Source organism: Actinoplanes sp. NPDC023936, from assembly GCF_040639325.1.
In the GTDB taxonomy this organism is placed as follows: domain Bacteria; phylum Actinomycetota; class Actinomycetes; order Mycobacteriales; family Micromonosporaceae; genus Actinoplanes.
In genome coordinates this window covers 171,356-226,764 of the sequence record NZ_JBEZZR010000007.1, presented here as the reverse complement: position 1 = coordinate 226,764, position 55,409 = coordinate 171,356, and the positions used below count along the sequence as shown (strand labels likewise).

Genomic DNA, 55,409 nt, shown 5'->3' with positions numbered 1-55,409 from the left:
CAGCGACTCGGCCGCCTCGGCCACACCGGCTTCACCGTGCCCGTGCAGGACCAGGTCGTAGCCCTGCTCGGCCAGGCGATGCGCGGTGGCCCGCCCGATGCCGCGCGACGCCCCGGTAACCAGGGCGACACTCACTTGACGTCCACCCCGTATTTACCAAGGATTCGCACGGCCTCCGCGAAACTGGACATTCCGATGACATCATCGGTGTCAATCATTACCGAGAATTCATCTTCGATCGCCGCGACCAACGACATGTGGGCCAGCGAATCCCACTTCTCGTTGTCCTGGTAGCGCAGGTCGTCCACGGGCGCGTCCGCCGGAAGATCGAGCGCGGTACGGAACGCGTCGCGTAGTCTCTGCAGCTCACTCACTGGGTAACTCCAAAGGGGGGTGGTTAGAGGAGTCCTACGATCCCGCAGTCGACGGGTCGTCGCGACCAATCCCGCCTTAACTGAAAATGAACTCGCATTGGCGTTTCTCTGCTCGCCTGGAATTGCGCGATCCTCTGGTTATGCTTCCGGCTCGTACCGGCCTATCGCTGATCCCCCGGAGAAAAACGTGTCTGAAATCGCCGGCTCCTCGATCCTTGTCACCGGCTCCACCGGTTCGTTCGGCAAGGCCTTCCTGAAGTACGCGCTGACCCACCTCGACCCGGCTCGCATCGTCGTGTTCTCGCGCGACGAGCTGAAGCAGTACGAGGTTCGCCAGATGTTCGGCGACGACCCGCGGCTGCGGTTCTTCATCGGTGACATCCGCGACCGCGACCGCTTGGCCCGCGCCATGCACGGCATCGACCACGTCGTGCACGCCGCCGCGCTCAAGCAGGTCGACACCGCGGAGTACAACCCCTCCGAGTTCGTCGCCACCAACATCAACGGCACCCAGAACGTCATCGACGCGGCGATCACCGCAGAGGTGAAGAAGGTCGTCGCGCTCTCCACCGACAAGGCGTCCAGCCCGATCAACCTGTACGGCGCCACCAAGCTGGCCGCCGACAAGATCGTGATCGCCGGCAACCACTACGCCGCCACCCACCCGACCCGGCTCGCCGTGGTCCGGTACGGCAACGTGATGGGCAGCCGCGGCTCGGTCGTGCCGTTCTTCCGCAAGCTGGCCGCCGAGGGCAAGAGCCTGCCGATCACCGACAAGCGGATGACCCGGTTCTGGATCACCCTGGACCAGGCGGTCAAGTTCGTCGTCGACTCGTTCGACGTGATGCACGGCGGTGAGCTCTACGTGCCGCGGATCCCGAGCATGCGGATCCTCGACCTGGTCGAGGCCGTCGCCCCGGACGCGCCCACCCACGAGATGGGCATGCGGCCCGGCGAGAAGCTGCACGAGGAGATGATCGCCGCCGACGACAGCCGCCGCACGCTGCGCTTCCCGGACCGTTACGTGGTCCAGCCGGTCGCCGCGAGCTGGGGTTACGAGGCGCCGGCCGGCGGCGAGCCGGTCGCGGACGGGTTCAACTACCGCTCCGACAACAACGACCTCTGGCTCACCGTCGACGACATGCGCGCCCTGCTCGCGGAGAACTGATGCTGCCCTACGGACGACAGTCGATCGACGCCTCCGATGTCGAGGCGGTCGTCGCGGCGCTGGACAGCGACTGGCTGACCACCGGGCCGCGCGTGGCCGGCTTCGAGGCCGATCTGGAGAAGGTCGCCGGCGCGCCCTGCGTCACCGTCACGAACGGGACCACGGCGCTGCACGCGGCGTACGCGGCGGCCGGCGTGACGACCGGCGACGAGGTCGTCACCACGCCGATGACGTTCGTCGCGACGGCGTCCGGCGCGGCCATGCTCGGCGCCAAGGTGATCTTCGCGGACGTCGAGGACGAGACGGCCAACATCGACCCGGCCGCCGTGGAGGCCGCTCTCACCGAGCGCACCAGGGTGATCGCCGCTGTCGACTACGCCGGCGTCCCCGCCGACTACGACCGGTTGCGCAAGATCGGCGAGAGCGCCGGCGCGCTGATTCTCGGCGACGCCGCGCACTCGATCGGCTCGCTGGACCGGGGACGGCCGGTCGGCACGCTCGCCGACCTCACCACGTTCTCGTTCTTCCCGACCAAGAACTTCACCACCGGCGAGGGCGGCGCTGTCGCGTCGATCCGGCCCGAGCTGATCGAGCGGGTCCGCACGTTCCGCACCGTCGGCCTGGTCCGGGACCGGGCGAAGATGCGCTACCCGGACGAGGGCGGCTGGCACCAGGAGGTGCACGAGTTCGGCCTGAACTACCGGCTTCCGGACGTGCTCGCCGCGCTGGGCAGCGCTCAGCTGCGCCGGCTCGGCGAGTTCAAGGCTCGGCGCAAGCACCTCTCGGCACGCTACGACGAACTGCTCGCCGACGTGCCGGGCCTGCGTCTGCCGACGCAGCGGCCGGAGGTCGACCCGATGCGGCACCTCTATCCGGTACGCGTCCTGGACGGCCGCCGCCGCGAGGTGTTCGACCGGATGCGGGCGGCCGGCATCGGCGTGCAGGTGAACTACATCCCGGTCTACTGGCACCCGGTCTTCGAAGACCTCGGTTACCGGCGGGGCATGTGCCCCAACGCGGAGGCGTTCTACGCCGAGGAGCTCTCCCTGCCCCTCTTCGCCGACCTCAGCGACGACGACCAGGACCGGGTGGTCGAGACGCTGCGCGGCATCCTCGGGAGCTAGCGGGTGCACCACGGCAATCACTTCTACGGGCACGCCCACGTCCTCGCCGAGTACTGCGGGCTGGACCCGGCCGATCCGCCCCGGATCGACGGGTACCTGCAGCACGGCTGGAACGTGGTGGACGGGCTGGGCGCCGGTACGCCGTACGCGCCCGGCCGGCCGATCTTCGTCTGGTCCGAGCGCACCCGGCGCCGGGCCTGGTCGATGAACCGTCCGATGGCCACGGTGATCGGCTCGCCCTTCCTCTACCTGCTCCGATCCACGTCAGAGGAGAGCGGGGCGGAGCGGGACGGGACGATCTGGTACCCGTTCCACGGCTGGGAGGGCCAGGAGGTCGACGGCGACCACCGCCGGCTGATCGACGAGATCGTCGCGACCGAACCCGGGCCGATCACCTTCTGCCTCTACTGGCACGAGTACTCCGACGCCCGGATCCGGGCCGCCTACGAGCGAGCCGGCCGGGTGATCTGCCACGGATACCGGGGTTACATGCGGATGCGGACCGACACCCGGTTCCTGCACAAGCAACTCGCCGAGCTGCGCCGGCACAAGCGGGTCGCCTCCAACCGCCTGAGCAGCGCGATCTTCTACGGCGTGGCGGCCGGCTGCGAACCGGCCGTCTACGGCAACCCGATGCAGCTCGCCAAGGAGGACGCGCCGACCGCCGAGCGCATCCGGCGGGAGTGGGCCGAGCTGCACGGAATCGCCCCCGACCCCGGCGCCGCCCGCCGGATCGCGATGGCCGAGCTCGGCGACGGCTACCTGGCCTCGCCCGCCGAGCTGCGCGCCACACTCGGCTGGACCAGGGGTGATCAACAATGAGCAATTTTCAACCTGACATCGGGCCCGAGACCGCCGGGCCGTTGTCCAGCGCCAGCATGCGAGGCCCTCGCCACGTTGAAAAAGGCTCAATGATCCGGATGATCGGCGGGGAGATGCCGGAGCACGCCGAGCAGCGTGCGCCGGCCGGCGGCGACCTCTACCGCCACCTGCTCGGACGGCTGCCCACCGGCACCCGGGTGCTGGTCGCCGGCCCGCACCACACCGGGCTGCTCGACGCGCTCGCCGACGGCCGTACCGTGACCTGCCTGGTCCGCTCGCAACCGGACGCCGAAGCGCTCTCCGCGCGGGGTTTCACCGTTCTCTGCGGCACCCTCGCGAAACTCGCCGACACCGACCGGTACGACGTCGTGGTCGCCCTCGACGGCACGGCCCGGCTCTGCTCGCCGGAGGGCCCGCAGCTCGACTGGGCCGAGGCGGTACGCGTGCTCAAGCGGGTCCTGCGTCCCGGCGGCACCCTGCTGCTGACCGTGGAGAACGAGCTGGGCGTGCACCGGCTCGTCGACAGGGGCACGGTGACCGCCCTGACCAGCGCCGCGACGGCCGCGGAATGGCGTCCGCTCGGCGAGTTCGGCAACGCTCCCGGCCGTCCGGACCGGCTCGCCGCCGCGCTCGGCGCCGAGGGGCTGCCGGTCTCCGGGCTCGCCGCCGCCTGGCCGTCCCAGGCCGAGCCGTCCCTCCTTGTCACTCCGGAGACCCTCCGCTATGGACCGCTGGACGCCCTCGCCGCGCTCGCCTCGGGTGCGGTGGCCACCGCGTACCAGGGGAAAGCCGTCCTGAGTGACCCGCGCCGCCTGGCCTCCGCGGCGGTTCGCCGCGGCCTCGGCGCCGAGCTGGCACCCGCCTGGCTCGCCGTCGCCCAGCTCTCCACCCGTCCGGCGCCGATGGTGCCGATCCCGCCGGTCAGCTACCTGCGCGGCGGCCGGGTGGTGGAGGGCGCCGACACGCTTCCGGCCGGCCGGCTGCTGGAGGAACTGCTGCTCACCGCGGCGCTCGGGCACGACCTGCCCGCGCTGCGGCGGCTGCTCACCGGCTGGATGGCCGCACTTCCGGCCGCCGCCGCCGACAACGTGCTGGTGGAGGGCGACCGGTACACCCTGCTCGACGAGTCCCGGCCGGAGCGGCCGGACGGGCTCGCCCGCTTCGCGAGCACCCTCGCGCTCGGCGGGTACGCACACCCCTGGCCGGCCATCACCGACGTGACCCGGCTGACCGAGGTGCTCGCCGGGGCGGCCGGGCTGGAGACCGCGCCCCCGGCACCCGAGCCCGCCGCGGCACCGGACTCCCGCCGCGACCACGAACAGCAGCTCACCGACCTGCGGCGGCAGCTCGCCGACGCCGAGGCCCGCGGCCGGTTCTTCGAGGCCGAGCTGGAGAAGCGGGACGCCGAACTGGGCCGCGCCAAGGTCCAGATCGCCGCGTTCAGCGGCTCCTTCGCCTATCGCGCCGCCAAGGCCGGGCTCGGCATCGCCCGCAAGGCGCGCCATCGACTCTACAAAGGACGACAATGACCACCCTCGGCATCATTCAGGCCCGGATGGGCTCCACCCGGCTCCCCGGCAAGGTGCTGCGCCGCCTCGGCGGGCGGACCGTCCTCGATCGCGTGGTGCGCGCCGCGCGGGACAGCGGGGTCCTCGAAGACCTGGTCGTCGCGACGACGTTCGAGGCGGCCGACGACGCCGTGGCCGACGAGTGCGCGCGGATCGGCGTGGCCTGCCACCGCGGGCCGGTCGACGACGTGCTGACCCGGTTCCTCGGCGTGCTCGAGACCCGGTCCGCGGACACCGTGCTGCGGTTCACCGCGGACTGCCCGCTGCTCGACCCGCACCTGGTCGCGCGGGCCGCCCGCGTCTTCGAGGCGGCCGGCGTCGACTATCTGACCACCTCGATCACCCGGACGCTGCCGCGCGGCCTGGACGTCGAAGTGGTCCGGGCCGCCGTGCTCAAGGAGATCGACAAGCTGGCGTACGACCACCACCGGACGCACGTGACGTCGTACATCTACTCGCACCCGGCCGACTTCGACGTGATCGGGCTGACCGCTCAGCCGGACCTGTCGTACCTGCGGCTCACCCTCGACACCGAGGACGACTGGAAGCTGATCGAAGCGGTGATCGACCACTTCGGCGACGCGCCGGTCGCCGTCCGCACCCTCGCGAGCTGGCTCGACGGGCAACCGGAGCTCGCGGCGCTCAACGCGCACGTGCGGCAGAAGGAACTGGACCAGGCGTGAGGATCGGGATTCGGTGTGACGCCGGGCCGCGTACCGGGGTCGGCCATCTGGTGCGGTGCGTGGCCCTCGCCGAGGAGCTGACCGCCCGCGGCGTCGACGTGCACTTCCTGGCCGATCTGGGCGGTGTGGCCTGGGCCGAGGCGCAGCTGGAGCAGCGGGGACTCCCCTGGCATCCGGCGCCCTACGACGCGGTCGGCCTGGTCGCGGCGGCGGAACGGCTGGAGCTGTCGGCGCTGGTCGTGGACTCGTACACGCTGCCGCCGCAGCAGAGCGCCGCGGTCCGGTCGGCCGGATTCCCGGTGCTGGCCATCGTGGACGGTGACCCGCGCGGGCAGTCCGCCGACATCTACGTCGACCAGAACCTCGACGCGGTGCTCCACGACGGGGACGTGCGGCTCGCCGGGCTCGACTACGCGCTGCTCCGCTCGGCGGTGCGGGAGTTGCGGCCGGTTTCTGCGCCGGTGCACGGTTTCACCCGTACCCCCAAGGTCGTCGCCTTTTTCGGCGGGACCGACGCCTACCGCGCGGCGCCGCAGGTGGCGCGCCTGCTCACCGGGACCGCGGCGGGTTTCGACGCCACCGTGATCGCCGCCGACGAGAGCCTGCGCGCCGAACTGCTCGCGGTCGAGGCCGGGCCGGGCCAGCACTTCGAGATCATCGGCCCGACCGACCACCTGCCGAAACTGCTCATGGGCGCCGACCTGGTGATCAGCGCCAGCGGGACCTCGACCTGGGAACTGCTCTGCCTCGGCCGCGCCGCCGCCCTGGTCTGGGTGGTCGACAACCAGATTCAGGGGTACGAGCGGACCGTCGCCCGTGGCTACGCCGCAGGCCTGGGCCGGCTCGGCGCGTTCGATCCCGCTTCCGCCGATGTCCTGCGAACCCTGCTGACCTCACCCGAGTCGCGGACCGAGATCGCCGCGCGCGGGTGGTCCGCCGTGGACGGCCTCGGAGTCGTGCGGGTGGCCGACGCCCTGCTGGCTACAGCGCGCTCACCTCGATGATCACCTTGCCCACGGCGTGGTTCTCGACCGCCTCGTGTGCCTCGGCGATCCGCTCGAACGGGAACCGGATAATCGGCAGGCCGGCCCCCGGACCCACCCGGAAAGCGCCCGTGTTGACCGCCTCGGCGACCGCTGCCACCGCGTTCGCCTTCTCCTCGGGCGTGGTCGTGTAGGTGAGCACGAAGTCGAGGCTGACGTTCTTCAGCATCGCCGGGAAGCTCGGCACGCTGAACGTGCCGCCCATGTAGATCGCGATGTTGCCGCCGGGCGCCACCACGTCCAGGTCCAGCTCCAGGTTGGCGGTGCTCACCTCGACGATCACGTTCGGCGCGGTTTCGCCGATCGACGCCCGGACGTCGTCCTCCCGGTAGTTGATCACCCGATCGGCGCCGGCCGCGGACGCCAGCTCGGCCTTCTCCTTCGAGGAGACCGTGGTGAGCACCGTCGCGCCGGCCCACTTGGCGAGCTGGATCGCCGCGTTGCCGACCGCGCCGGCGCCACCCGCGACCAGAACCGTCCGGCCCGCCAGAGCGCCCAGGGCGAGCCGCTGCGGCCCGTCGGCGGCCAGGGTCAGGCAGCGGTGCGCCGTCAGAGCCGGGATGCCCAGGGCGGCGCCGGCCTCCAGCGGGATGCCGTCGGTCATCCGGACGACCTGGTGGCGGGGGAGAACAACGTACTCCTGGGCGGTGCCGTCCGCCCGGCCGTAACCGGCGTCCCACACCCAGACCCGGTCACCCGGTTCCAGGCCGCGCACGCCCTCACCGATCGCGTCCACCACACCGGCGCCGTCCTGGTTCGGCACCCGGGGCGGCGAGACGCCGTCCGGCACCCCCCGCCCGGCGCGGGTGCCGGTGTCGGTCGGGTTCACGGCGGAGAAGACGATGCGGACACGCACCTCACCGGCGGACACCCGGGGCAGGTCACGGTCGGTGATGCGAAGGACGGAAGCGGCGGGACCGGGCTCGGAGAATACGGCAGCACGCATGCTTCTCACTCTATTTCGCCGGGTTCGGCGTTTCCGTCTCAGCGGTTTCGCCGGGTTGCCGAATATCAGATGCAAGCACTACATCGCTTCGGAGGTACCGCCGTGCCCACCGTGTTGATCGCAGATGACGAGGCAGACCACCGGGACCTGCTCACCCTCGCGCTGCACCGGCTCGGGTACGACGTGGTGACCGCGGCCGACGCCGCCGAAGCGCTTTCCGCCCTGACCGAGGGTGGGGTGGACGCCGCTCTGATCGACGTCCGGATGCCCGGATTGTCCGGCATCGACCTGTGCCGGCACATCCGCAGCGACCCGCGGATCGAATCGCTGCCGATCATGGTGGTCAGCGCGGACGTGCAGCGTCAGCAGATCATGACGGCGCTGCACGCGGGAGCCGACGACTACCTGCCCAAACCGTTCAGCCGCGCCGAGCTGACCACCCGGCTCGAGGCGTTGCTCCGGCAGTGCCCCGCACCGGCCCTGCGCTCGGCTTCGGCGGCGCGGATGGCGATGCTCGCGGCCCGGCAGTCGGTGCCCGAACGAGTGGAGCTGCCCGCCTCGATCCGCCGCATCGCGTAGCTGCCGCGCCGCCTCGGCAGCCGGCGCGACAACGCGGCCGCCCTCGGCAGCCGGCGCGACAACGCGGCCGCCCTCAGCAACCGGCGCGACAACGCGGTCGCCCTCAGCAACCGGCGCGACGACGCGGTCGCCCGGGCCGCCGGACGCCGGCTCGCACGTTCTGCGACCCGGCGTCCCCGCCCGTGCATCGGTGAGCCGCGGCGTCACACCACCGGGGCAGTGCCGATCAGTTTGCCGCTCTTGTCGGTGATCAGGATGGCGTCGACGTCGTCCACCGGGAACGAACTGGCACCGCTCACCTTCGCCTTGCCGTCCGGGGTGTCGCCCCAGACCGCCGCCTGCTCGGTAGCGCCCGCCTTGTTCCGCACCACGCACAGGAACGGCGCGTCGCCGCTCATCCGGGCCACGTCGAGCGCCACGGCGACGCCCCAGCTCTTCTGCGTGATCGCCGCGGTTCCGGTCAGGCTGCTGCCCGGCGCCGCCTCGAACTGAGCGGTGATCAGCTCCGCGCTCGGCAGCGCTTCCGGTGGGCCCTGCGGCGCCCGGCCGCCGGTGAAGATCCCGTACCCGATCGCGGCGGCCGCGATCAGCACGACGGCTGCCGCGACGAGCCATCGGGTCCGGTTGACCCGCACTTCCTTGTGCTTTTCGGCCCGCATCCGGCTGAGCAGGCCCTCGATGTTCTGCGGGCTCGGCCGCGCGGCCGGACTGACCGCGAGCGGCGCGCCACCGCTCAGGTGCCGCGCGTCCGGCAGGTGTTGCAACATTTCCGGTACGGGGGCGAGCCGGTCCAGTTCCGCCCGGCAGTCCGCGCAGTCCCGCAGATGCTCGTCGAGGCGATCGGTGTCGGCCTCGTCGAGACCGCCGAGCAGATATCCACCCAGCAGCCGGTGCAGGCTGCCGTGCTCGTCGAGGTCACTCACGATGCCCCTCCGCTCCGGGTCTCGTGGTCTCGAGCCGGGCCCGTTCCGGCTGAGCCCGATGGATGAGTTCACTTCGTCCATTCATCGAAGCATCCCCATCTCCTCGAAGACGGTGCGCAGCGCGCGCACCGCGTAGTACGCGCGCGATTTGACAGTGCCTTCCGGCACCGAAAGCTTGCGTGACGCATCGGCCACGCTCTGCCCTTCGTAGTACATCGCCTGGATGACCGCCTTGTGTTCCGGCGAGAGACGCTCCAGCGCCTCGGCCACCAGCCAGCCTTCCACCATCTGATCCACATTGTCCGCCGACGGCGCCGAGTTGACCGCGTTCTCGTCGGCGACCAGCCGTGGCCGGCGCTGTTCGGCGCGCCACGCGTTGGTCACCACGTTACGGGCGATGGTTAGCAGGTACGACCTGGTCCGGCCCGGTTCCGGGTCGAGATGGTCGATGTGCTTCCAGGCCCGCAGGAGAGTTTCCTGCACCAGGTCCTCGGCTTTGTGCCGGTCCGAGACGTAACGGGACACAAAGTTGATCAGGACTGAGTAGTGCTCGGTGTAAAGCGCGGTCATCAGCTGCTCGTCGGGGCTCACCCGTCGCTTCATCGGCGCCAGCTCCCCTCGGGTTCCGCCCGGCCACCCGGATGTACATCGTGGCACGCGGACTGGTTCACGGTTGTCCCGAAACGTTTGATGCCCGGTCCTCGTACGAGGGACCGGGCATCGTCAGCGGGCGATGTCTCAGCAGGCTCCGGGGCCGCCGTAACGGAACGTCCGGGAGGTCAGCTTGGACACCGCGTACACCTCGCTCGTGGCCCTGATGTTCATCGCGACGGCCGGCCCGTTCAGATAGGACACGCTGCCGACCCGGGCCGCCGCGGAGTTCTCCGCCGAGCGGCCGTTGCCCATCTCGGTGCACGGCTTGGGGGTGGCCGCGGCGACCTCGCCGAAGACCTGCACGAGGCCGGTTCTGGTGAACTCGTCGTCCCAGATCTTGCCGGGGAAGTAACCGACCCACTCGCTGTCGAACGCGACCCACCAGGCGCCGTTGAAGAACTGGATGCCGAACCGCGCGTACTTGTCCTGGGCCAGCACGTCACCGGGGACGATGTTCTTGCTGTACGGCACGAAGCCGCACGTGTTGTAGCAGGTCGGCTTCCGGTCGACCCAGTGAAAGACGAAGAGGTGCGGGTCGTCGTCGCCGTTCACGGTGCGGTCGACGGTCCAGCCCACCTCGACGATCTGGGACCCGTCCGCGGACTGCACGGCCAGCTCGGCGAGCGAGTGGTAATCGGTCTTGGCGAGCGTGGGCTTGCTGATCGTCAGGCTCGCGTACGCCCCGTCGGAGACGGCGGCCTGCGAGCCCACGCTGTAGAGGTAGTTGACCGTCGGCTTGGTGGCCGGCGCCCCGCTGCCCGACGTGGGCGGCGGCTCCGGCGGCAGGACAGTGGTCTTCTCCGACTTCACGAACGTGGTCCGCGAGGTCCGCCCCTTCGGCGCGCGCTCCTCGGCCTGCTCCTCGCTCTCCTCGTCGGGCGCGGCCGCCATCAGGCCGGCCGCCTTGAGCGACTTGCTGCTGGCGCCGTCCCGCCCGGTCCGGATGCTGTGCGGGCGCTCGCCCCAGGGGAGCGTCGACGGCGGCGTGAGGAGAGGCTCGTCGGCGGTCGCTGACCGGGCCGGCTCGGCCGGCGCCGCGGCGGGCTCCGGCGCGCCGGGAATCTGCTCCGCGCCGGCGTTGAGCGTCGACACGACGCCGATCGTCCCGATCACAGCTGCGGTGAGACCGGCCGCGAGAAGACCGCGGCGTGACTTCAACACGTGTCCCGTCCTCGTTCATCGGAGGAGCATCATCAGCGGAGGAGCGTCAGCGGGGATGGCGGCCGGGGATGGTGGCGGGGGGATGCGTCGCCGGCGGGGTGGCGCGCCTCACCATATAGCCATCTCGATGCGGCGGGGATGGCCCTGAGCAGCAATTTCCCCGTTACGCCGATAGGGGTAGGCCGATCTGGTGACAGAACGCCCAGATGTCTCGACAGAGCGTGTCCGACCCGTCGCGGAACGAAGTTTTTCGCGCCAGTTCGAGAAAGAGGCAAAGGCGGCCAAGGCTCTTTCGGATCACGGATTTGCCCATCTGGGGACCAAGGTGGCGATCCGTGTGGTAAAACCTACTAGACCAATGGAGTATATATGAGAAGGAGCGGCTCAGATGACAGCGGTCGGTGTCCGTCTCGATCACCTCGCCATCGCGCAGCGCTTCGCCGCCTCGCCCGACCGGTGGCCGGTGGCGCCCCGCTTCGACGCGAGCGAGCGGTGGTACCACCGGCTCGCGGTCGCTGACGACTACGAGGTGTGGCTGCTCACCTGGCTGCCGGGACAGGGCACCGAGATCCACGACCACGGCGGCTCGGCCGGCGCGTTCCACGTCTTCCGCGGCACCCTGACCGAGGACACCGTCGCCACCGGCGGTGGCGCTACCGGCGGTGGTGCTACCGGCCATCGCGCGCCCCGGGTCGTCTCCCGCGAGCTCGGCGAGGGCGCCGGTCGCCGGTTCGGCGAGCACCACGTGCACCGGATGACGAACCTGTCCACCCAGCCGGCGGTCAGCGTGCACGTCTACGGCCCGGCGCTCACCACGATGACGAAGTACCGGCTCGGCCCGGCCGGCCTGGAGGTGCTCACCGTCGAGCGAGCCGGAGCCGAGTGGTGACCGGCACGCCGCCACCCGGCTCCCGGGGCATCGACGAGATCCTCGCGCAGGCCCGCTCCCGGCTGCGGCGGCTGGACCCGGCGCAGACCGCGGCCGCGATGAGCGAGGGCGCGATCCTGGTCGACATCCGCCCGGCCGCCCAGCGCGCCGAGCACGGCGAGTTCCCGGACGCGGTCGTGATCGAGCGCAACGTCCTGGAGTGGCGTCTCGATCCGCGATCGGACGCCCGGCTGCCGTTCGCGAACAGCTACGACCTGCGGGTCGTGGTCGCGTGCCAGGAGGGGTACACGAGCAGCCTGGCCGCGGCCTCGCTGCAGGATCTCGGGCTGCGCCGGGCGACCGATCTGGCCGGCGGGTTCGCCGCCTGGCAGGCCCATCACTCCGGGTAGACGACTCCCGACCGCCCGCTGTACAGGTGCCGGGTGCCGTCGACGTCGTACCCGGTGTTGGGGGCGTCCAGCCAGACGATGTACGCGGCGCCCGACGTGAGCCCGGTGATCGTGGTGCTCACCGAGCAGCCGGTGCCGGCCGCGACGGTCTGCCACTCCGGTTCCGGCTGAGCGCCGCTGACCAGCGCCTGCGGCACGGCAGTGACCCGATAGCCGGAGTCGTACTGGGTCGGCCACTCGACCTTGAGCGAGCCCGCACCGGGCGTGACCTCGACCGGGATGAACACCGGGTCGGTCCGCGGCCAGATCTTGGTGCAGCTCGGGTCCGGGGCAGGCGCGGAGACCGACGGCTCGGCGGTGACGACGGCCTTGCCCCGCGGGGGAACCGGACTCGGCGTCGCCTGACCGGCGTCCACCCGCATCCAGGACTCGCCGCTCTCCTGGACCGCCGAGGAGGCGCCGGAGTCGTCGCCGAAGCCGAGCGCCGCACAGCCGCCGAGAACCAGCGGCAGCGCCGTCAGAGCAATACCGATCTTGATGGTGCGCATCCGTCCCCCCGGGTCGATGTCCCCTATTGATCGACCGGGGGAGGCGGGGGTTGAGCGATTCAGACCGGGATCAGCCGGTGGCCGGCCATCTCCAGTTCGCCGTCGAGGACGTGCACCGGCGTGTTCAGGCCGGAGACGTCGTGCAGCACCACCTCGCCGTCCTGGACGTCGTAGGTGCCCCGGGCGGCCTGGCGGCGGCCGGCGACCGCTCCGGCATACGTCCCGTCGGTGTGCAGGCGCAGCTGGACAGTCCCGTCCGGGCTGCGCCAGGCACCGACCACGGCGGCGTCCGTCACGACCTTGGTGGTGCTGCTGAGCGGGCGTGCGGACACGTCAGCGGCGCCGCCCATGGCGATCGCGAGCAGGGCGGCGGCGTCGAGCACGGTGAAGTCGACGTGGGGCTCGCTGGGGGTGGTCATCGTCACCACTTTCGGACGGCGGTCGGGGTCAGCCCCTTCCTTCGGCCGTCGCGGGACGCTTCCCAGCGGTTCCTGAGTTGCGAACCGGTGCGAACCCGGTGACTTACGGGTGCGCCGCCCGCAGCGCCCCGGTCACCGCCAGCGCCAGCTTCTCCAGGTAGTCGTCGGCCACCGGCTCCCGGGCGATCGCGAGACGCCAGTAGAGCGGCCCGAGCATCATGTCGACAGCGAGGCCGGGATCCGTACCCTCGGGAAGCTCGCCGCGAGCGACCGCCTGGCCCACCAATTTCTCGGCGAGGGCCTGCTGGTGCGTGCGCAACGCCCGCTGGAGGGTCTCGGCGATCTGCGGGTTGCGAGCCGCCTCGGCCATCAGATCCGGGATGATCTGCGACGCGATCCGGTGCTGCAGCGCCCGGCTCACGATCATCATCAGCAGTTCGAGATCGCCGGCGAAACTCCCGGTGTCCGGAAGCGGCACCTTCCGCTCGGCAACGTCCGAGACGATCTCCATGACCATCTCGAGCTTGTTGCTCCAGCGCCGGTAGATCGCGGTCTTGCCCACCCCCGCACGGCGAGCCACCGCCTCGATGGACAATCGGCCATAGCCGACTTCCGCCAACTCGTTCATCACCGCGTTCCGGATCGCCACGGTGATATCGCCTCGGAGCACCGCCGCTCCGGCAGGTGCGCGCTTAACTGTCGCCACAGAGTCACTATAACGCTACGACGTAACGGTTGCGTTCCGCCGTTTGGTCAGCTAGCGTTCTGGCACGTCGATACGAACCCGTTCCAACGGGGACGGCGAGCGCCTGTCATGCTTGCTAGCTGTGTCCTCGAGCAAGCCACCGGAGCCCCCCGCCTCCGCCGGGCCGATTAGATCGGAGCACCACCCCATGCCAGAGACGGCGGTTGCCGAGACCGGCACCGAGCTCTCGCCCAAGGAGCTCGCTCGCCGGCACGGCCTGACGGCGTCCGGGCGGCTTCCCAGCCTCCCTGAGTACACGCGTCAGCTGTGGTCCTACCGGCACTTCATCCGGGCGCACGCCAGCGCGAAGATGACCTCCTCGCTGGGCAGCACGAAGCTCGGCACGGTGTGGCAGGTCCTCACACCGATCATCAACGCCGCGGTCTACTACCTGATCTTCGGCGTGATCATCGGGACCAGCCACGGCGTCGACAACTTCCCGGCGTACCTGTGCATCGGTGTGTTCGTGTTCCAGTTCACCCAGTCGATCGTGCAGGCCGGTCAGAACGCGATCACCGGCAACCTCGGCCTGATCCGGGCGCTGCACTTCCCGCGGGCCAGCCTGCCGCTCTCGGTCGCCCTCGTGGAGATCCGGAACTTCGTGGTGGCCCTGGTCGTGCTGATGGGCATCGTGCTCGTCACCGGCGAGCCGATCACCGTGCAGTGGCTGCTGCTGTTGCCGCTGCTGGCCCTGCAGTCGTTCTTCAACACCGGCCTGGCGATGTTCATGGCGCGGTACGGCTCCAAGAACCGCGACATCAAGCAGCTGATCCCGTTCATCATGCGCTTCTGGATGTACGGATCGGCCGTCCTCTACCCGGTGACCCTCTTCGAGGACAAGCTCGACGGCTGGCAGCTCGCTCTGGTCGAGGCGAACCCGATGCTCATCTTCATCGAGCTGTTCCGCCACGCTCTGCTGGAGAACGTCACGCTGGCCAGCACGCCGGTCGCGCTGTGGCTCCAGGCGCTGGCGTGGAGCCTGGTCGTCGGCATCGGTGGATTCGCCTACTTCTGGCGCGGAGAGAAGGGCTACGGCCGTGGCTGACAACGAACGCATCCCCACCGTCGTCGCGGACGACGCCCACATCATCTACAAGGTGTACGGCTCGGCCGCGCCGGGCACCGGCAGCCCGCTCGCCAGCTTCAAGCGCATGATCACCAACACCAAGGCGGGGAACGTCCGCGAGGTGCACGCCGTCAAGGGTGTGAGCTTCACGGCGTACCGGGGTGAGGCGATCGGTCTGATCGGCAGCAACGGCTCGGGCAAGTCGACGCTGCTGCGCGCGGTCGCCGGCCTGCTCCCGGTCGCCAAGGGCGCGATCTACGCGTCCGGCCAGCCCTCGCTGCTCGGCGTGAACGCGGCCCTGATGAACGAGCTTCCCGGCGACCGCAACGTCGAGCTGGGCTGCCTCGCGATGGGCATGTCGCCGGCCGAGGTGAAGGAGAAGAAGGACGGGATCATCGAGTTCTCCGGCATCAACGAGCGCGGCGACTTCTCGTCGCTGCCGATGCGGACGTACTCGTCCGGCATGGCCGCCCGCCTGAAGTTCTCGATCGCCGCCGCGAAGCAGCACGACGTGCTGCTGATCGACGAGGCGCTGGCGACCGGTGACGCCAAGTTCCGCCGCCGCAGTGAGCAGCGGGTGCGTGAGCTGCGCGCCCAGGCCGGCACGGTGTTCCTGGTCAGCCACAGCGAGCAGTCGATCCGGGACACCTGCGACAGGTGCATCTGGCTGGAGTCCGGCCTGATCCGGGCGGACGGCCCCACCGACGAGGTGATGCGGGAGTACGAGTCCTACATGCGCAAGTAGGACCCGTACCCCCGTGAGGTTCTGATCTTCAGCGGATCGAGAGATGCACGTGGTTGGTGTGGTCGCTGGAGGGGTCGCCACCCGCCCCGCTGTACGACTTCCAGCCACTGCTCGGCAGCCAGATCCGGCGATACCAGATCACGTAGAGCACGTCGAGCGCGTCCGCGTTGTTGATGAAGTAGTTCGCCAGGTTGTTGCCGTAGGTCCGGCTGGCGCCGGTCGCGTCCCCGCCGAAGCCGTTCTTGTCAGAGGCGAAGTCGCAGGCCCGGCCCTTCGGGTGCTCACCGCTGTTCTGCTCGCGGAAACACGCGACGTAACGGGTGAAGCCGTCCTTCTGGGCCTGCTTCAGCGCGTGCAGGGTGCGCGGGGTGAGACAGCCGCTGGTGGTCGGGTCGGGCTCGGTACAGCCGGAGCCCGAGCCGCCCGGCGCCGGATCGGCCTTGGCGCTGCCGCCGCCGTCGCTCGACGAGGAGGCCGCGGCCCCCTGGTTCGCCTTCTTGAGCGCCGTCTCGGCCTGCACCTTCTTCTTCGCCATCACGTTGACCTGCTTCTGCTGGTCCTTCACGGTGGCGTCGATGGCGAGTTTCGCCCTGCGCTGGGCGTCGAGGGTCGTCTTGAGTTCCTCGATCGCCTGGTTCTGCTCGGCCGCGACGGTCGACAGGACCTCGGCCCGGTCGATGAAGCTCCCGGTGTCGCTCGCATTGACGAGCGCGCTCATCGCGCCCATCCGGCCCGACGTGTACGCCTGTGAGGCGATCTCGTCGAGTGCCGCCTGCTGCGGGCCGACCTGGGCGTCCAGCTTCTTGAGCTCCGCCGTCAACTCGGTCTGCTTCTGCTTGGACGTCTTCAGCTTCGCCTTGGCCTCGACGTAGCCGCGGGAGGCGTCCTCCAGTTGTTCGACGAGGGACTTGGAGCCACCCTCGCCGTCGTCACCGTTGTCACCGGGGGCGGCGGTGGCCGGTGACGCCACGATCGCCAGCCCGCACACGGCGAGCAGCAGCCCCATGACGGCCGCTAATCGCCGCGCAGTCTTTCGCTGCACAGGTAATCCTTCCGTCGGCCGCCGACCGAGTTAGCTGACGGGTTCGGGACGAAGGAAATCCCTACCGCGGTTGCGGATTCACCCCGAGGGAAATGGTTCCCCGGCTCGCCGGGAGCGGCGATTAGGCGGCGGTCCCCGGGTGGGAACCGGAACCGACCATACCCACTCAATCGACAGATCGACAGTTCTCGTACGGTGCGCTATTGCGCGGACACGCGAGGTGATTTGACTACGGAAAGTCGCTGCCCGGTAACAGTTTTGCCGGTTCAGTGGTCCTGATACCGCGCCATTCCTCAGGTAAACTCGTCGCGGTCCTGCCAGGACGGCACCGCCCCCGAGGAGCCGGCAGGCCGCCGCCTAATCACCGCGAGGTGAGCCGGGGAACCAGGTCAGTGGGGTGAGTCCGCCTTCGGGTGGTAGGGATCTCTTCCGTCCCGAACCCGTCAGCTAACTCGGTCGGCGGTGACAAGGAAGGAACTGTTGATGACCGCACGTCCCCGCCGGTGGCTGCTGCTTGCCCTGGCACCGCTCGTGGCCACGACGTTGTTCGTGGCGCCGGCCACTCCGGCCTCCGCCGAACCGAGCGGCTCGTCCCCCACCGCGGAGGAGGAGGACGAGGACGCACTACTCTCCGACGTCATCGAGGCCGCCAACCGGCGCTACGTCTCGGCCAAGGCCGCCGTGACGAAGTCCACAAAGGCGCAGGCGAAGCTGAACGTCGAGATCAAGGCCGCGGAGGACCGGCGCGACAAGCTCATCCCCGAGGTGAACTCGATCGCCCGCGAGCAGTACGTGACGGGCAACCTGAGCGCGGTCGGCTTCCTGCTCGGCGCGAACTCGTCGAACGACTTCCTGCACAAGGCGATCTCCCTCGAGGAGATCAACAAGCTGCACGACGAGAAGCTGCACGAGCTCAACGAGGCGATCGCCACTGTCGCCGAGAGCAAGGCGAAACTCGACGCCGAGGTCGCGGCGCAGAAGAAGAACTCCGCGCTGATGAAGAAGCAGAAGGAATCGGCGGAGAAAGCCCTGCAACTGGTGGGTGGCGACGCGCTCACCGACGGTTTCGTGGTGGCGAAATCCCCCTCCGCCAAGGCCGCGCCGCGCAACTCCAGCGGCGGCTTCTCGCCCGAGGGCTGCACCGAGAAGGACCCGACGACCAGCGGCTGCATCACCAAGCGCACGCTGAACATGTACAAGGAAACCAAGAAGGCCGGCTTCAACCTGTTCGTCGGCTGTTACCGCCCCGGCGGGCCCTACGAGCACCCCAAGGGCCGGGCCTGTGACTGGTCGCTGCAGAAGAGCGGCTTCTCCTCGGCGCACAACGACAGGATGATGAAGTACGGCAACGACCTCATGGCGTTCCTGGTGCGTAACGCCGACGAGCTCGGGATCTACTACGTCATCTGGTACAAGAAGATCTGGTTCCCCGCGTCGGGCTGGAAGGCGTACCACGGCGTCAGTGACCACACCGACCACGTGCACGTCTCCATGCTCTGAGCATCGGAAAAGCCCCCGTCCTCATCGTGAGGACGGGGGCTTTTCTCGTTCGGCTCAGTGCACGGCGCGGCGCACCGGCGCCCGCCCGTGCGGCTGGGCCGGCGCGGATCCCACCGGGGGGGCCGGCGGGATCGGCATGGTCACCGGGCGCACCTGGGTCACCTCGGTCTCCTTGCCGTGGTGCAGAAGCGTCAGCCGGGCCGAGCCGCCACCGTTGCGCAGCGAGTAGGTCACCTCGTCCGCCGTCACGTTCACCCGCAGCCGCAGACCGCGCCAGAGCAGCGAGAACTCCAGGTTGTTGATCCGGCTGGGGAGGCGCGGCGCGAAGCTCAGCTGCCCGTTGAAGTCACGCATGCCGCCGAGACCGGCGACCAGCGAGATCCAGGTGCCGGCCAGCGACGCCACGTGCACGCCGTCCCGGGCGTTCTGGTGCAGGTCGTGCAGGTCCATCAGGGCGGCCTCGCCCAGGTAGTCGTGGGCCAGCTCCAGGTGCCCGGTCTCCGCCGCGAGAACGGCCTGGATGCACGCGGATAGGGACGAGTCGCGGACGGTCCGCGCGTCGTAGTACGCGAAGTTGCGCGCCTTCTCCTCCGGGGTGAACGCGTCGCCCCGGATGTACATCGCCATGACCAGGTCGGCCTGCTTGATGACCTGCTTGCGGTACAGGTCGAAGTACGGGAAGTTGAGCAGCAGCGGGTAGCCCTCGGGCGGGGTGTTCTCGAAGTCCCACTCCTGCAGCCGGGTGAAGCCCTCGCACTGCTGGTGGACGCCGAGCTCCTTGTCGTACGGGATGTGCACCGCGGCCGCCGCGTCCCGCCAGGACGCCGCCTCCTCGTCGTCCACACCGAGCTTGCGCGCCAGGTCCGGGTGACGCTTGCAGGCGTCGACCGCGGTCATCAGGTTCTGCTGCGCCATCAGGTTGGTGTAGATGTTGTCGTTCACCACGGCGGTGTACTCGTCCGGACCCGTCACACCGTCGATGTGGAAGCGGCCGTGCCGGTCGTGGTGACCCAGCGAACGCCACAGCCGGGCGGTCTCGACGAGCAGCTCCAGGCCGACCTCACGCTCGAAGTCGTAGTCACCGGTGGCCTGCACGTAACGGCGGACCGCGTCGGCGATGTCGGCCCCGATGTGGAAGCCGGCCGTGCCCGCCGGCCAGTACCCGGAGCACTCCTGCCCGCGGATCGTCCGCCACGGGAACGCCGCGCCCGAGAGGCCGAGCGTCTGCGCGCGCTCCCGGGCCAGGTCCAGCGTCGAGTGCCGCCAGCGCAGCACGTCGGCCGCCGCGGAGGGCTGGGTGTACGTCAGAGCCGGCAGAACGAACGTCTCGGCGTCCCAGAACGTGTGGCCGTCGTACCCCGGCCCGGTGAGGCCCTTGGAGCCGATCGGGCGCTGCTCGGCCCGCGCGCCGGCCTGCAGGGTGTGGAAGAGCCCGAACCGGACCGCCTGCTGCACCTCCGGGTCACCCTCGACCTTGACGTCCGAGTGGTCCCAGAACGCGTCCAGGTACTCCCGCTGCTGCTGGACCAGGCCCTCCCAGCCGTCCAGGCGGGCGCTGGCCAGTGCCGCGCCGACCTGGTCACGCAGGGCGGGCAGCGAGCGGATGCTGGACCACCCGTACGCCGCGAGCTTGACCACCCGCAGCTTCTGGCCGGGCTCCAGCCGGCAGGCCACGGTGGTGCGCAGCCAGTCCGGGTGGCCCTCGGTGGTGATGGCGTGCCGGCCCGGCGTCTCCACCAGGTGCTCCATGGCCGCGGCCATCCGCAGGTCGCTGGCCTTGGTACGGTGCACCAGGATGCCGCCGGCGCGCTGCTCCATCATCTCCTCGGCCTGCAGCGGCCGGTCCAGCACCGCGGCGACCCGCGGGTCCTTGCTCACCGGCGGCAGCTGCTCGTTCGCCACCAGCTCGGACTGCAGGATCAGCCGGGCCGAGCCCTCCAGGGGCTCGACCTCGTAGAGGAAGGCGACGACGGCCCGCTGTGTGAACGAGACCAGACGAACGGTGCGAACCCGGACGCCCTGACCGGACGGGGAGACCCACTCCACCACCCGCTCCAGGGTGCCGGCCCGCAGGTCCAGGCAGCGTTCGTGGGAGCGCAGCTCGCCGTAGCGCACGTCGAACGGCTCATCGTTGACGAGCAGGCGCATCAGCTTGGCGTTGGTGACGTTCACCATCGTCTGGCCGGACTCGGGGAACCCGTACCCGCCCTCGGCGTGCGGCAGCGGACGCAGCTCGTAGAACGAGTTCAGGTAGCTGCCGGGCAGGCCGTGCGGCTCGCCCTCGTCCAGGTTTCCGCGTATCCCGATGTGGCCGTTGGAGAGCGCGAACACCGACTCGGACTGGGCCAGCAGCTCCAGGTCCAGCCGGGTCTCCCGGATATGCCATGGGTCGACGGGATAGGCCCGTTCACGGATCACGGTCGTGCCTCTCGAGGTCTTCAGAAATTCGAGTCAGATTTACGAAAGGAGAAATTTCAGAGGAGCTCGGCGAGGTCGGTCACGACCACGTCCGCGCCGTTGCTGCGCAGAGCCTCGGCCTGGCCAACCCGGTCGACGCCGATGACGATGCCGAAGCCGCCGGCCCGGCCCGCCGCCACCCCGGCCAGCGCGTCCTCGTAGACGGCACAGTGCTCCGGGTCCGCGCCCAGCAGCTTCGCCGCGTACCGGAAGGTGTCCGGCGCCGGCTTGCCCGGCAGGCCCTGCTCGCGGGCGACCAGGCCGTCCACCCGGACCTCCAGGAGGTCGGCGATGCCGGCGGCCTCCAGCACGTCCTTGCAGTTGGCGCTCGCCGAGACGACGGCGCGGCGCAGGCCGGCCGCCTTGGCCGCCTTCAGGTACTCCACCGATCCGGGGTAGACCTGAACGGCGCCTTCCTTGATCTTCTGCAGCACGAGCACGTTCTTGCGGTTGCCGACACCGTTGACGGTCTCCTGGTCCCCGGTGTCGTCGGGAGTGCCCTCGGGCAGGGTGATGCCACGGGAGGCCAGGAAGGTGCGCACACCGTCGGCGCGCTGCCGGCCGTCCACATATTGGTGATAATCGGCGCCTGAATCGAACGGCACGAATGGCACACCGTGACGACTCGACCACGTTTCCAGGAACGAGTCGAACGTCTGTTTCCACGCTGCGTTGTGCACCAGCGCGGTCTGCGTCAGCACGCCGTCAAGATCGAAAAGGCAAACGTTCACCTGTGTAGGAAGTCCGAGCACGCGCCCAATGTAGCCGGACGCGAAGCGGGACGAGAGCGGAAGGGCCGCTTCACATTTACGTGATGGTTCACAGCTCGTTCAACCTGCTGTTTCATCGGGAATCCGGCGTGCCATCCATGGAGATACGCAATCCGATCGAGGTACCGATAGGCCCGGTCGCGGTCGTCACCTCGTCGCACAACTGGTGCGCCAGCCACAGTCCGCGCCCGCCGACCTCGAAGGCCTCCGGGGCCTGTGGATCATCCAGGTAACCACCGGGAATGCCGGGGCCGGAGTCGGTCACCACGCACCACACCGAACCGCCCTCGGCGCGCAGGACCAGCCGGCCGTGGCCCCCCGCGTGCAGCACCACGTTGGTGATGACCTCGTTGACGGCCAGGACGTACCCATGCCGGCGATCGGCACTCAAGCCGAGCGGAACGAGCCGGGAGGTCACTTCGTGCCGGAGAACGGTGATGTCTTCCTGACCGAAAGCACGATCGAGGAGCAGCGGTCCGGCCGGTTGGCGGACACCATCGACCCTCGGCTCGCGCTCCCGAGCCGAACGCACGCTCTGGCCGATCCTGTCCTCCACCGTCGTGCAGCCTACGCGCTGTGGCCGACCGGTGGCACGAGGCATCGGTGATCCCGCCCGGAAGCGGTCTTGATCCGACATTCAGCGCCAACCGACGTCAATCCGGTCACCTCGCTCGTCGAAGAAGTGCACCGCCTCCATCCGCACCGAGATGGCCAGCGGATGCCCAGGTCCCACCGCCGGGTACGGCGCCAGGCGCACCGACAGCTCGGCCGGCTTCCGGTGGTGCCGGCCCGGGTCGTTGAGCACACTCACCCGTCCGGCTGGCCGGGGCTCGATCTCGGCGGCTCCCGGGCGTGTCAGCCGCTGCAGCACCCCACCGATCCGCTTGAGCGCGCCCTCGACCGGCGGCTCGGTGTGCACCGGGTTGCTCATCTCGTCGACCACGATGGCTGTCGCGCCGACGTCCAGGAACGCCAGCGACTCGTGCCCGTGGTGCTCCAGGTAGCGGATCCGGCCCTGCAGGACATGCCCTTGCGTGTCCGGCGCGACAGGGGTGAGCGCCTCCGCCCGGATCCCGACGACGATGCGCTCGCCGTGGTAGCGCATCACCGAGCGTGCCCGCGGGTCGTTCCACGGCATGTAGAGGTTCTGGTCGCCGAAGTTGAGCACGATGTACTGCTCGAGATGGACGTAGACGGACGCCTCCAGCAGATTCATCCGGGGCGAGCCGAGGAACGCCGCGACGTAGAGCGTGGCCGGACGGCGGTAGACCTCGGTGGGCGTACCGACGTCCTGGAGCACACCCTTCCGCATGATCGCGACGCGATCCGCCATGGTGAGCGCCTCGGCCTGGTCGTGCGTCACGTACATCGTCGTGACGCCCAGCTCCCGGGTCATGCTGGAGATCTCCGCGCGCAGTTCGGCACGCAGCCCGCTGTCCAGGTTGGAAAGCGGCTCGTCCATCAGGAAGAGCCCCGGCCGGCGCACGATCGCCCGGCCCATCGCGACCCGCTGCCGCTGCCCGCCGGAGAGCTGGCTGGGCCGGCGGCCGAGCACCTCGCCGATACCGAGCGCTCCGGCGATGGCGTCCACCCGCTCCTGCCGCGGGGACGGCTCGACGCCGGAGAGCTTCAGGGGGAAGCCGATGTTCTCCCCCACTGTCATGTGCGGATAGAGCGCAAAATCCTGAAACACCATCGCGATGCTGCGCTCCCGCGGCGGAAGGTCGAGCACCGGTTCACCGTTCAGCAGGAGCTCACCCTCGGTGGGGTCCTCCAGCCCGGCGATCATCCGGAGCACTGTCGACTTCCCGCAGCCGGAAGGCCCGAGCAGCACCATGAACTCGCCGTCGTTGACCTCGAGATCGAGGTTGTCGACGGCGTAGGTGCCATCTGGCCAGATCTTGGTGACGTTCTTGAGCGCGACGGTGGACACCGTCAACCTCCTGCGATCGTGTGATCCCGATCCCACGACGGTCGGCAATCGAGCCCTAACTCTGCGAGTGGAGTCAATGCCCTGCCATCGGTCGAAAGTGCCATTCGCAGATAGTGATCAATCGATTACGGAGATCTGAACGGCGGGAGATCGACTGTGCACGTACACATAAAGAAAGCGCAAAAACCGACACCCATCCGGTACGGGCCCGGCCCTCCCCAACCGCACCCCACGAGTCCCGCCACACCGGCCACCTGACGGCCCCTCCCCCCGGCGCGCCCCGGCGCCGGCCCCGGCGCCCCCTCCCGCTCCCCGCACCGCCGGCCTCGACGCCCCCTCCCGCCGCACACAGCGCCCGCGGGCCACGCCACACAGCGCACGCGGGCCACGGCGCACGCGGGCCACGGCGCACGCGGGCAGACAGCGGCCGCCCGGGGTGGCGGGCGTCAGTGGGAGCGGCTTGCGCGCCAGTCTCGGGTTGCGGTTGCGGCGAAAGCCGCGAAGACCAGCGCCGCCAGCACCGCCGTCCCGGCCGTCGCGTAGCCGAGCAGCGCCGCCAGCACCAACAACAGCACCCGCCCGTCCCAGCCGAGCGTCGCACCACCCGCGCCGCTGGCCGGGGCGCCCTTCTCCATCCGCGCGGTCAGGTCGTAGTGGCGCAAGGCCAGCGCGAACAGCAGCACGAAGACGACAGCCGGCGGCACCGAACCGTAGAGCCCGACGGCGACCACGATCAGGTACTCGGCTGCGCGCAGGGCGGCCGGCACCAGCCAGTCCAGGGCGCCGCCGTGCCGGGTGCGGGCCGGGAAGCCGCAAAGCACGACCGGAACGGCGACGAGGGCGAGCAGCCACGCGTAGCGGGACGGGTCGAGGGTCAGGAACACCAGGACGGTGGTCAACGCGTACCCGGTGAAAAGCGCCGCAAGCGCGAGCGGGCGGCCGGCGCCGACCCGGCTCAGCACGGCCCGCACCAGCGGGCCGTCGTCGCGGTGGCGCATCGTGTCGACCGTGTGCAGCACGGAGACCCGCATGGAGAGCGCCCGCAGCGAGCGCAGCGCCAGCGTGTACCCGGCCGCGAGCAGGCCGAACCCGACCACCGCGGCGAGCGCCACCCGGCCGTTGGTGAACGCGGCCAGCACGGACATCAGGGCCCAGCGTTCGCCGATCGGGAAGACGACGATCTTCTTGCCCCAGTAGATCAGTGAGCCGCGCTGGCTCTGCGCCGCGACGGAGGCGGCGGTGAGCCGGGCGCCGACACCGGCGGTGGCCTGCTGGACGGGCCTCGCGGCTGCCTCGTCGTGCAGGGCGCCGTACCAGGTGTCGGTCATGTGCCGGGCGGTCTGCAGGACGATCGCGGCGATGGCGAGGGGCCAGGCGTACGGCAGTCCGATCCGTTCCGCCCCGGCCGCGAGACCGGCGTAGACCGCGTACTCCTTGGCGCGGTCGGCCATCGTGTCGAGCCAGCCGCCGAACGCGTCGAAGTTCCGCGTGTACCGGGCGAGCTGGCCGTCCACGCAGTCCAGCACGAACCCGAGGTAGAGCAGGATCCCGCCGAGGATCATCAGCGGTCGTGACGCCTGCCAGAACGCCAGCGCCGCGGCGCCCGCGAACAGCACCGAGAGCCCGGTCACCGCGGTCGGGCTCAGGCTCAGCCGGGCAGCCGCCTTGGTGACGATCGGCGACCAGCTGCTCACCGCGTACGTGGTGAAGAAATCGTCCTGTTCCTTGACGGCGAGCCGCAGGCGAGCCGCGTCCTCGTCCACCGCGGCGACCGCCGTGCGCGCCGAGGCCAGCTCGTCGGGCGTGCGCACCTGCTGCGCTCGCAGCGTCCGGGGCCGGGTGGCGATCGGGACCAGGCCGTCGTCGAGCAGCGCGGCGAGCAGGTCCGGCCGGTCGGCGACCTTCTCCAGCAGCGGCAGGTCGGCCGGGGCGACGCACATCGCGCCGAGGAACCGGGTGGTCCCGGATCCGGGCGTGGCGGGCACGATCCGGCCGCGGTCCTCCTTGAGGTCGCCGGCGGCGTCGGCCATCACGAGGACGGTGCTGCGGCCGGCCGGTTCGGTGGCGAGCATCCACAGCAGGCTGGGGTGGGCGACCAGGTTGTCCGGGCAGATCAGCAGCTGTTCACCGGCGCCGCGGGCCTGCCGGACGAGCTCACGCAACCGGTTGACCGAGTCGGGCGAGGTGTCGGCCGCGGCGGCGCCGGCGTGCACCGGCACGGAGGCGAGCCGCACGACCGATGACGCGCCGGCCGCCCGCAACGCGGCGTCGAGTTCCGTGGTGAGCTGGGCCGCCTCACTCTCCGGAAGGGCGGTTCCGGCCGGGGAGTAGAGAAGGGCCAACGTCACGGCCGAAAGGTTAACAGCGGGCGCCACACGGGTACGGGTCACCCTTACGGGAGCTGGACCCCCGGTATCCCCCTCTAGACCGAGGGACGCCGGAGTTTCCGTACCTACCGTCGAAGTGGCCGTGGCAGAACGCCACGGTCACCGCAGAAGGAGTGGATGACCGTGTCCCGCGCCGTCAAGACCCGCACCCTGACCCGCCCCCGCCACAACCGCATGATCGCCGGCGTCTGCGCCGGCCTGGGCCAGCGTTTCGGCCTGGGAGCCGGCACAGTCCGGCTGCTGTTCGTGCTCTCCTGCCTGCTCCCCGGCCCGCAGTTCATCGCATACCTGGTGCTCTGGGCGATGATGCCCAACGAGTGACTCGCTGATCACGGATTGGCGAATGTGACAGTCACGGTGGTGTAACCCAGCCGGGCGAAGAGGCTCTCCAGCATCCGCTGGGTGTTGTCTCTCGCCCGCTGGTCCATCCCGCTGGACCGGGCGGCCTCGGTGATCCGCTCCTGTGCCAGCTGATAGACCCGCTGCTGCTTGTTGGGCTCGTTGCCGAACGCGTCACCGATCCGGTTGAGCAGGCCACGCTCCTCGGCGACGACGTAACTTTTCGCCATGTCGAGGGCGGCGGTCGACTGCTCCGGCGCCGGCAGCGTCAGCTCGATCGACTTCTTGGCCTCGTCGACTTTCAACCCGTCACCGCTGAGGGCACCGAAGTCGACGTACGCCTCGACGGTGCCCGAGCCGACGAAGAGCGTCCGCCGGTTCACCAGGAAGTCCGGAATGTTCTCCTTGTCCTGCTGGAGATCGACGATGACCTGGAACGTGCCGTCCGCCGCCACGTAACGGTTGAGGTCCCGCATGGACTGCAACAGCACGGGCTGGCTGCGGTCGACCGTCTGGTCGGAGAACGGGTTGTCGAACGTCGGCAGCACGTTTATCGCGCGCAGGCCGAGGCAGCCCGCGACCATCAGCGCGAAGACGAGACCCGTGAAGATCAGCAGCCGGGCGAAGCCGCTCCGGCGAACATCGGTGGGAGCGGCCGTCGCGTCCTGTTCGGGCACGGCCGGGTACTCCCTGGTCGGTTCGTCGACATCCGGTGAGCCGACGGCAGGCGAGCCGACGGCAGATGAGCCGACGCCGGGTGAGCCGACGTCAGGTGAGTTGGCCATGACTCAACGGTACGGAGGGGATACGACAATCCGCATCCGGAGAGCAGCAGCTGGCTAATCTTCCACCAGAAGAACCCGGGCGTGGATCTGGTTGCGCTGCTGCAGGGCCGCCCGCAGCGCCCGGTGCAGCCCGTCCTCCAGGTACAGCGCCCCGTGGTACTCCACCACGTGCGGGAAGAGATCGCCGTAGAACGTGGAGTCCTCGGCGAGCAGCTTGTCGAGCGCCAGCTCCCGTTTCGTGGTGATCAGGTCGGCGAGCCGGATCGGCCGGGGCGGAATCTCCGCCCACGCCTTCAGCGTCGTGTGGTGATCGGGGTACGGGGCTCCGTCCCGGACCGCTTTGAAGATCACGGCGGCTGCCCCTTTCCGTCAGAATGTTCCACCGCATGCCAGGGTAACCGCGCGAGTGTCAGACCTCGCCGGTCGAAGCCCACCGGCCATGATGCACCACATCGTCCACCGGACGGTGGCCGCGCCTCAGTGACGGTGACCTCTTGTCGTCACCTCGGTACCCGACGGTCAGCGCGCCAATCGGGGTAAATGCGTCCGGCACGCCGAAGGCCTGCTTGAACGCGCCGACGCGATCGGCCGGCAACCCGATGAAGCACGAGCCCAAGCCCTCGTTGACAGCGGTCAGATGCATGAGCAGCGAGGCGAATCCGGTGTCGATGTCCCAGTACGGCACGGGCCAGCGCGACTCGTCCCGATCCGTCCACCCCTTGTCCGCCTCCGCATATCTCTCGATATATGCGGACTTGTTGGATAGGGCGACAATGATCAGCGGCGCGGTCGACATCCGATCGAGCCAACTGTTCGACCCCGTGGACAGAGTCCGCCAGAACAGCGACCGATCCGGCTCCTCGGTCAGGACCAGAAAGCTCCAGCCCTGCGAGAAACCCGCCGACGGCGCTCGCAGCCCATGCCTGACGATCTTGTCGATCAGTGCGGGCGGCACCGGGCGATCAGGGTCGTAACCCCGGACCATCCGGCGCCGCCGGACAACCTCGTCGAACTCCATCAGGCCCGGATGCCCCAGGACGTCGTCCAGGTCTGGCCCGGCGCCAGCACGACCAGGTCACGCCCGCTGCGGAACGCGTCCGGCGGGCACGTCATCGGCTCCACCGCGACGGACCGCCGGTGGCGCTCGCCGTGCAGCGTGTCACCGGTGAAGACCTGCCAGTACTTGAACTTGTCGTCGGCCCAGACCACGATCTTGGAGCCGGAATCCGCAGAAGAGGACAGGGTCACCGCGGTGATCCCGTCAGCGTCGAAATCGATGTCGCCGAACGTGGTGTCCAGGACCGCGCTGCCGATCCGGCGCGGCTCGTTGTAGTCGAACTCGCTGCCGGCCACCTTGTTCGCGCCGAGCGGCAGCAGCCGGTTGTCGGCCAGCAGCCGGGTCTTGGCCGGCACGTGCAGCACGGTGTCGTCGACGCTCACACCGGCGAGCCGGAGGTACGGGTGCACGGAGTAACCCCACGGCGCGTTCGCGGTGGAGGTGTTCACCACTTCCTGCACGCAGCGCAGGCCGTCCGCCGAGACCGACCAGCGACTGCGCAGCAGCAGCGACCACGGGTACCCGACCTGGGCGGGCAGCTCGTACTCCAGCGTGACGGCGCCGGCGGACTGCTCGGCGAGCCGCCACCGGGACCAGTTGACCAGGCCGTGGATGGCGTTGTGCCGAGCCGGCTCGGTCAGTGCCAGCTGGTAGCTCTGGCCCTCGAACTGGTAGTGCCCGTCCCGGATGCGGTTCGGCCACGGCGCGAGGATCTGCCCCGCGGAACCCGGCGCGATCTCGTCGGTGCCGAAGCCGTCGAGCAGCTCGGCGCCGTCGACGGAATAGGCGCGCAGCGTGCCGCCGACCTCCGTCAGGACGGCGCGGTGCCCGTCTGCCTCGATCGACCACTGGATGCCGGATTTCGCGGCTGCCTCTGCGCTCATACCCGCGACACTATCGGTCCTCGGAACTCTCGGAAGCGGGCCGGTATCGGATCAGTGCCGGAGATGCCGCGGCGAGCGCCACGGCCAGGCCGGCCGCCACGAATCCGCCGCCCGCCCAGGAGCCGGTCACGCCCGTCACATCGGCTGTCGCACCCGCGCGCAGGTCACCGAGCCGGGGACCGCCGGCCACCACGACAGTGAACACGCCCTGCAGCCGCCCGCGCAGCCGGTCCGGCGCGAACGTCTGCATGATCGATTGCCGGTAGACCGCGCTGACCAGGTCGGCCGCTCCCGCCACGGCGAGCAGCAGCACCATCAGCCACAGCTGGGTGGCGAGCCCGGAGAAGCCGATCGCCACACCCCAGCCGACCACCGCGACGACCAGGGCGAGGCCCTGCCGGCGGACCCGGCTGATCCAGCCGGAGGTGAGGCCCCCGACGAGTGAGCCGATCGCGATCGCGCTGTACAGCCAACCCACCGCGGACCCGCCGCCGAACTGGTTCTCGGCCACCGCCGGGAAGAGCGCCCGGGGCATCGCGAACACCATCGCGATCAGGTCGATAGCGAACGAGAGCAGCAGCACCGGCTGGGTGACCAGGAACTTCAGCCCGACCGCGATGCCGCGCAGGCCGGCCGAGGGCTTCTCGTCACCCTCCTCGCGCTCGATCGGCGGGATCGCCGGCAGCCGCCAGGTGGCCCAGAAGGTCATCGTGAAGAGCAGGGCATCCACCGCGTAGGCCACCTCGACGCCGGCGTCCGTCGACCAGATCCCCATGATCAGGCCGGCGGCCAGCGGGCCGAGCACGCCGCCGGCGGTGGTGGTCGTGTAGTTCAGCGTGTTGGCGGCCGGGACCAGGTCGCCGGGGACGATCCTCGGGATGATCGCGTTGCGGGCCGGCGAGCTGATCGCGAAGCCGGCCGACTGCACGGCGGTCAGCGCCAGCAGCAGATGCGGGCTGTGCACCCCGGTGACCGCCTGCACCAGCAGTCCTACCGTCGATGTCCAGGTGATCACCGAGCTGGCCAGCAGCAACCGGCGCCGGTCCACCACGTCGGCGACCGCGCCACCCCACAGACCGAAGATCAGCAGGGGTACGAGGGCAGCCACCCCGATCAGGCCGACCCAGGTGGTGGAATCCGTGATGGCGTACATCTCCACCGGCACGGCGACCGCGGTGAACTGGAACCCGAAGAACGAGGCGCCGTTGCCGATCCACATCCGCCGGTACGCGACCACCCGCAGCGGCCGCGTGTCGATCATCCAGGATTTCGGCTTCTTCTCGGCGACCTGACTCACGGAGCGAGCCTCTCGACCACCCATTTGCCGTCCCCGTCACCCGGCACGGTGTCGCGCCGGTACCGGAGGCGGTCGTGCAGCCGGCTGCTCCGCCCCTGCCAGAACTCCACGCTGTCCGGAATCACCCGGAACCCACCCCAGTGCGGCGGCGCCGGAACCGGCCCCGCACTGAACCGCGCGACCGCCGCCGCCAGCCCGGCGTCCACCTCGGCCCGGCCGGCCAGCACCCGCGACTGCGGACTGGCCCAGGCGCCGAGCTGCGAGCCGCGCGGCCGGGCCTGGAAGTACTCCTCGGTCTCCGCCCGGGACACCCGCTCCACCGTCCCCGCCACGGTCACCTGGCGCTGCATGGGAAACCAGGGGAAGACCAGACTCGCGTACGGGTTGACGGCGAGCTCGCTGCCCTTGCGGGACTCATAATTCGTGAAAAACACAAAACCGCTCGCGTCGTATCCCTTGAGCAGCACCGTCCGGGCCGACGGACGTCCCGCCGCGTCGGCCGTGGCGATCACCATCGCGTTCGGCTCGGGTAACCCGAACGTGGTCGCGTCGGCGAACCACGCCGCGAACTGGCTGGTCCAGTCCTCGGCCAGCCCGTCTTCGAGCAGCAACGGCCACTCGGTGTAGTCGCGGCGCATCCCGGCCGGCGACGGCGGTTCCTCGGCCACACGCGCTCCGTTCACTGCGGTATCCAAAACGTAGGGGTGCATCCAAAAACGTAGGGGTGTATCCAAAACCCGGGTACCCCAAGACGCAAACGACGGTAAGTCGCCCGTGGCGATACGTCAGTTGAACCAGGATGGGTGTCACCGAGAGCACAATCGCGACGCCTCGACCGGCGGTTACCCGGCGGGCAAGATGAATCACCCACCGCAAACTCGCTCCACCGTCCTGTTCCCCAGGGAGTGCCGTGTCCGACTTCAAGCCGGGACTCGAGGGCGTCATCGCGTTCGAGACCGAGATCGCCGAGCCAGATCCGACCGGCGCCGCACTGCGGTACCGCGGAGTCGACATCGAGGATCTGATCGGCCAGGTCTCGTTCGGCAACGTCTGGGGCCTGCTCGTGGACGGGAAGTTCGGTCCCGGCCTGCCGCCGGCCGAGCCGTTCCCGGTGCCGGTGCACTCCGGCGACATCCGGGTCGACGTGCAGTCGGCGGTCGCGATGCTGGCGCCGTACTGGGGGTTGTCCCAGCTCTTCGACATCACCGACGAGCAGACCCGCTCCGACCTGGCCCGGGTGTCGGTGACCGCGCTCTCGTTCGTCGCGCAGGCCGCGCGTGGCCTGGGTCTGCCGGCCGTCCCGCAGAAGGACATCGACAAGGCCGAGACCATCGTGGAGCGGTTCATGCGCCGCTGGCGTGGCGAGCCGGACCCGCGGCACATCAAGGCCGTCGACGCGTACTTCATCGCGGCCGCCGAGCACGGGCTGAACGCCTCCACCTTCACCACCCGCATCGTCGCCTCCACCGGCGCGGACGCGGCCGCCTGCATCTCCTCCGGGATCGGCGCGCTCTCCGGCCCGCTGCACGGCGGCGCGCCCACCCGGGTGCTGCAGATGCTCGAACGGGTGGAACGCAGCGGCGACGCCACCTCGTACGTGAAGGACGTTCTCGATCGCGGCGAGCGCCTGATGGGCTTCGGGCACCGCGCCTACCGGGCCGAGGACCCCCGGGCCCGGGTGCTGCGCCGGATCGCCAAGGACCTGGGCGCGCCCCGGTTCGAGGTAGCCGAGGCGCTGGAGGCGGCCGCGCTCGCCGAGCTGCAGGAGCGCCGGCCGGAGAAGTACCTCTTCACCAACGTGGAGTTCTGGTCGGCCGTGGTGCTCGACTTCGCCGAGGTGCCGGCGCACATGTTCACCTCGATGTTCACCTGCGCCCGGGTGGCCGGGTGGAGCGCGCACATCCTGGAGCAGAAGCGGCTCGGCCGGATCCTGCGCCCGGGCCTCGCGTACGTGGGACCGGCACCCCGTAAGCCGCAGGAGGTCGAGGGCTGGAGCCACCTCACGCATAATGTGTGACCGTGGTTGACATCCGGATTCCTGACACGATCAAACCCGTCGACGGCCGGTTCGGCTCCGGGCCGAGCAAGGTCCGGCCGGAAGGCGTCGAGGCGCTCTCCGCGGTGTCCCGCACCTTCATGGGCACCTCGCACCGGCAGAGGACGGTGAAGGACCAGGTCGCCCGGCTACGTCGTGGCCTCGCCGAGTTCTTCTCGATCCCGGACGGGTACGAGGTGATCCTCGCCAACGGCGGCACCAGCGCGTTCTGGGAGGTCGCCACGTTCGGGCTGGTCAAGGAGAAGGCGCAGTTCGCCGAGTTCGGCGAGTTCGGCGCCAAGTTCGTCCAGGCCGTCACGGACGCGCCGTTCCTCGCCGAGCCGACCGTGCACCGGGCGCCCGCCGGGCTGGCCGCGTACCTGACCGCCGAGGCCGGCGTGGACGTCTACGCCAGCGTGCAGAACGAGACCTCCACCGGCGTGGCCGTCCCGGTGCGCCGGGTCGCCGGCGCCGACCCGGGCGCGCTGCTGCTCACCGACGCCACGTCCGGCGGCGGCAGCCTCGACGTCGACGTGAGCGAGACCGACGTCTACTACCTCGCCCCGCAGAAGGCGCTCGGCTCGGACGGCGGGATCTGGCTGGCCCTGCTGTCGCCGGCCGCGATCGAGCGGGCCTTCGAGGTCAAGGCGAGCAAGCGGTACATCCCGCAGTTCCTCGACCTGGTGACCGCGATCGAGCAGTCCCGCCTGGAGCAGACCTACAACACGCCGGCGCTGGCCACCGTCTTCCTCGCCGCCGAGCAGGTGGACTGGATGAACGCGCAGGGCGGCCTGTCCTGGGCGGTCAAGCGCAGCGCGGAGAGCGCCGCCACGATCTACGGCTGGGCCGACAAGTCCGATTTCGCCCAGCCGTTCGTGACCGACCCGGCGCTGCGCTCCGCGGCGGTCGCGACGATCGACTTCGCCGAGGGCGTGGACGCCACGGCGATCGCGAAGGTCCTGCGGGCCAACGGCGTGGTGGACACCGAGCCGTACCGCAAGCTCGGCCGCAACCAGCTCCGGGTCGCGCTCTATCCGACCGTCGATCCGACCGATGTGGCGGCTCTCACCGCGTGCATCGATCATGTGGTGGAACGACTGTAAGAAATCTTCCTGGTGACGGGCCTCATTGCGATGAACGGCCCGTCACCCGTACCCAATAAATAGGTTTTGGGTTTAGATAGCTTTTGGTCATGGAACTGAGTGAAGATCATCTTCCCTGGTCAGCGAGTTCGACGGCGTGGCTTACCCCCATAGGGTGACCAAGGCGCGTACCGTGTTCCGAAACGCGCCCGGGTGGCTGACTCTCGGGACATCAGGCCAACGCGACGAGACGGAGGCAACGCATGCGGCCGGTACGCTTCGTCGCCCTCTCCGAGGACGGTCAGGCCCTGGTGCTCGCCGATGAGGTCGGCCGGCTCCTGGCGCTTCCCATCGACGACCGGGTGAGCGGGGTGCTGACCGAGAGCGGTGGTCAGGGTTCCGGCGCCGGGACGGCGGTGGCGGTCCTGTCGCCGGAGACGGCACCACCCTCACTGTCCCCGAGGGACATCCAGTCCCGCATTCGTTCCGGCGAGTCCGCCGAGGACGTCGCGCGCATCGCCGGCGTGCCGGTCGACCGCGTGCTCCGCTACGCCGGTCCGGTGCTGCAGGAGCGGGCCATGCTCGCGCAGCATGCCCGCCGCACCCGGCTGAAGACGTCGGACACCGGCCAGCCGCTCGCCGAGGTCGTCGACAGCCGGCTCGCGCAGCACGGCATCGACACCGAGAAGATCTCCTGGGACGCGTTCCGCAAGGACGACGGCGCCTGGCGGATCGTCGCCACCTGGCCGTCCGGCAAAGCCACAGCGCAGGCCATCTGGGACCTGGACAAGGGCCGTCAGGTGGTGTCGCCGCACGACGACATGGCGCAATACCTCTGCGCCGAGCGGCCCACCCAGATCCTCGGCCAGGAGCCGGCCCCCGAGCGCGGCGGCCACGGCCTGCCCGGCCCGGCCCGCAGCTCCGAGCCGGCTCGCGGCGGTCACGGCCTGCCGACCACGTCCGACGCCTCGCCGTCGCGCAACCGCGACCCGATCCGCGCCGGGCGGGACGCCCTGCTCGCCTCGCTCGACCGGCCACTCGAGGGCAACTCCGGCCGCGGCCTCGAGCCGGTCTCCCCGGCCGCCCGGCGCCCGGTCGCCGGCGGCGCCGCGGCACTGCTCGGCGGTGGCGCCGGTTCCGCGTTCGACGACGACGCCGACCTGCCGAAAGAGGTTCCCGCGGTGCCGTCGCTGGCGGTCCTGCGCCCGCGCCGCACGGTCGGTCAGGGCAACGCCCAGGCCAGCTCGGAGACCGAGGAGAACAAGCCGCGCAAGCGACTGCCCAGCTGGGATGACGTGCTGTTCGGGGGCGGCCCGGCAGCCCGGGAGTCCTCCTGAGCCTGTTCGTCGCGATCTTCCCGCCGGAGGACGTCCGGCGGGATCTCGCGTCTTCGGTGCCCGCCATCCGGTCCCGCGCCGACAAGTGGCACGTCACGCTGGCATTCCTCGGCGACGCCGACCCCACCCTCGTCGCGCCGGCGCTGGGACGGGCGTCGCTGGGCGACCCGTTCACGCTGCGGCTCGCGGGCGGTGGACGGTTCCGGTCGGTGGTCTGGGCCGGTCTCGGCGGCGACGTGGCCGCGCTGGGTGCGCTCCGCGAGCGCGTGGTCGGGTGCCTGGCCGGGTTCCCGATCGATGACCGGGAGTTCCATCCGCACCTGACGGTTTCGTACCGGTACTCCGCCTCGATCCTGGACGGGTTGGCGGATTATGCGGGTCCGGAGTGGTGGGTCCGCGGGGTGTCGCTGGTCCGCAGCGCCGACGGGACCTATTCGCGGATCGGCGAGTGGACACTGCCCTGACCACCCCCGGCCGCCTCCCCCCGGATTCCATTGATCATCAGCCGCAGGCCGTAGGCGAACTGCTCCTCCGACCCCACCACCGGCATCCCCGCGCCGAGCACCGCGCTGACCCGGTGCCACCGCTCGTCCCGCGCGCCAGCCTTGACGGTCATCGCGAGGGCCGCCGCGACATAGGCGATCAGCGCCTGGGTTGACTGCACCACCCCGGACGGCGTCAGCCCCGCATCGGCGAGCGCCCCGGTGATCGCCGCGGAGAGTCGCCGGCCGTTCGCCCCGAGCGGCGGCCGGGCCGCCACGTGCGCCGCGATGCCGGGGTGCCGCAACGCCGCCCCGCGCACCTCGGTGAGGAGCTCGCTCAGCCGCTGGTCCCAGCGGAGGTCCGGGCCGGGCGCCGCGACGCCGGCGAGCGCGAGATCGGCCACCGCGTCGAGCAGCGCCTCCCGATTGGCGAAGTGCCGATATATGGCCATCGGGTCGCATCCGAGCTCGGCCGCGATCCGCCGCATCGACATCGCCGGGTCGCCGTCGCGGTCCCCCAGCTCCAGCGCCGTCGCGGCGATCAGCTCGGGGGTCAGCGCTCTCTTCGGCATTCCGGCAGTCTACGGCGTAGACATCGGCCGCCCCGTTGTCTACGGTGTAGACATGCGAGTCCTCCTGGTAGGCCGCCTGGCTGCGGCCACACTCAGCGTCACCACGTTCGTCTTCCTCTTCCTGCACTCCTCCTGGCGAGCGGACAACCCGTTCCTCGTCCCCGACCTGATCCTCTGCGCGGTGCTCGCGCTCGGCGCGTCACTGCCGGCCAGGGCGGCTGCCGCCACCCTGGCGATCGGTTTCGCTTACGCCGCGGGGGTGCTCACGGTTTCCGTCTTCTCGTACGCGGTGACAGGCGACCTCGGAGCCCCCAGCCTGATCGGCGCCCTCGTGGCAGCGGCAGCAGCCGTGGCGATGGCGCGGGGCAACCGACCGGGGTCACCGACGAGCCGGCCCGCGAGCCCCTCCCTGACCGCCGGTCGCGCCTGACAACCCGAACCCACCCCTCGCGTGTGGAGTTGAGGTCCGGATCGCACCCCAACTCCACACGCTCAAAGGCACCACCCCGTGCGTGTGGAGTTGAGGCGCGGAGCGCACCCGAACTCCACACGCTCGGGGGCGGCACCGCCTGCGTGTGGAGTTGAGGCGCGGAGCGCACCCGAACTTCACACGCTCGGGGCGGCGCCGGCCGGCGGGCTCGGTTACGGGTGGGTGCGCAGGAGCATGCCCGCCGCCTGCAGCGCGGCCTCCACGCGCAAACGCTCGATCTCGCGGTCGACGCCCTCCAGCGGCTGAAGGTGCTCGGGCAGGCCCAGGCACCGGCAGGCGAGCTGGAGACGGGCGTCGTAGGCCCTCAGCACCGCCGCCAGCCACACCTCGGAGCAACGGGTCGGGCCGCTGCGGCGCTGCTTGTCGAGACGGCGCAGGTCGTACGCAATCTGCTCGATGGAGGGGGAACCGGTGGGGGTGACCGGGTCGCGGACCTTGAGGGTCCGGTCCAGCCGGCGCAGGGAGCGGAGCTCCCGGCGGCCACCGCGGGTCAGCAGGCGACGCATGCCGCGCGCCTGGGGGTCGAGCATCGCCGCCGCGCACTGCAACATCAGCAGCGCTGACAACGCCGCTGAAAGCACAGCAATGTGCGCGATCGCCACGAGTTCGACGCTAAAGCCTGACGGTCCGGGCCGGTATACCCGTTTGGTGGACACGGACTGCCAACATCAGTACCCAAAAGCCGCGAAACGGCACCGCACTGCCGTGAAGTCAGACCCGGGCGTGAAGTCAGACCCGGGCGCGAAGTCAGACCCGGGCCACCGGGTTGGAGTCCGCCACCGGCTCGGCGTGACCACCCTGCGACCCGACCGAAGGCGACTCCGAGCCCGACGGCTCTGCCCGCACCAAAGGCGCCGAAGGCGCCGAACGCTCCGACGGCACCAACGGCACCAGGCGCACCCGCCGGCCGCGAACCTCGATCCGATCTCCGCTGACCCGCAACTGCCACACCAGCGCACCCACGGCGGCCAGGAAACTGACCACCCCGGCCGCCCAGATGCTCGACGGCACCCCGAAGTGCTCGCCCCACCAGCCGGACAGCGACGCCCCGATCGGCGTGGTACCCAGGAACACCAGCACGTAGAGGGCCATGACCCGCCCCCGGTACTCCCCGTCCACCCCCATCTGCACCCGGTGGTTCGCCCCCTGCGCCAGATAGATCGAGAAGAAGCCGGTCGGAACCAGCAGGATCGCGGCGACCACGAAAGTGGGCGAGAATCCGACGGCCACCTCGAAGAGGCCGAAGAGCAGCGCCGCGCCGATCACCCGGTACACCCCGGGCCGGGCCCGCCGCCGCGTCCCGGCCAGCGCGCCACCCAGCGCTCCGATCGCCAGACACGTGGTGAGCAGCCCGAACGACGACGGACCGGCGTTGAAGTTGATCTTTGCGAGGGCCGCCAGCGTGACCGGGAAGTTGAAGCCGATCATGCCGATCACGGCCATCAGGCAGATCGGCAGCACCAGATCGTGCCGCTTCCCGACGTACCGCAGCCCGTCGATGACCCGCGCCTGGGCGCCCTTGACGCGCGCCGACCGGTAGAGGTCGTCCGGCCGCATCCAGACATAGGTGAAGACCGGCGCGATCGACAGCGCCGTCGAGATCAGGAAGACCCCGGGCGTGGAGAGCACCGCGAGCAGCACGCCGGCGAGCGCCGGTCCGCTGATCCGGGCGATGTTGAAGGTGGCCGCGGAGAGCGCGAGCGCGTTCGGCAGCAGCGGGAGCTCGACGAGTTCGGAGACGAAGGCCTGCCGGACCGGGGTCTCGACAGCGTTCGCGATGCCGAGGAGGAGCGCGAAGACGAAGACGTGCCAGAGCTGGACCACGCCGCTGGTGACGAGCACCGCGAAGGCGACGGCGAAGACCGCGAAGGCGGCGTTCGCCGCGACCAGCAGCTTGCGCTTGTCGTAACGGTCGGCCAGGCGGCCGCTCACCAGGGTGAGGAGCATGACGGGTACGAACTGGAGCGCCGTCACCGTCCCCAGCGCACCGGGTGAGTTGTCGGAGAGTTCCAGCACCAGCCAGTCCTGGGCCGTGAACATCATCCACACGCCGATCAGCTTCACCAGCTGCCCGGCGGAGAAGAGGCGGTAATTACGAACCTGCAGAGACCGGAATGTGGCGCTCAAAGGGCCCCCTTCGCTCGGTCGTACGCGTCATCGTCGTGTGACGAAGCGGAACGACACGAAAAGGGAGTCAGCCCCGTGCGACGCGCTGCAGAATCTCCGCGGCGTGTGCAAGGGTTTCCCGTTCCTCCGGGCTCAAACGGTCGAGAGCTCGTGCCAGCCACTCGTTGCGCGCCTGCTCGTACTGCGCGTAGACGGCTTTCCCCTGCTCGGTGGCGGCCAGGATGACCTGACGCCCGTCGGTGGGGTGCGCTTTACGTGCGACGAGCCCGCGGTCCTCCAGCTTTCCGACGATCTTGGTCATCGTCGGAGGCTGGACCCGTTCGACGTCGGCGAGCTCACGAGGAGTCAGCTCACCGGCCAGCTGGAGGCTGGTCAGCGCGGAGAGCTGGCTGAACGTGAGGTCACCGACCGGCCGGGCTTGCCGGACCCGGCGGCTGAGCCGGGTGATCGCGTCCCGCAGCGTTTTGGCAAGCGGTTCCGCTGTCGCGCGTTCCGTCGTCACCACCCGCTCCATCACGTTACTTAGCCTAGCTAATGAGCATGGCTAACGACATCGGATGACCCGTATGACCACCGTCACCGGCACGCTAACGCAACCGGTGACGGTGGAACACAACCGGGAATTCAGAGAACCCAGGACTCCAGCGGACCCCGGGCGAAGTACAGCACGAACAGGGCGGCCACCCCGTACAGGATGGGGTGGATCTCCCGGGCCTTGCCGGTGAAGACCTTCAGGACGACGTACGAGATGACCCCGGCCCCGATGCCGTTGGAGATCGAGTACGTGAACGGCATCAGCGTGACGGTCAGGAACGCCGGCACCGCGATGGTGTAGTCGGTCCAGTCGATCTTCGTGACCGTGCTGATCATCAGGAAGCCGACGACCACGAGCGCTGTCGACGCGGCCTCGAACGGCACCACCTTGACCAGCGGCGCGAAGAACATCGCGACCAGGAACAGCACGCCGGTGACCAGGCTCGCCACGCCGGTACGCGCGCCCTCGCCGACACCCGAGGCGCTCTCCACGTACGAGGTGTTGCTGGAGACGCTCGCCGCGCCACCGGCAGCGGCCGCCACCGAGTCGACGAGCAGGATCTCCTTGGTACGCGGCGGCATGCCCTCCTGGTCGAGGAGCTCACCCTCCTGGCCGACCGCGACCATCGTGCCCATCGTGTCGAAGAAGTCGGTGATCAGCAGCGTGAAGATGAACATCAGCACGACCAGCCAGCCGGCCGTCGACCACGAGTCCAGGACGTTGAACTGCCCGATCAGCGACAGGTCCGGGGTGTCGATGATCTTGTCGGGCAGCGTCGGGACGTTGAGCGACCAGCCGTGCGGGTTGGTGACGACCGAGCCGACCCCGGCGATCGCCTCGACGATGATCGCCAGGACGGTGGTGCCGAGGATACCGATCAGGATGGCGCCCTTCACCTTGCGGACGAAGAGCACCAGGGTGAAGAGCAGGCCGACCGCGAAGACCAGCGAGGGCCAGGTCATCAGCTTGCCGCCGAGGCCCAGCTCGACCGGGACGGTGGTGTTGGCGGCGTCCGGCACGCGGTGCACGAACCCGGCGTCCACCAGACCGATGATCATCAGGAAGAGACCGATGCCCACGCCGATCGCGGTCTTCAGCTGGGTCGGGACCGCCCGGAACACGGCGGTACGCAGGCCGGTCAGCACCAGGATGGCGATCAGCACACCCTCGATGACGACCAGGCCCATCGCGTCGGCCCAGGTCATCTCCGGCGCGATCTCGTACGCGACGAGCGCGTTCACACCAAGGCCGGCGGCGAGCGCCAGCGGGAAGCGCGCGACAACGCCCATCAGGATGGTCATCAGGCCGGCGACGAGCGCGGTGCCGGCCGCCAGCGCGGCGATCGGCAGCTGCGCGCCGGTGGAGTCGGTTCCACCGGCCAGGATCAGGGGGTTCAGCACGACGATGTACGCCATCGTGAAGAACGTGACGATGCCACCGCGGATCTCCCGGCTCAGTGTCGAGCCGCGCGCGGTTATCTCGAAGAACCGATCGAACTTGCTCGTCGGCTCGGTAGCTATGGACATACGACCCTTCCGGGATCTCTCAACACGAGGGGACGGGCGCATGCTCTCAAACCTGATGACCTCGGTAAAAGCGGAGTGATGTTACAACTCTCACGCGCCTTCCCGATGCGGTGCGTAATGGTCGTACCCTGACGGAGTGAGTGACCTGTCGCCCGCCACGAAGAGCGCGAAAGCCGATGAGGTTCTCGGTGTGGTGGTCGGGACGAAACCGCGGCCCGAACCGCTCGATCCGCCGATGGTCCCGTTCGCCCTTGCCGGCACGGCGGCCTTCGCCGTCGCGCTCCTGGTCACCTGGCTCGCCGGGGCGCCGGATCACTGGGTGGAGGTCAGCCTGGCCGGCCTGCTCTGGGGCATCCCGGGCACGCTGACGATGGTCGTGCACGACCGGAACCGCAAGCGCCGCCGCACACTGACCCACCCGGAGTTCCGGGTCACCGACTGATCAGCTGTGGCCGTAATCCTCGGCCGGCTCGCCTGACTCCACCGAGCCGTGCCCGCGGCTGACCGCCACGGCCTCGACCTCGCTGTCGTCGTAAACCGTGGGAAGTTCCTCGACCGGCTGCTCAGGGGTGGTGAGCAACGCCTCGGAGTGCGCGCCGCAGCCGTGGTCGGCGCTGACCGCGCGGCCGTCGTCCGGCGCGTAGAGGTTGCCGCAGACACCGAACATCGGGCGCATCGAGCCGGCCAGCGGCAGGTAGAAGCCGCAGGTGCCGCAGCGGGCGTTGCGGGGAGCGGCGGTGGAGATCGGCGCTTCCGGTCCGGCGTCGCCGTCGTACCACCGCTGGGCGGTCTCGGCCCGCCCCTCGCGGGACATCACCCGGGGCCGGCCCAGGCCGAGCTCCCAGGAGACCTCCTCGACCGCCGGGTCGTCGCTGAGCACGTAGCCCGGAGCGAGCCGGTCGTCGTCGGGCGCGGTCGGCATGAGGTCGCCGACACCCAGGTCGCCGGGCTGGACCCGCTCGTTCCACGGCACCCAGCCGGGCGCGAGCAGCGCGTCCGGGCCGGGCAGCAGCACGGTCTCGCAGACCGTCACGTGACGGCTGCGCGGGACGCGGGTCACCGTGACCGCCCAGCGCCAGCCCTGATAACCGGCGAGGTGGCTCTCGAAGAAATGGGTGACCAGCCGATCACCCTCGGCGATCACCTCGAGGTGTTCACCGACGTCACTCGCGTCCACTTCGGTGATGGCACCACGAGCCACCCCGACAGCATCGGCACAGACCTGGTCGAGTCGGGCGGCGCGGGCGGCAGTCCTGGAGGTCACCCGCCCATTGTTGCCTACCCCACCCGGTACACCGCAACGAGTCCCCATATAGCCGCGCGTGGAGGGCGACGGGAGGAGCGAGTATCAGTCAGGATGGTTGTCATGCCGCTGCTTCCCACACTCGGACGCACCGTCGGCACCGGCGTGAAGGCCTTCCGTCTGGTGGTGCGTGGTTCGGTGCGCGGAAGCGCCTGGGCCACCCGCCGGGTCGGCACGGCCCGGGCGCGCGGCGCCGCCAACGAGGTCGGCATGATCCGGCTGTTCGACCTGCACGCGATCTCCTGTGCCGGTGACGCGCTCATCGCGATCGGACTCGCCGGGACCATCTTCAGCGTCCCGCTCGGTGAGGCGCGCAGCAAGGTGGGGCTCTACCTGCTCATCACGATGGTGCCGTTCGCGCTGCTCGCGCCGGTGGTCGGCCCGCTGCTGGACCACTTCCGGCACGGCCGGCGGTACGCGCTGGCGGTCACCATGCTGGGCCGGGCCTTCCTCGCCTACGTGATGTCGGACAACCTGCTCGGCTGGGGCCTCTATCCGGCCGCGTTCGCGGTGCTCGCCTTCTCCCGCGCCTACGGCGTGGCCCGATCGGCGGCCGTGCCACGTCTGCTCCCGGCCGGGGTGGGCCTCTCCCAGGTGGGCGCCCGGGCCAGTGTGTACGGCACGTTCGCCGGCATCGTGGTGGCGCCGATCGGCCTGCTGGCGTTCAAGTTCGGGCCACAGTGGCCCCTGCGCGTCGCCACGATCATCTTCATGGTCGGCGTGGTGATCGCGCTCAAGCTGCCGCCGCGCGCCGACTCCGATCCACCGGAGGAGATGCCGCGCGCGTGGCGTGCGGTGCTCCGGACCGCTGGTTCCGGTCGCCCGCTCGCCGAGCGCCTGGTGCTGGCGAGCCTGATCGGCAGCTCCAGCCTGCGCCTTCTCTACGGCTTCCTGCTGCTCTTCCTGACCTTCGCGATCATGGGGAACGACCTGCCCAGCTCGTTCCTGGGGTTCGAGCTGAACCGGGGCGCCGCGGTCGGCGTGGTCGGTGGCGCGCTCGCCGTCGGCACGTTCCTCTCCACCGCGGCCGGCACCGGTCTGCGCATCCGCCGTCCGCTCGCGCTGCAGTCCAGCGGTCTCGTGGTGACGGCCGGCGTCGCGGTGCTCACCACGATCTTCTACAACCTCGCGATGGTCACCCTGCTGGCCCTGCTCACCGCGATCTTCAGCGGGATCGCGAAGCTCGCGGTCGACGCGAGCATCCAGGAACGCGTCCCCGAGCAGCAGCGGGCCACCGCGTTCGCGCACTCGGAGACCGCGCTCATGCTGGCCTGGGTGGCCGGTGGCGGCCTCGGGATCATCCCGCTGCCGGGCCGGATGGGCATCGGGCTCGCCGCGCTGCTGGCGGTGCTCGCCGCGGCACGCGCCGCCTGGGCGGCAGCGCGGCTGCACAACGAGCGCCTGTCGGGACGCCCGGACAACGATCAAACCCCGACTGCGGGGGTACGGGGTGACGACCCGTCCCGCGGGCCCGTGATGGAGGCGGTCGATCCCTGGGCCGATCCGACGCCCGAGCCGGCGGCCGCTCCGGCGCCCGCCCAGCGCGGGACAGACAGCACGGCCGCCCAGCGCGGGGCCGACACCACGCCCGGACGGCGCGGGACGGACACCACGCTTATCGAGCCGCCGCCCAGCCGGAGGCGCTGGTTCGGCCGCCGCAAGGAGAAGCCGGCGGCCGAACCACCCGAGACCGCGCGGACGCCCGCACGGCCGGAGACTCCCGCACGACCCGAGCGACCCACCCGTCGTGAGGAGGCCGAGGCGGAGCCGCCCACGGTCCGATACCGCGGCGGCGACGGCAGCGGCACGCCACCGCAGCGCCCGACGAACGCCGGAGCGCCGCCGGGATACCACGTCTACCGGCCGTCCAGCACGGGTTACGGTTCGCGGGATGTCGATCCTGGGACCGGTGGGGACGCGTGAACTCGTACAAAATCCTGGTGGTGACCGCTGTTGACGCGGAGGCCGCAGCGATCCGCCCGGGTCTCGACCCGGATCTGATCGTGGTCGACGCCGTCGGCGTCGGTCCGGCAGCGGCCGCCGCCGGAACCGCGCGCCTGCTCGCGACCGGCGCCTACCGTGCCGTGATCAGCGCCGGGATCGCCGGTGGATTCGCCGGGCGGGTCCCGGTCGGCGGCACCGTGCTCGCCACCCGCAGCATCGCGGCGGACCTGGGCGCCGAGACCCCGGACGGGTTCCTGCCGGTGGAGGAGCTGGGGTTCGGCAGCAGCGTGCTGGAGTGCGATCCGGTGCTTCTCAAGGCCCTGCGCGCGGGCCTGCCGCACGCGGTCACCGGGGACGTGCTGACGCTGAGCACGGTGACCGGCACGCAGGCGACCGCGGACCGGCTGGCGGACCGCTTCCCGCAGGCGGTCGCGGAGGCGATGGAGGGGTACGGCGTGGCAAGCGCGGCGGCCGCCGCCTTGGTGCCCTTCGCCGAGCTGCGGACGATCTCGAACGCGGTGGGGCCGCGGGACCGGTCGGCGTGGCGGATGGCCGAGGCGTTCGGCGCGCTGCGGGCCGCGGCTCCCGCGCTGATCGTTTCGTAACAGTCGATCTGTTGCTCTCGTCACTCCCGGGCGGCATGCTGCGCTGAACAGCACGCTTTCATCCCGGCGAAGCGAGGCACGATGGACGACGCGAGCGGCATCGGGATGACGGCCGCGGCCCGGGCCCGGCTGATCGGCGCGGGTTACGCCGCTCAGGGTCTCGGTTATGCCGCGGTGGTCACCGCGCTCCCGGCGTTCAAGGACCGGCAGGGCATCGACGACACGTTCGTCTCGGCGATCCTGCTGCTGGTCTGCGTGGCCGCGGCCGGGGGTTCGATGCTGGCCGACCGGATCGCCACCCGCTGGGGCAGCCGGTACGCTCTCGCCTCCGGATTGCTGCTGGTCTCGGCGGGTCTGGCCGGCGCGACAGTCGCCACGCCGAACGCGGTCTTCGCGGCCGTCCTGCTGGCCTACGGCGTCGGCCTGGGCGCTGTCGACGCGTCGCTGAGCATGCAGGGCGTGCTGGTGCAGGCGCGGCTCGGGCGCAGCGTGATGAGCCGGCTCTTCGCGGCGTACACGGCGGCCGCGATCGCCGCCGCGCTGCTGATGTCCGGCGTGCTGGAGAGCGGCGCGGGCGCCGAGCTGGCGATCGGCGTGGCGGCCGGGTTCGCGGCGCTGATCGGGATGATCGGCTGGCGCGCCTTCGAGCCCGGGCGGACCCTGCGGGCGGCCGCGGCGCATCCGCACGGTAGCCGCGCGCTCCGGCCGATCGTGCTGGCCTGCGGCATGTTGATCTTCACGGCGTTCCTGGTTGACTCGGCCGTCAGCACGTGGAGTTCGGTCTACCTGCAGGACTCGCTCGGGGCGGCCTCCTCGGTGGCCCCGCTCGGTTACGCGGCCTACCAGGCGGCCGTCCTGGTGAGCCGTCTCGTCGCCGACCACGTGATGCCCCGGGCCGGCCGTCTCGTGGTCGCCGTCGGCGGCCTGGCGGTCTGCGGGATCGGCTGCGGGCTGGTGGCGCTGCTGCCGTCGGTCGGCGCCGCGGTGACCGGTTTCGCCATCTCCGGGATCGGGGTCGGCGTGCTGGTGCCGCTGGCGTTCAGCGCGGCCGGCGAGTCGGCCGCCGAGAGCAGCGACGAGGTGATCGCCAAGGTGAACCTCTTCAACTACGGCGGCGCCCTGGTCGGCGCGGTGCTGATCGGCGCGCTCTCCGAACCGGTCGGCCTGCGGATCGCCTTCCTGATCCCGGTCGTGGCGGTGATCCTGACGCTTCCGCTGGCCCGCCGCCTCCCGCACCTGGCGCTCGCCACTCCCTCCCTCAAATAGCGCCGGCCGCTCCCGCCGCCCGCCGCTCCCGCCGCCGGCCGCCGGCCGCCGCCTTCCCGATCTTGGAGAATTGCCGACGGGGTGGACGGTGGTGGGTAAATCGCCAAGATCGGGCGGGGGCGGGGTTGGCTAAGCTTGCGGCGTGCCGAGGCTCGTCGATCACGACCGGAGAAAGGCTGAGCTGCTCGCCGCGGCGTGGCGGGTGGTCCGCGCCCGCGGGGTGGAGGGCACCACGACCCGCGCCATCGCCGACGAGGCCGGCTGCTCGCTGAGCGTGCTGGCCCACTTCCTGGGCGGCAAGGACGACATCCTGGTCGCCGCACAGAAAGCGGTCTACGACCGGATCGTGGAGCGCGCGTTCCGGATCGGCGGGGACCTGTTCGGCCTGGACGGCCTGCGCGCCGCGCTGGAAGCGGTGCTGCCGCTGGACGAGGAACGTGCCGCGGACGCCCACGTCAACGTCGCGTTCGCCGGCGCCGCGCTGTCCCACCCCCGGCTCGCCGAGTCCCGCCGCCGGTCACACCAGGAGATCCGGGTGCACCTGGTGAACTGTCTGCGCGAGGCGCGGGAGCTCGGTGAGCTGCGGGCCGGCGTGGACGACGAGTCGGTGATCGACGACTTCATCATCCTGGTCGAGGGGAGCACGCTGCTCAGCCTCGTGGACGGGTGGGCCGAGGAGGGCCGCGCAGAGCGCCTGAACCGCCTCGCCACGCAGTTCGTCGATCAGCTTCAGCGGGTCGACACGCTTCAGCGCTGAGCCGCGATCAGGTCGCGGTACCAGTACCAGGAGTCCTTGCGCGTCCGCTCCAGAGTGGACTTGTCCACATATATGAGGCCGAAGCGCTCGTCATAACCGGCTGCCCACTCGAAGTTGTCGAGCGCCGACCAGACGTAGTAGCCGTCGACCCGAACTCCCGCCTCGATCGCGGCGGCCACCGCGCGCAGATGGGCGTCCAGATAGGAGATCCGGCGCTCGTCGCGCACCCGGCCGTCCGGACCGGGTGGCGCGTCGTGGAACGAGGCGCCGTTCTCGGTGATCACCACGGGTGGCAGATTCGGATAGCGGTCCTTCAGCGTCACCAGGATCTCGGTGAGCCCGGACGGCACGATCGACCAGCCGAAATCGGTGCGCTCGTCGCTCTTCACCGGCACCGGCGAGAACGGCATCCCGTCCGGGATATCCACTTCCAGTACGCCGGAGTAATCCTTGCCCGCTTTCGGCGCCTCGATCATCGTCGGCTCGTAGTAGTTGACCCCGTAGAAGTCCAGCCGCGCCCGGATCAGCTCGAGATCCCGGTCCAGCTGCGCGCCGGTGGTGCCGATTCCGGCCGCGATCAGCTCGTTCGGGTACGCGCCACGCAGGATCGGGTCGGAGAACGTCCAGTTCGTCAGCTCCTCGAACAGCCCCGCCGCCATCAGATCCGCCGGGTCGTCACTGGCCGGGGCGACCGGGAAGTGCTGGTTCGCCACCCCGACCGTGGCGGCGCCGTGCGTGCGCAGCACCTGTACGGCCAGACCGTGGGCGAGCAGCTGGTGATGCGCCGCGGGCAGCGCCTCCAGGCCCAGCCCGCGGGCGGGGGCGTGGTCGGTGAGCGCGTATCCGTACAGGGTGTGGACGTTCATCTCGTTCATCGTGATCCAGTCGCGGACCCGATCGCCGAGTCGCAGTGCCAGGGTGGCGGCGTGATCGGCGAGCCGGTACGCGGTGTCCCGGTTCAGCCAGCCGCCGGCGTCCTCCAGGTTCTGCGGCAGATCCCAGTGGTAGAGCGTCGGCACCGGCCGTACCCCGGCTTCGAGCAGCGCGTCGACGAGCCGGTCGTAGAAGCCGATCCCGCCGGAGAGCACGCGCGGCCAGGAGAACGAGAACCGGTAGTCGTGCGTACCGGCTTCGGCGATGTGCCGCACGTCCTCGGCGTACCGGTTCACGTGGTCGATCGCGACCCGGGCGTTCTCGCCGTGCCGGATCGTCCCGGGCCGTGCCGCGAACGTGTCCCAGATGCTCGGGACGAGGCCGTCCGTCCCCTCGATCTGATAGGCCGAGGTCGACATGCCGAACCGGAAACCGGGTGGGAACTGGATGTGCAAGACGTTCCTTCCTATGGGAGTTCGCGCAGGCTATGGCAGTCGCGCGCTATCGCAGTCGCGCGCTATGGCAGTCGCGCGCTATCGCAGTCGCGCGCTATGGCAGTTCGCGCGCTATGGCAGTCCGCGCAGACGCGGCAGGGCTGCCAGCGCGAGCAGCGCCGCTCCCCCGGTCAGCAGGTACAGAGCCGGGTAACCGCCGAGGCCGGTGACGATCGGCGCGGCCACGACCGGCGCGATGAGCTGGGGCAGGGTGCCGGCGATGTTGGCGACGCCGAGCATCGTGGCGCGGGTCTCGGCGTCCGGCAGCACGTGCGTGATCACCGCCATGTCGACCGCGATGTAGGCGCCCCAGCCGATCCCGACAAGCACCGAGGCGCCGATCACCACGCCTGTCATCGGCACGAACGCCATCAGCGTGGCGCCGGCCGCGATCACCACGGCGGCGACCGCGATGAAGACGCGACGGCGTTCCCAGCGGTCCGAGAGCACGCCGCCGAACCCGCCCGCGATCCCGGCGAACACGACGTTGACGACGGTGAGGATCAGCACCCAGAGGGCCGGATCGGCGACACCGACCCGGTCGGACAGGTAGTAGAAGAGGTAGACCAGGACGAGCGCGTTGCTCAAGTTGAGCAGGAACCGGATGAGCCACGCCCAGGCGAACTGCTCCGTCAACCGAAGCTTGAGCAACACAGACCGGCGCGTTGACGATTCACCACGTGTTGACGAATCAACATGTCCCGCCGGGCCAACATGTCCAGCCGGGTCAACATGTCCAGCCGGGTCAACATGTCCAGCCGGGTCAACATGTCCAGATGAATCAACATGTCTGATGTGTTGAGTTGACTCGGATGCAGTCAACACGTCAACACTCGTCGTCGCCTGCCTGTCCCGATGCAGGATCAACAGGGCCGCGCCGAGGGCCGGCACCGCGACAGCCACCGCCACGTAACCCGGCGCGCCCTGCCCGACGGCGACGGCCAGGGCGGTACCGAGCACCACGCCGACGATCTGCGCCACCCCGAAGATCGAGCCGACCGTGCCGCGCTGGCGTTCCGGCACCCGGTCGCCGATCATCGCGGCGAGCGCGGCGAGCGGCCCGTTCAACCCGGCCTGCACCAGACACCAGCCGGCCACCATCGTCGTCCGGGTGTCCGCCCCGGCCAGCACCAGCAGACCGGCCACGCCGACCCCGGTGCCGGCCAGGAAGACCGGCAACCGGCGTGATCCGATCCGGTCGGAGAGCGCGCCCCAGAGCGGGTTCGCCACCATCGACACGGCAGCGCCCCACGCTGTCACGAAGGCGAGCAGCGCCTCCTTGCCGTCCTCGCCGGCCAGCCGTGCCGCCTGCTCCGGGAGCAGGATCTGGATCGGACCGAACCAGCCCGCCGCCACACCGACCATGGCCAGGCCATAGGCGGTCATCCACCGGCGGCGGACCGGCGTGTCGACCAGCGTCACGCACGCGCCCTTTCCCACATCACCGTGTAGGCCTCGGCACCGCTGAGCAGCTGCTTGCGGAGTTTGGTCGCGTCCGACCCGGACTGGTTGATCAGATCGGTGATCCAGTCGGCGTAGAGGCCGTACTGGGCGACACCGTCGGTGTTCAGGTCGAACGTCCGGCCACCCCAGACCTGCTTCGTGACGGTCGTGCCGTTCGTCGCGGTGAACGGGTAGGTGAGCGGGCTGGACCCGGCGTTCAGACGCGGGGCGGCCTGCGGGCCCAGACCGTTCACGTCGGTGCCGACCCCGTACCCAGTGATCTTCGAAGCGTTGGCGAGTCCCTGGTGGGCGCGCCATTCGTCGAGGAAGGTCGGGGTGTCCTGGCCGTCGTCGGTCGCCGCGAAGGCGTAGCTGGCGACGAATCCACCGAGACCCAGGATCCGGTTGACGATCGTCGGATCCGACCAGGTGTGCACCGAGGTGACGCCCGGATATCCGGTCTGCTGGGCGATGTCGAGGACCGCTTGCGCGGTCTTCACCCCCATGTGGTCGATGTGGATGATCATGCCGCGCTCGATCATTTCCTGGATCAGGTACGTTCCGAGCGGGGTCAAGCCACGGGTGTTGCAGATCTTCCCGCTCGGATAGACCGGCAGGATCGTGCCCGCCGGAAGACCCACCCCGAGTTCCAGGAGCTTCGCGAAGTCGTCACTGACCAGGGGCTGCTCGTTGTCGCTCGGACCGGTGCAGCTGGTCGCGGTCCACCAGTGCCCGCTGGAGAGGAGCTGGCCCAGGTTGATCGCGGCGCCGGTCACACCCTCGTCGAACCGGGTGCCGCCGAACGCGTTGTCGAACTTGTGCACCGGGTAGAGGCCGCTCACCCCGAGGCTCTCCAGCTCGTCGAGCCCGGCGTCGATGTCCGCTGTCGTGCACTGCGGCACGTCCTTGATCTCCCGGCATCCGAAGAGCTCGGAGTTCTCCACGCCGATCGTGACGGCCAGCTTGCCCTGCGCGGCGATCTGGCGTACCTGGGCCGGGGTGGTCGCCAGCCGGAACCAGCCCTTGCCCGGTCCCCCGCTGCGGGCGTCAACGTAGTCCTGCATCTTCTTGAGGTACGTCGCCTGCGCCCGGATCTGGTCCATCTCGTCGCAGGAGGTGTGCTCCGGGGTCAGGTCGCAGATCACCCGGTTCGCGACGAGCAGCACGTTGAGCACCCGCTGGCCGGACTGCCAGGCCCGCTCAAGGCTGCGGAAGTACGAGGCCTCGTGCAGCATCGTGTCGTTCTGCGGCCAGTCGCCGAACGTCGGCCACCCGTCCTCGGCGGAGTTGATCGGGTCGGTGCCCGCGATGATCGCTTCGAGCAGGGCGCCCCAGCCGAGCGTGGCGTGCGAGGCGCAGCCCTTCAGCGCCACGGTCACCCCACCCGGCGCGTACGGGTCACCGCAGTGCAGCGACCCGCCGAACGCCTCGGCCGCGGTGATGTGCGCGTGGGCGTCGATCCAGCCGGCCAGCTTGCCGTTCGCGTCCACGCCGGCGGCCGGAGTGCCGGTCACACCCGTCGCGATGTCCGGGATCGCGGCGCAGCCGGTGGCCGCCGCGAGTGTGTAGGTGGAGCTGCCCGCACCGAGCCCGCCGAGGTAGACGCCCATCTGCTGGCCGGTGGCGGTCGAGACGAACCGGTACTTGCCCTCGGAGACGGTGGCGGTCCAGTCGGCGCGGTCCCCGTATTCGGAGCCGGCCCAGACCCAGCCGACCACGCTCTGGTAGATCGGGGCGCCGGTGGAGTCCCTGATCGCGTAACGGCCCAGCTGGGTGGCCTCGAAGCGGAACTTCTCCGCCTTGGCAGCGGTGCTGGTGTACCCGTACCCGACGCTGTCCTTGAAGACGTAACCGTTCGAGGCCTGGAGGGTGACGCACGCACCCTCCAAATCGTTGGCGGGCGTCCAGCTCGCGGCGCTGGCGGCGGGCGCGGGCAGCCCACCAATCAGGCCGAGCACCAGGACGCCCGCGGCTAGTGATCGGAACCGGGCCACGGGACACCCCCTTGATCGATCAAATGATCCAACAAAGCGGAGTGTAAGAATTGTCACGCCATAGATCCAGATGTAAACGCGAAAGTTTTTCCCCCGCGCACTGCCGGGTGTGGGGAGCTAGACATCCGCCCCATGGGGCACTCACCGGCCGGCGGCGCTAGCGTGAAACCCGTGGAACTTTCACTGGCCGTCTCGCCGTGCCCGAACGACACTTTCGTGTTCCACGCCCTGATCCACGGGCTGGTTCCCGGCGCACCGCCGGTCAACCTGACGTTCGCGGACGTCGACGTGACGAACACAGCGGCGCTGGACGGCCGGTTCGACCTGGTCAAAGTGAGTTACGCGGCGCTGCCCTGGCTGCTCGACGACTACGAGCTGCTGCACTGCGGCGGCGCGCTCGGCCGGGGCTGCGGCCCGCTCGTGCTGGCCCGGGAGCCGTTCGCGGCCGGGGACGCCGGCCCGGCCGGAAAGGCCGATCTGACCGGCAAGACCGTCGCGGTGCCCGGTGACCGCACCACGGCGTACCTTCTGTTCCGCCTCTGGTCCGCCGAGCACCCGCCGGCCCGGATCGAGGTGGTCCCGTTCCACCAGATCATGCCGGGCGTCGCGGCCGGCCGTTACGACGCGGGCCTGGTCATCCACGAGGCCCGTTTCACGTACCAGCGCTATGGGTTGACCGCCCTGGCCGACCTCGGCGAGTGGTGGGAGAGCGACACCGGCCTGCCGATCCCGCTCGGCGCAATCCTGGCGAAGAAGGGCACTGTCGATCCGGCCGAGGCCACCGAGTGGATTCGTGCGTCGCTGCGCCACGGCTGGCTCGACCCGGCCGCGAGCCGGGAGTTCATCCTCGCCAACGCGCAGGAGATGGAACCGGACGTGGTGAACCAGCACATCGAGCTCTACGTCAACGAGTTCACCCTGGACCTGGGCAGAGACGGACTCGCCGCCGTCGACGCCCTGCTCGGGCGCGCGGCGGCGGCGGGTCTGACACCTGCTGTATCAATATCGGAGGATCAGAGCTCGAACTCGCGGGCGACCGCGTGAACTAGCTGGGCGATCCGCTGTGCGGTCTTCTTGTCCGGGTAACGGCCACGCTGCAGCGACGGCTGCACCGAGCTCTCCAGGACCTTGATCATGTCTTCGATCATGCTGGCCAGCTCGTCCGCCGGACGGCGGCGCAGCTCGGCCACCGACGGCGGCGCCTCCAGCAGCTTCACACCGAGCGCCTGCGCGCCCTTGCGGCTGTCGACCACACCGAACTCGATCCGCTGACCGGTCTTCAGCTCGGTGACCCCGGTGGGTAGCGAACCCTTGGGCAGGAACACGTCGCCGCCCTCATCACTGGTGACGAACCCGAATCCCTTCGCCGCGTCGTACCACTTCACTCGACCCGTGGGCACCGCTGACCTCAACTTCACTCAATGGACACAACTGCTCACGGCAAGGCTATCCAGACGCGGGCCCGGACCCAACAGCAATCTCATCCAGCAGGGTCGGGAAATGGGTCAGATCGGGCAATACGTACGTTGCTCCGGCCTCGGCCAACTCAGCCTCGGAGCAGGGCCCGGTGGCCACCCCGATACCGGGCACGCCGGCCGTGCGGGCGGCCACCATGTCCGCCACGTGATCACCCACGTACCAGCGCACACCGTGCTCCACCAGCGCGGACGCCTTGCCCTCGGCGAACAGGTCGCCGGCCAGCTCGTCCGCGCGCATGCCCAGATGGTCCAGGTGCAAGCCGGCCAGCCGGCCCAGTTTCGAGGTCACCACGACCACCCGCAGCCCGGCCGCCCGGACCGCGTCGAGCGCCTCGGCGGCACCTTTCATCGGCACCGTCGGCTCGATCGCGAGCTCCTGATAGAGGGCCCGGTACGTGACGACGGCGTCCTCGATCTCCGCCGGCGGGAACCAGTGGCCGAGCTCGGTCCGCAGGGGCGGGCCGAGCCGGGAGACGGCGAGATCAGCGTCGACGTGGACACCGGTCCGGGCGGTGAGCGCCCGGTACGCCTCCCGGATGCCCGGCCGGGAGTCGATCAGGGTCATGTCCAGGTCGAACCCGACTGCCGCGGGCATCACTCCTGGGTGAAGGTGGGCGTGTAGGTGAGGTTCTCCACGGGCAGCGGGAAGGTGATGTCGTCACCGAACGGCGAAGGAGCCGCAGCGCGGTCGGAGATGAGCTCCGAGACGTGCATCTGACCCTTCATGTCGACCCCACGGGGTGCGCCCTTGGGACTGGCGGTCACCTGCGTGCCCGGCATGTTGGCCTTCGCTGCCACGATGAGTCCTCCTCGCGATCGAGGTCCGGCCACGCCCGGACACACCACTATCGTCCCATGAACGTTAGCGTTGAAGACGATGGCCACCACATTCGCCGATCAACTACGGTCGCTGCCCGACGAGGCTCTGGGCGCGCTCATACAGCTGCGCCCCGATCTCGTCGTTCCGGTGCCCGCCGACATCTCGGCCCTCGCCGTACGCGCACAGTCCCGTAACTCGGTCGCCCGCTGCCTGGACTCGCTGGACGAGTTCACCCTGCTGATCCTGGACGCGGCCCGCCTGAGCCGCGCCACCGACACCGCCCTGACCTCGGTCGACGCCGTTCTGGAATTCACCGGAGGGGTCGACGCCGCGGACGTCCGGGGCGCGATCGACCGCCTCCGGACCCGCTTCCTGCTGTACGGCCCGCTGGAGTCGCTGCAGGTGGTGGCCGCGGTCGACGAGGTCACCTCGCCGTACCCGGCCGGTCTCGGCCGTCCCGCCGACTTCCTGGACCCGCGGGCCGGCGCGCTCGTCGCGGACCGGGCGAAACTGCGGCGCACCGTGCTCGCGGCGCCGCCCGCCGCCCGCGCCGTCCTCGATCGGCTAGCCGCCGGTCCCCCGATCGGGGCACTCTCCCGGGCCGCGCTCGACCAGACCGAGCCGGTTCGCTGGCTCGTCGACCAGCACATCCTGGTTCCGGTGTCGGAGGCCGGGCGGGCGCCGCGGCCGGACGGCGAGCTGATCGAGCTGCCTCGCGAGGTCGGCATGCTGCTGCGCCGCGACACCGGGCCGCTCGGTGCGCTGCGCCCGTTCCCGCCGCTGCCCGACGCACCGATCCGCGACCCCAAGGCCGCCGACTCGGCCGGCGCCGGTCAGGTGATGGAGGCGGTCCGCGCCACCGAGGCGATCCTCGACGCGCTGGCCGCCGAGGCCGCACCGGTCCTGCGGGCCGGCGGGCTCGGCGTGCGCGACCTGAAACGGCTGGCCAAGGCCGCCGGCGTCGACGAATCCGGCGCGGCCCTGCTGATCGAGACGGCGTACGCGGCCGGCCTGCTCGGCGAGTCCGAGGTGAACGCCCGCAACGCCTCCACCGCTGCCCAGGACGTGTTCCTGCCGACCGGGGCGTACGACCTGTGGCGGGCGACCGGCGTCGCACACCGCTGGGCCGCCCTGGCCCGGTCCTGGCTGATGATGACCCGGCAGCCCGGCCTGGTCGGCCGCCGCGACGACCGGGACCGGCCGATCAACGCGCTCGCGCCGGACGCCGAACGAGCCGGCGCGCCGCAGGCCCGGCGGGAGGCGCTGGACGCCCTCGCCGATCTGGAGCCGGGCGCCGCGCCCGCCGTCGACGACCTGCTCGGGCTGCTCGCCTGGCAGGCGCCGCGACGGTCCCGTGGCCGTGAGGTGGCGCACCGGGACGCCTACACCGGGGCGGCCCTGCTCGGGGTCACCGGGCTGGGCGCGCTCACCTCGTACGCTCGCCTGCTCCTGGCCGACCCGGAGCCGGACGAGACCGACCCGCTGGGGCTGCACCCGGCGGAGGCGCCGGCCGACGCCGTCCGGGCGCTGGACGAGCTGCTCCCGGCGCCGGTCGACCACCTCCTGGTCCAGGCCGACCTGACCGTGGTGGTGCCCGGCCCGCCGGAACCGGACCTCGCCGCCGAGCTGGACGCGGTCGCCGAGCCGGAGTCGGCGGGCGGTGCGAGCGTCTTCCGGGTCACCCCGGCCAGCGTGCGGCGCGCCCTCGACATCGGTTACCGCGCGGACGACCTGCACACGCTGTTCCGGCGCCGCTCCCGCACGCCGGTGCCGCAGACGCTGACGTACCTGATCGACGACACCGCCCGCAAGCACGGCGGGCTGCGCAGCGGCTCGGCCGGCTCCTACCTGCGCAGCGACGACGAGGCGCTGCTGGCCGAGGTGCTCGGCGACAAGCGGCTGGTCCCGGTGGACCTGCGCCGGATCGCGCCGACCGTGCTGGTCAGCCC

The 55,409-nt window shown here is 70.3% G+C and carries 58 protein-coding genes and 2 riboswitches (2 of these 60 running past the window's edge); of the genes, 25 read left to right on the top strand and 33 right to left on the bottom strand.

Annotated elements, in window-relative coordinates; translation table 11 throughout:
* Together AB0F72_RS13200 and AB0F72_RS13195 are read right to left on the bottom strand one after the other, a co-directional pair.
* Positions 1 to 135 carry the 5' portion of an SDR family oxidoreductase gene (locus tag AB0F72_RS13200; RefSeq protein ID WP_360429841.1) on the bottom strand. Its footprint begins 597 nt before the window's first position, so only the first 135 of its 732 coding nucleotides appear in the window; it begins with the start codon at positions 133 to 135; the stop codon falls past the left edge of the window.
* Positions 132 to 374: an acyl carrier protein gene (locus AB0F72_RS13195; protein WP_014440542.1), complete on the bottom strand. Its 243-nt coding sequence runs from the start codon at positions 372 to 374 to the stop codon at positions 132 to 134. The genes AB0F72_RS13200 and AB0F72_RS13195 overlap by 4 nt, the downstream gene beginning before the upstream one ends.
* A 187-nt stretch (positions 375 to 561) precedes the next feature.
* On the opposite strand from AB0F72_RS13195, the gene pseB reads away from it, so the two are divergent.
* The 6 genes from pseB to AB0F72_RS13165 all read left to right on the top strand — a co-directional run bounded on the left by pseB (position 562) and on the right by AB0F72_RS13165 (position 6,743).
* Positions 562 to 1,542: a UDP-N-acetylglucosamine 4,6-dehydratase (inverting) gene (gene pseB, locus AB0F72_RS13190; RefSeq protein WP_360429838.1), complete on the top strand. Its 981-nt coding sequence runs from the start codon at positions 562 to 564 to the stop codon at positions 1,540 to 1,542.
* Positions 1,542 to 2,666, top strand: coding sequence for an aminotransferase class I/II-fold pyridoxal phosphate-dependent enzyme (locus tag AB0F72_RS13185; protein WP_360429836.1), 1,125 nt, complete (start codon positions 1,542 to 1,544; stop codon positions 2,664 to 2,666). The genes pseB and AB0F72_RS13185 overlap by 1 nt, the downstream gene beginning before the upstream one ends.
* A 3-nt stretch (positions 2,667 to 2,669) precedes the next feature.
* Entirely contained in the window at positions 2,670 to 3,488 is an 819-nt protein-coding gene (locus tag AB0F72_RS13180) for a hypothetical protein (RefSeq protein ID WP_360429834.1), read from the top strand.
* An 89-nt stretch (positions 3,489 to 3,577) separates the two neighbouring features.
* Positions 3,578 to 5,017 (top strand): hypothetical protein, encoded by a 1,440-nt coding sequence (locus AB0F72_RS13175; RefSeq protein WP_360429832.1) that lies wholly within the window; start codon positions 3,578 to 3,580, stop codon positions 5,015 to 5,017.
* Entirely contained in the window at positions 5,014 to 5,739 is a 726-nt protein-coding gene (locus AB0F72_RS13170) for a glycosyltransferase family protein (RefSeq protein WP_360429830.1), read from the top strand. Before AB0F72_RS13175 ends, AB0F72_RS13170 begins: the two co-directional genes overlap by 4 nt.
* Complete coding sequence (locus AB0F72_RS13165) at positions 5,736 to 6,743, top strand: spore coat protein (RefSeq protein WP_360429828.1); 1,008 nt, start codon at positions 5,736 to 5,738, stop codon at positions 6,741 to 6,743. The genes AB0F72_RS13170 and AB0F72_RS13165 overlap by 4 nt, the downstream gene beginning before the upstream one ends.
* On the opposite strand, the gene AB0F72_RS13160 is transcribed toward AB0F72_RS13165, so the two are convergent.
* Complete coding sequence (locus AB0F72_RS13160) at positions 6,721 to 7,728, bottom strand: NADPH:quinone reductase (RefSeq protein WP_360429826.1); 1,008 nt, start codon at positions 7,726 to 7,728, stop codon at positions 6,721 to 6,723. The genes AB0F72_RS13165 and AB0F72_RS13160 overlap by 23 nt on opposite strands.
* Positions 7,729 to 7,830: 102 nt before the next feature.
* Between AB0F72_RS13160 and AB0F72_RS13155 the strand changes: the two genes are divergently transcribed.
* Positions 7,831 to 8,307, top strand: coding sequence for a response regulator transcription factor (locus AB0F72_RS13155; RefSeq protein WP_360429824.1), 477 nt, complete (start codon positions 7,831 to 7,833; stop codon positions 8,305 to 8,307).
* A gap of 203 nt (positions 8,308 to 8,510) precedes the next feature.
* Here the strand turns inward: AB0F72_RS13155 and AB0F72_RS13150 are convergent, their stop codons facing one another.
* The 3 genes from AB0F72_RS13150 to AB0F72_RS13140 all read right to left on the bottom strand — a co-directional run bounded on the left by AB0F72_RS13150 (position 8,511) and on the right by AB0F72_RS13140 (position 11,045).
* On the bottom strand, positions 8,511 to 9,230 hold the full coding sequence (locus AB0F72_RS13150) for a zf-HC2 domain-containing protein (RefSeq protein WP_360429822.1): 720 nt from the start codon (positions 9,228 to 9,230) through the stop codon (positions 8,511 to 8,513).
* Between the two features lie 81 nt (positions 9,231 to 9,311).
* On the bottom strand, positions 9,312 to 9,821 hold the full coding sequence (locus tag AB0F72_RS13145) for a sigma-70 family RNA polymerase sigma factor (RefSeq protein ID WP_360429820.1): 510 nt from the start codon (positions 9,819 to 9,821) through the stop codon (positions 9,312 to 9,314).
* Positions 9,822 to 9,968: 147 nt separating this feature from the next.
* Positions 9,969 to 11,045 (bottom strand): neprosin family prolyl endopeptidase, encoded by a 1,077-nt coding sequence (locus AB0F72_RS13140; protein ID WP_360429818.1) that lies wholly within the window; start codon positions 11,043 to 11,045, stop codon positions 9,969 to 9,971.
* A 388-nt stretch (positions 11,046 to 11,433) separates the two neighbouring features.
* On the opposite strand from AB0F72_RS13140, the gene AB0F72_RS13135 reads away from it, so the two are divergent.
* Both AB0F72_RS13135 and AB0F72_RS13130 read left to right on the top strand, forming a co-directional pair.
* Positions 11,434 to 11,934 (top strand): cysteine dioxygenase family protein, encoded by a 501-nt coding sequence (locus tag AB0F72_RS13135; protein WP_360429816.1) that lies wholly within the window; start codon positions 11,434 to 11,436, stop codon positions 11,932 to 11,934.
* The gene (locus tag AB0F72_RS13130; protein ID WP_360429814.1) at positions 11,928 to 12,323 is read left to right on the top strand and encodes a rhodanese-like domain-containing protein; all 396 of its coding nucleotides are present in this window, start codon (positions 11,928 to 11,930) and stop codon (positions 12,321 to 12,323) included. The genes AB0F72_RS13135 and AB0F72_RS13130 overlap by 7 nt, the downstream gene beginning before the upstream one ends.
* Here the strand turns inward: AB0F72_RS13130 and AB0F72_RS13125 are convergent.
* The 3 genes from AB0F72_RS13125 to AB0F72_RS13115 all read right to left on the bottom strand — a co-directional run bounded on the left by AB0F72_RS13125 (position 12,311) and on the right by AB0F72_RS13115 (position 13,960).
* Positions 12,311 to 12,871, bottom strand: a complete 561-nt coding sequence (locus AB0F72_RS13125; protein WP_360429812.1) for a hypothetical protein — start codon at positions 12,869 to 12,871, stop codon at positions 12,311 to 12,313. The genes AB0F72_RS13130 and AB0F72_RS13125 overlap by 13 nt on opposite strands.
* Positions 12,872 to 12,930: 59 nt before the next feature.
* Entirely contained in the window at positions 12,931 to 13,290 is a 360-nt protein-coding gene (locus AB0F72_RS13120; protein ID WP_360429810.1) for an Atu4866 domain-containing protein, read from the bottom strand.
* A gap of 103 nt (positions 13,291 to 13,393) precedes the next feature.
* Positions 13,394 to 13,960 carry a TetR/AcrR family transcriptional regulator gene (locus AB0F72_RS13115; RefSeq protein ID WP_360429808.1) on the bottom strand — a complete coding sequence of 189 codons (567 nt, stop codon included), beginning with the start codon at positions 13,958 to 13,960 and terminating at the stop codon, positions 13,394 to 13,396.
* Positions 13,961 to 14,183: 223 nt separating this feature from the next.
* Here AB0F72_RS13115 and AB0F72_RS13110 point away from each other — a divergent pair, with 223 nt between their 5' ends.
* Together AB0F72_RS13110 and AB0F72_RS13105 are read left to right on the top strand one after the other, a co-directional pair.
* Complete coding sequence (locus tag AB0F72_RS13110; protein ID WP_360429806.1) at positions 14,184 to 15,080, top strand: ABC transporter permease; 897 nt, start codon at positions 14,184 to 14,186, stop codon at positions 15,078 to 15,080.
* Complete coding sequence (locus AB0F72_RS13105; protein ID WP_360429804.1) at positions 15,073 to 15,846, top strand: ABC transporter ATP-binding protein; 774 nt, start codon at positions 15,073 to 15,075, stop codon at positions 15,844 to 15,846. Before AB0F72_RS13110 ends, AB0F72_RS13105 begins: the two co-directional genes overlap by 8 nt.
* A 28-nt stretch (positions 15,847 to 15,874) precedes the next feature.
* Here the strand turns inward: AB0F72_RS13105 and AB0F72_RS13100 are convergent, their stop codons facing one another.
* Positions 15,875 to 16,852 carry a hypothetical protein gene (locus tag AB0F72_RS13100; protein WP_360429941.1) on the bottom strand — a complete coding sequence of 326 codons (978 nt, stop codon included), beginning with the start codon at positions 16,850 to 16,852 and terminating at the stop codon, positions 15,875 to 15,877.
* A gap of 39 nt (positions 16,853 to 16,891) precedes the next feature.
* Positions 16,892 to 17,026: riboswitch (cyclic di-AMP (ydaO/yuaA leader) on the bottom strand.
* A gap of 206 nt (positions 17,027 to 17,232) precedes the next feature.
* A riboswitch (cyclic di-AMP (ydaO/yuaA leader) is annotated at positions 17,233 to 17,367 on the top strand.
* 4 nt (positions 17,368 to 17,371) lie between these two features.
* Here AB0F72_RS13100 and AB0F72_RS13095 point away from each other — a divergent pair.
* Positions 17,372 to 18,388: a hypothetical protein gene (locus AB0F72_RS13095; protein WP_360429802.1), complete on the top strand. Its 1,017-nt coding sequence runs from the start codon at positions 17,372 to 17,374 to the stop codon at positions 18,386 to 18,388.
* A 54-nt stretch (positions 18,389 to 18,442) separates the two neighbouring features.
* Here AB0F72_RS13095 and AB0F72_RS13090 read toward each other — a convergent pair whose 3' ends face one another.
* The 5 genes from AB0F72_RS13090 to AB0F72_RS13070 all read right to left on the bottom strand — a co-directional run bounded on the left by AB0F72_RS13090 (position 18,443) and on the right by AB0F72_RS13070 (position 25,896).
* Positions 18,443 to 20,806, bottom strand: a complete 2,364-nt coding sequence (locus AB0F72_RS13090) for a glycoside hydrolase family 65 protein (protein WP_360429800.1) — start codon at positions 20,804 to 20,806, stop codon at positions 18,443 to 18,445.
* A gap of 56 nt (positions 20,807 to 20,862) precedes the next feature.
* Positions 20,863 to 21,597, bottom strand: a complete 735-nt coding sequence (locus AB0F72_RS13085; protein WP_360429798.1) for a beta-phosphoglucomutase family hydrolase — start codon at positions 21,595 to 21,597, stop codon at positions 20,863 to 20,865.
* Between the two features lie 91 nt (positions 21,598 to 21,688).
* Positions 21,689 to 22,171: an ATP-binding protein gene (locus tag AB0F72_RS13080; RefSeq protein ID WP_360429796.1), complete on the bottom strand. Its 483-nt coding sequence runs from the start codon at positions 22,169 to 22,171 to the stop codon at positions 21,689 to 21,691.
* 81 nt (positions 22,172 to 22,252) lie between these two features.
* Positions 22,253 to 23,548, bottom strand: a complete 1,296-nt coding sequence (locus AB0F72_RS13075) for an ABC transporter ATP-binding protein (RefSeq protein ID WP_360429794.1) — start codon at positions 23,546 to 23,548, stop codon at positions 22,253 to 22,255.
* Positions 23,549 to 23,994: 446 nt separating this feature from the next.
* Positions 23,995 to 25,896 (bottom strand): DUF5941 domain-containing protein, encoded by a 1,902-nt coding sequence (locus AB0F72_RS13070; RefSeq protein WP_360429792.1) that lies wholly within the window; start codon positions 25,894 to 25,896, stop codon positions 23,995 to 23,997.
* A gap of 156 nt (positions 25,897 to 26,052) precedes the next feature.
* On the opposite strand from AB0F72_RS13070, the gene AB0F72_RS13065 reads away from it, so the two are divergent.
* Entirely contained in the window at positions 26,053 to 26,256 is a 204-nt protein-coding gene (locus tag AB0F72_RS13065) for a PspC domain-containing protein (RefSeq protein WP_360429790.1), read from the top strand.
* A gap of 8 nt (positions 26,257 to 26,264) precedes the next feature.
* Here the strand turns inward: AB0F72_RS13065 and AB0F72_RS13060 are convergent, their stop codons facing one another.
* From AB0F72_RS13060 to pdxH, 6 genes are read right to left on the bottom strand one after another with little or no spacing between them, the layout of a single operon-like run.
* Positions 26,265 to 27,059, bottom strand: coding sequence for a DUF4230 domain-containing protein (locus AB0F72_RS13060; protein ID WP_360429788.1), 795 nt, complete (start codon positions 27,057 to 27,059; stop codon positions 26,265 to 26,267).
* 54 nt (positions 27,060 to 27,113) lie between these two features.
* On the bottom strand, positions 27,114 to 27,410 hold the full coding sequence (locus AB0F72_RS13055; RefSeq protein WP_014440514.1) for a type II toxin-antitoxin system VapB family antitoxin: 297 nt from the start codon (positions 27,408 to 27,410) through the stop codon (positions 27,114 to 27,116).
* Between the two features lie 58 nt (positions 27,411 to 27,468).
* Complete coding sequence (locus AB0F72_RS13050; RefSeq protein WP_360429786.1) at positions 27,469 to 28,077, bottom strand: nitroreductase family protein; 609 nt, start codon at positions 28,075 to 28,077, stop codon at positions 27,469 to 27,471.
* The gene (locus tag AB0F72_RS13045) at positions 28,077 to 29,000 is read right to left on the bottom strand and encodes an aldose 1-epimerase family protein (RefSeq protein WP_360429784.1); all 924 of its coding nucleotides are present in this window, start codon (positions 28,998 to 29,000) and stop codon (positions 28,077 to 28,079) included. Before AB0F72_RS13045 ends, AB0F72_RS13050 begins: the two co-directional genes overlap by 1 nt.
* A 10-nt stretch (positions 29,001 to 29,010) precedes the next feature.
* The gene (locus tag AB0F72_RS13040; RefSeq protein ID WP_360429781.1) at positions 29,011 to 30,321 is read right to left on the bottom strand and encodes an MFS transporter; all 1,311 of its coding nucleotides are present in this window, start codon (positions 30,319 to 30,321) and stop codon (positions 29,011 to 29,013) included.
* On the bottom strand, positions 30,294 to 30,935 hold the full coding sequence (gene pdxH, locus AB0F72_RS13035) for a pyridoxamine 5'-phosphate oxidase (RefSeq protein ID WP_360429939.1): 642 nt from the start codon (positions 30,933 to 30,935) through the stop codon (positions 30,294 to 30,296). Before pdxH ends, AB0F72_RS13040 begins: the two co-directional genes overlap by 28 nt.
* A 272-nt stretch (positions 30,936 to 31,207) precedes the next feature.
* Here pdxH and AB0F72_RS13030 point away from each other — a divergent pair, with 272 nt between their 5' ends.
* From AB0F72_RS13030 to AB0F72_RS13015, 4 genes are all read left to right on the top strand, one after another.
* Complete coding sequence (locus AB0F72_RS13030) at positions 31,208 to 32,314, top strand: citrate synthase 2 (RefSeq protein WP_360429778.1); 1,107 nt, start codon at positions 31,208 to 31,210, stop codon at positions 32,312 to 32,314.
* Positions 32,311 to 33,435 (top strand): phosphoserine transaminase, encoded by a 1,125-nt coding sequence (gene serC, locus AB0F72_RS13025; protein WP_360429776.1) that lies wholly within the window; start codon positions 32,311 to 32,313, stop codon positions 33,433 to 33,435. Before AB0F72_RS13030 ends, serC begins: the two co-directional genes overlap by 4 nt.
* A gap of 242 nt (positions 33,436 to 33,677) precedes the next feature.
* Entirely contained in the window at positions 33,678 to 34,751 is a 1,074-nt protein-coding gene (sepH, locus tag AB0F72_RS13020) for a septation protein SepH (RefSeq protein ID WP_360429772.1), read from the top strand.
* Positions 34,748 to 35,215 (top strand): 2'-5' RNA ligase family protein, encoded by a 468-nt coding sequence (locus tag AB0F72_RS13015; protein ID WP_360429937.1) that lies wholly within the window; start codon positions 34,748 to 34,750, stop codon positions 35,213 to 35,215. The genes sepH and AB0F72_RS13015 overlap by 4 nt, the downstream gene beginning before the upstream one ends.
* Here the strand turns inward: AB0F72_RS13015 and AB0F72_RS13010 are convergent.
* Positions 35,182 to 35,805, bottom strand: a complete 624-nt coding sequence (locus AB0F72_RS13010) for a TetR family transcriptional regulator (protein WP_360429769.1) — start codon at positions 35,803 to 35,805, stop codon at positions 35,182 to 35,184. The genes AB0F72_RS13015 and AB0F72_RS13010 overlap by 34 nt on opposite strands.
* Before the next feature lie 52 nt (positions 35,806 to 35,857).
* Between AB0F72_RS13010 and AB0F72_RS13005 the strand changes: the two genes are divergently transcribed.
* Positions 35,858 to 36,235: a hypothetical protein gene (locus AB0F72_RS13005; protein WP_360429766.1), complete on the top strand. Its 378-nt coding sequence runs from the start codon at positions 35,858 to 35,860 to the stop codon at positions 36,233 to 36,235.
* Positions 36,236 to 36,447: 212 nt separating this feature from the next.
* On the opposite strand, the gene AB0F72_RS13000 is transcribed toward AB0F72_RS13005, so the two are convergent.
* The 4 genes from AB0F72_RS13000 to AB0F72_RS12985 form a co-directional block, all read right to left on the bottom strand.
* On the bottom strand, positions 36,448 to 36,897 hold the full coding sequence (locus tag AB0F72_RS13000; RefSeq protein ID WP_360429763.1) for a hypothetical protein: 450 nt from the start codon (positions 36,895 to 36,897) through the stop codon (positions 36,448 to 36,450).
* Positions 36,898 to 37,042: 145 nt separating this feature from the next.
* Complete coding sequence (locus AB0F72_RS12995; RefSeq protein ID WP_360429760.1) at positions 37,043 to 38,422, bottom strand: MFS transporter; 1,380 nt, start codon at positions 38,420 to 38,422, stop codon at positions 37,043 to 37,045.
* A gap of 67 nt (positions 38,423 to 38,489) precedes the next feature.
* Entirely contained in the window at positions 38,490 to 38,936 is a 447-nt protein-coding gene (locus AB0F72_RS12990; protein ID WP_360429935.1) for a MarR family transcriptional regulator, read from the bottom strand.
* Positions 38,937 to 39,046: 110 nt separating this feature from the next.
* Positions 39,047 to 40,525 (bottom strand): NCS2 family permease, encoded by a 1,479-nt coding sequence (locus AB0F72_RS12985; protein ID WP_360429757.1) that lies wholly within the window; start codon positions 40,523 to 40,525, stop codon positions 39,047 to 39,049.
* Between the two features lie 193 nt (positions 40,526 to 40,718).
* Between AB0F72_RS12985 and AB0F72_RS12980 the strand changes: the two genes are divergently transcribed.
* The gene (locus AB0F72_RS12980; RefSeq protein ID WP_360429933.1) at positions 40,719 to 40,925 is read left to right on the top strand and encodes a DUF2530 domain-containing protein; all 207 of its coding nucleotides are present in this window, start codon (positions 40,719 to 40,721) and stop codon (positions 40,923 to 40,925) included.
* Here AB0F72_RS12980 and AB0F72_RS12975 read toward each other — a convergent pair whose 3' ends face one another.
* Positions 40,926 to 41,795 carry a DUF3027 domain-containing protein gene (locus tag AB0F72_RS12975; protein WP_360429754.1) on the bottom strand — a complete coding sequence of 290 codons (870 nt, stop codon included), beginning with the start codon at positions 41,793 to 41,795 and terminating at the stop codon, positions 40,926 to 40,928.
* Positions 41,796 to 41,849: 54 nt separating this feature from the next.
* Here AB0F72_RS12975 and AB0F72_RS12970 point away from each other — a divergent pair, with 54 nt between their 5' ends.
* The 4 genes from AB0F72_RS12970 (at position 41,850) to AB0F72_RS12955 (ending at position 46,358) form a co-directional block, all read left to right on the top strand.
* The gene (locus tag AB0F72_RS12970; protein ID WP_360429751.1) at positions 41,850 to 43,709 is read left to right on the top strand and encodes an MFS transporter; all 1,860 of its coding nucleotides are present in this window, start codon (positions 41,850 to 41,852) and stop codon (positions 43,707 to 43,709) included.
* Positions 43,706 to 44,335: a futalosine hydrolase gene (locus AB0F72_RS12965; RefSeq protein ID WP_360429749.1), complete on the top strand. Its 630-nt coding sequence runs from the start codon at positions 43,706 to 43,708 to the stop codon at positions 44,333 to 44,335. Before AB0F72_RS12970 ends, AB0F72_RS12965 begins: the two co-directional genes overlap by 4 nt.
* An 81-nt stretch (positions 44,336 to 44,416) precedes the next feature.
* Positions 44,417 to 45,601 (top strand): MFS transporter, encoded by a 1,185-nt coding sequence (locus AB0F72_RS12960; RefSeq protein ID WP_360429746.1) that lies wholly within the window; start codon positions 44,417 to 44,419, stop codon positions 45,599 to 45,601.
* A gap of 142 nt (positions 45,602 to 45,743) precedes the next feature.
* A complete protein-coding gene (locus tag AB0F72_RS12955) occupies positions 45,744 to 46,358 on the top strand; it encodes a TetR/AcrR family transcriptional regulator (RefSeq protein ID WP_360429743.1) in 615 nt (204 codons plus the stop codon).
* Here AB0F72_RS12955 and AB0F72_RS12950 read toward each other — a convergent pair.
* From AB0F72_RS12950 to AB0F72_RS12940, 3 genes are all read right to left on the bottom strand, one after another.
* Entirely contained in the window at positions 46,349 to 47,686 is a 1,338-nt protein-coding gene (locus tag AB0F72_RS12950) for a family 1 glycosylhydrolase (protein WP_360429741.1), read from the bottom strand. The two genes, AB0F72_RS12955 and AB0F72_RS12950, sit on opposite strands and share 10 nt — an antisense overlap.
* Before the next feature lie 111 nt (positions 47,687 to 47,797).
* Positions 47,798 to 49,147: an MFS transporter gene (locus AB0F72_RS12945; protein ID WP_360429738.1), complete on the bottom strand. Its 1,350-nt coding sequence runs from the start codon at positions 49,145 to 49,147 to the stop codon at positions 47,798 to 47,800.
* Positions 49,144 to 51,162 (bottom strand): hypothetical protein, encoded by a 2,019-nt coding sequence (locus tag AB0F72_RS12940; RefSeq protein WP_360429735.1) that lies wholly within the window; start codon positions 51,160 to 51,162, stop codon positions 49,144 to 49,146. Before AB0F72_RS12940 ends, AB0F72_RS12945 begins: the two co-directional genes overlap by 4 nt.
* Positions 51,163 to 51,333: 171 nt before the next feature.
* Here AB0F72_RS12940 and AB0F72_RS12935 point away from each other — a divergent pair, with 171 nt between their 5' ends.
* Positions 51,334 to 52,206 (top strand): 1,4-dihydroxy-6-naphthoate synthase, encoded by an 873-nt coding sequence (locus AB0F72_RS12935; protein WP_360429732.1) that lies wholly within the window; start codon positions 51,334 to 51,336, stop codon positions 52,204 to 52,206.
* Here the strand turns inward: AB0F72_RS12935 and AB0F72_RS12930 are convergent.
* Genes AB0F72_RS12930 through AB0F72_RS12920 form a run of 3 tightly spaced genes read right to left on the bottom strand, consistent with a single transcriptional unit; the run spans position 52,176 to position 53,438 of the window.
* Positions 52,176 to 52,562 carry a cold shock domain-containing protein gene (locus AB0F72_RS12930; protein ID WP_014440491.1) on the bottom strand — a complete coding sequence of 129 codons (387 nt, stop codon included), beginning with the start codon at positions 52,560 to 52,562 and terminating at the stop codon, positions 52,176 to 52,178. The genes AB0F72_RS12935 and AB0F72_RS12930 overlap by 31 nt on opposite strands.
* Before the next feature lie 46 nt (positions 52,563 to 52,608).
* Positions 52,609 to 53,235, bottom strand: coding sequence for an HAD family hydrolase (locus tag AB0F72_RS12925; RefSeq protein WP_360429728.1), 627 nt, complete (start codon positions 53,233 to 53,235; stop codon positions 52,609 to 52,611).
* Positions 53,235 to 53,438 (bottom strand): hypothetical protein, encoded by a 204-nt coding sequence (locus AB0F72_RS12920; RefSeq protein ID WP_014440489.1) that lies wholly within the window; start codon positions 53,436 to 53,438, stop codon positions 53,235 to 53,237. Before AB0F72_RS12920 ends, AB0F72_RS12925 begins: the two co-directional genes overlap by 1 nt.
* Before the next feature lie 79 nt (positions 53,439 to 53,517).
* On the opposite strand from AB0F72_RS12920, the gene AB0F72_RS12915 reads away from it, so the two are divergent.
* A protein-coding gene (locus AB0F72_RS12915) for a helicase-associated domain-containing protein (RefSeq protein WP_360429724.1) crosses the window boundary here: on the top strand, positions 53,518 to 55,409 show its 5' portion. Its footprint extends 502 nt past the window's final position; the window shows 1,892 of its 2,394 coding nt (coding positions 1–1,892); its start codon is at positions 53,518 to 53,520; the stop codon falls past the right edge of the window.

Coding starts and splice junctions, on each gene's coding strand:
- AB0F72_RS13185 (WP_360429836.1), top strand. CDS start 1,542: ATGCTGCCCTACGGACGACAGTCGATCGACGCCTCCGATGTCGAGGCG.
- AB0F72_RS13175 (WP_360429832.1), top strand. CDS start 3,578: ATGATCCGGATGATCGGCGGGGAGATGCCGGAGCACGCCGAGCAGCGT.
- AB0F72_RS13170 (WP_360429830.1), top strand. CDS start 5,014: ATGACCACCCTCGGCATCATTCAGGCCCGGATGGGCTCCACCCGGCTC.
- AB0F72_RS13160 (WP_360429826.1), bottom strand. CDS start 7,728: ATGCGTGCTGCCGTATTCTCCGAGCCCGGTCCCGCCGCTTCCGTCCTT.
- AB0F72_RS13135 (WP_360429816.1), top strand. CDS start 11,434: ATGACAGCGGTCGGTGTCCGTCTCGATCACCTCGCCATCGCGCAGCGC.
- AB0F72_RS13125 (WP_360429812.1), bottom strand. CDS start 12,871: ATGCGCACCATCAAGATCGGTATTGCTCTGACGGCGCTGCCGCTGGTT.
- AB0F72_RS13120 (WP_360429810.1), bottom strand. CDS start 13,290: ATGACCACCCCCAGCGAGCCCCACGTCGACTTCACCGTGCTCGACGCC.
- AB0F72_RS13110 (WP_360429806.1), top strand. CDS start 14,184: ATGCCAGAGACGGCGGTTGCCGAGACCGGCACCGAGCTCTCGCCCAAG.
- AB0F72_RS13100 (WP_360429941.1), bottom strand. CDS start 16,852: ATGGGGCTGCTGCTCGCCGTGTGCGGGCTGGCGATCGTGGCGTCACCG.
- AB0F72_RS13095 (WP_360429802.1), top strand. CDS start 17,372: ATGACCGCACGTCCCCGCCGGTGGCTGCTGCTTGCCCTGGCACCGCTC.
- AB0F72_RS13065 (WP_360429790.1), top strand. CDS start 26,053: ATGACCGTGTCCCGCGCCGTCAAGACCCGCACCCTGACCCGCCCCCGC.
- AB0F72_RS13060 (WP_360429788.1), bottom strand. CDS start 27,059: ATGGCCAACTCACCTGACGTCGGCTCACCCGGCGTCGGCTCATCTGCC.
- AB0F72_RS13050 (WP_360429786.1), bottom strand. CDS start 28,077: ATGGAGTTCGACGAGGTTGTCCGGCGGCGCCGGATGGTCCGGGGTTAC.
- AB0F72_RS13045 (WP_360429784.1), bottom strand. CDS start 29,000: ATGAGCGCAGAGGCAGCCGCGAAATCCGGCATCCAGTGGTCGATCGAG.
- AB0F72_RS13040 (WP_360429781.1), bottom strand. CDS start 30,321: ATGGGTGGTCGAGAGGCTCGCTCCGTGAGTCAGGTCGCCGAGAAGAAG.
- pdxH (WP_360429939.1), bottom strand. CDS start 30,935: ATGCGCCGCGACTACACCGAGTGGCCGTTGCTGCTCGAAGACGGGCTG.
- sepH (WP_360429772.1), top strand. CDS start 33,678: ATGCGGCCGGTACGCTTCGTCGCCCTCTCCGAGGACGGTCAGGCCCTG.
- AB0F72_RS13010 (WP_360429769.1), bottom strand. CDS start 35,805: ATGCCGAAGAGAGCGCTGACCCCCGAGCTGATCGCCGCGACGGCGCTG.
- AB0F72_RS13005 (WP_360429766.1), top strand. CDS start 35,858: ATGCGAGTCCTCCTGGTAGGCCGCCTGGCTGCGGCCACACTCAGCGTC.
- AB0F72_RS12990 (WP_360429935.1), bottom strand. CDS start 38,936: ATGGAGCGGGTGGTGACGACGGAACGCGCGACAGCGGAACCGCTTGCC.
- AB0F72_RS12985 (WP_360429757.1), bottom strand. CDS start 40,525: ATGCGCCCGTCCCCTCGTGTTGAGAGATCCCGGAAGGGTCGTATGTCC.
- AB0F72_RS12980 (WP_360429933.1), top strand. CDS start 40,719: ATGGTCCCGTTCGCCCTTGCCGGCACGGCGGCCTTCGCCGTCGCGCTC.
- AB0F72_RS12975 (WP_360429754.1), bottom strand. CDS start 41,795: ATGGGGACTCGTTGCGGTGTACCGGGTGGGGTAGGCAACAATGGGCGG.
- AB0F72_RS12970 (WP_360429751.1), top strand. CDS start 41,850: ATGCCGCTGCTTCCCACACTCGGACGCACCGTCGGCACCGGCGTGAAG.
- AB0F72_RS12960 (WP_360429746.1), top strand. CDS start 44,417: ATGGACGACGCGAGCGGCATCGGGATGACGGCCGCGGCCCGGGCCCGG.
- AB0F72_RS12925 (WP_360429728.1), bottom strand. CDS start 53,235: ATGCCCGCGGCAGTCGGGTTCGACCTGGACATGACCCTGATCGACTCC.